The organism is Ramlibacter tataouinensis (assembly GCF_001580455.1).
Classification (GTDB): Bacteria; Pseudomonadota; Gammaproteobacteria; order Burkholderiales; family Burkholderiaceae_C; genus Ramlibacter; species Ramlibacter tataouinensis_B.
The window spans coordinates 2,163,354-2,218,511 of sequence record NZ_CP010951.1 but is presented as its reverse complement, the minus strand read 5'-3'; the positions used below and the strand labels follow the sequence as shown (position 1 = coordinate 2,218,511).

Annotated in this window: 58 protein-coding genes and 1 riboswitch (2 of these 59 running past the window's edge); of the genes, 26 read left to right on the top strand and 32 right to left on the bottom strand. The window is 64.7% G+C overall.

Going from position 1 to position 55,158, the window contains the following annotated elements; genetic code table 11:
• The 7 genes from UC35_RS10720 to mnmG all read right to left on the bottom strand — a co-directional run.
• Nucleotides 1-699, bottom strand: partial view of a hypothetical protein gene (locus UC35_RS10720; protein WP_061499147.1) — the 5' portion only. It extends 588 nt beyond the left edge of the window; 699 of the gene's 1,287 nt are visible here — the first part of the coding sequence; it begins with the start codon at nt 697-699; the stop codon falls past the left edge of the window.
• A 92-nt stretch (nt 700-791) separates the two neighbouring features.
• Entirely contained in the window at nt 792-1,712 is a 921-nt protein-coding gene (locus UC35_RS10715; protein WP_061499143.1) for a ParB/RepB/Spo0J family partition protein, read from the bottom strand.
• A 14-nt stretch (nt 1,713-1,726) separates the two neighbouring features.
• Nucleotides 1,727-2,266 (bottom strand): RBBP9/YdeN family alpha/beta hydrolase, encoded by a 540-nt coding sequence (locus UC35_RS10710; protein WP_061499140.1) that lies wholly within the window; start codon nt 2,264-2,266, stop codon nt 1,727-1,729.
• A gap of 51 nt (nt 2,267-2,317) precedes the next feature.
• Entirely contained in the window at nt 2,318-3,088 is a 771-nt protein-coding gene (locus tag UC35_RS10705; protein WP_061499137.1) for a ParA family protein, read from the bottom strand.
• Nucleotides 3,089-3,090: 2 nt separating this feature from the next.
• On the bottom strand, nt 3,091-3,705 hold the full coding sequence (locus tag UC35_RS10700) for a LysE family transporter (RefSeq protein WP_061499134.1): 615 nt from the start codon (nt 3,703-3,705) through the stop codon (nt 3,091-3,093).
• A gap of 30 nt (nt 3,706-3,735) precedes the next feature.
• Entirely contained in the window at nt 3,736-4,386 is a 651-nt protein-coding gene (gene rsmG / locus UC35_RS10695) for a 16S rRNA (guanine(527)-N(7))-methyltransferase RsmG (protein ID WP_061499132.1), read from the bottom strand.
• Nucleotides 4,386-6,338: a tRNA uridine-5-carboxymethylaminomethyl(34) synthesis enzyme MnmG gene (gene mnmG, locus UC35_RS10690; protein WP_061499129.1), complete on the bottom strand. Its 1,953-nt coding sequence runs from the start codon at nt 6,336-6,338 to the stop codon at nt 4,386-4,388. Before mnmG ends, rsmG begins: the two co-directional genes overlap by 1 nt.
• Before the next feature lie 152 nt (nt 6,339-6,490).
• On the opposite strand from mnmG, the gene UC35_RS10685 reads away from it, so the two are divergent.
• The 4 genes from UC35_RS10685 (at nt 6,491) to UC35_RS10670 (ending at nt 10,300) form a co-directional block, all read left to right on the top strand.
• Complete coding sequence (locus tag UC35_RS10685; RefSeq protein WP_061499126.1) at nt 6,491-7,867, top strand: UDP-glucose dehydrogenase family protein; 1,377 nt, start codon at nt 6,491-6,493, stop codon at nt 7,865-7,867.
• Between the two features lie 5 nt (nt 7,868-7,872).
• Nucleotides 7,873-8,838 carry a UDP-glucuronic acid decarboxylase family protein gene (locus UC35_RS10680; RefSeq protein ID WP_061499124.1) on the top strand — a complete coding sequence of 322 codons (966 nt, stop codon included), beginning with the start codon at nt 7,873-7,875 and terminating at the stop codon, nt 8,836-8,838.
• A gap of 16 nt (nt 8,839-8,854) precedes the next feature.
• The gene (locus UC35_RS10675) at nt 8,855-9,433 is read left to right on the top strand and encodes an NADPH-dependent FMN reductase (RefSeq protein ID WP_061499121.1); all 579 of its coding nucleotides are present in this window, start codon (nt 8,855-8,857) and stop codon (nt 9,431-9,433) included.
• A gap of 111 nt (nt 9,434-9,544) precedes the next feature.
• On the top strand, nt 9,545-10,300 hold the full coding sequence (locus UC35_RS10670) for a class II aldolase/adducin family protein (protein WP_061499117.1): 756 nt from the start codon (nt 9,545-9,547) through the stop codon (nt 10,298-10,300).
• Between the two features lie 53 nt (nt 10,301-10,353).
• Here the strand turns inward: UC35_RS10670 and UC35_RS10665 are convergent, their stop codons facing one another.
• The 3 genes from UC35_RS10665 to UC35_RS10655 all read right to left on the bottom strand — a co-directional run bounded on the left by UC35_RS10665 (nt 10,354) and on the right by UC35_RS10655 (nt 14,147).
• On the bottom strand, nt 10,354-11,199 hold the full coding sequence (locus tag UC35_RS10665) for a transglutaminase-like domain-containing protein (protein WP_061499115.1): 846 nt from the start codon (nt 11,197-11,199) through the stop codon (nt 10,354-10,356).
• A 131-nt stretch (nt 11,200-11,330) separates the two neighbouring features.
• Nucleotides 11,331-12,602 (bottom strand): hypothetical protein, encoded by a 1,272-nt coding sequence (locus UC35_RS10660; RefSeq protein WP_061499112.1) that lies wholly within the window; start codon nt 12,600-12,602, stop codon nt 11,331-11,333.
• A gap of 327 nt (nt 12,603-12,929) precedes the next feature.
• Entirely contained in the window at nt 12,930-14,147 is a 1,218-nt protein-coding gene (locus UC35_RS10655; protein ID WP_227820523.1) for a YbfB/YjiJ family MFS transporter, read from the bottom strand.
• Nucleotides 14,148-14,257: 110 nt separating this feature from the next.
• Between UC35_RS10655 and UC35_RS10650 the strand changes: the two genes are divergently transcribed.
• Nucleotides 14,258-15,364, top strand: a complete 1,107-nt coding sequence (locus UC35_RS10650; protein WP_061499106.1) for an alkene reductase — start codon at nt 14,258-14,260, stop codon at nt 15,362-15,364.
• On the opposite strand, the gene UC35_RS10645 is transcribed toward UC35_RS10650, so the two are convergent.
• Complete coding sequence (locus UC35_RS10645) at nt 15,357-15,698, bottom strand: hypothetical protein (RefSeq protein ID WP_061499103.1); 342 nt, start codon at nt 15,696-15,698, stop codon at nt 15,357-15,359. The genes UC35_RS10650 and UC35_RS10645 overlap by 8 nt on opposite strands.
• 251 nt (nt 15,699-15,949) lie before the next feature.
• Here UC35_RS10645 and UC35_RS10640 point away from each other — a divergent pair, with 251 nt between their 5' ends.
• Both UC35_RS10640 and UC35_RS10635 read left to right on the top strand, forming a co-directional pair.
• Nucleotides 15,950-16,432 carry a Spy/CpxP family protein refolding chaperone gene (locus tag UC35_RS10640; RefSeq protein WP_061499098.1) on the top strand — a complete coding sequence of 161 codons (483 nt, stop codon included), beginning with the start codon at nt 15,950-15,952 and terminating at the stop codon, nt 16,430-16,432.
• A gap of 98 nt (nt 16,433-16,530) precedes the next feature.
• Nucleotides 16,531-17,598 carry a flavodoxin family protein gene (locus tag UC35_RS10635; protein WP_061499095.1) on the top strand — a complete coding sequence of 356 codons (1,068 nt, stop codon included), beginning with the start codon at nt 16,531-16,533 and terminating at the stop codon, nt 17,596-17,598.
• Nucleotides 17,599-17,617: 19 nt separating this feature from the next.
• Here the strand turns inward: UC35_RS10635 and UC35_RS23500 are convergent, their stop codons facing one another.
• Nucleotides 17,618-18,163: an acyloxyacyl hydrolase gene (locus UC35_RS23500; protein ID WP_061499092.1), complete on the bottom strand. Its 546-nt coding sequence runs from the start codon at nt 18,161-18,163 to the stop codon at nt 17,618-17,620.
• Between the two features lie 375 nt (nt 18,164-18,538).
• Here UC35_RS23500 and UC35_RS10625 point away from each other — a divergent pair, with 375 nt between their 5' ends.
• The 4 genes from UC35_RS10625 (at nt 18,539) to UC35_RS10610 (ending at nt 22,362) form a co-directional block, all read left to right on the top strand.
• Nucleotides 18,539-19,306, top strand: a complete 768-nt coding sequence (locus UC35_RS10625; RefSeq protein WP_061499090.1) for an endonuclease/exonuclease/phosphatase family protein — start codon at nt 18,539-18,541, stop codon at nt 19,304-19,306.
• A gap of 71 nt (nt 19,307-19,377) precedes the next feature.
• Complete coding sequence (gene clsB / locus UC35_RS10620; protein ID WP_061499086.1) at nt 19,378-20,604, top strand: cardiolipin synthase ClsB; 1,227 nt, start codon at nt 19,378-19,380, stop codon at nt 20,602-20,604.
• Between the two features lie 4 nt (nt 20,605-20,608).
• Nucleotides 20,609-21,661, top strand: coding sequence for a lysylphosphatidylglycerol synthase domain-containing protein (locus UC35_RS10615; protein ID WP_082793032.1), 1,053 nt, complete (start codon nt 20,609-20,611; stop codon nt 21,659-21,661).
• Nucleotides 21,661-22,362 (top strand): TIGR03915 family putative DNA repair protein, encoded by a 702-nt coding sequence (locus UC35_RS10610; protein WP_061499083.1) that lies wholly within the window; start codon nt 21,661-21,663, stop codon nt 22,360-22,362. Before UC35_RS10615 ends, UC35_RS10610 begins: the two co-directional genes overlap by 1 nt.
• A gap of 27 nt (nt 22,363-22,389) precedes the next feature.
• Here UC35_RS10610 and UC35_RS10605 read toward each other — a convergent pair whose 3' ends face one another.
• Nucleotides 22,390-22,968, bottom strand: a complete 579-nt coding sequence (locus tag UC35_RS10605; RefSeq protein WP_145979401.1) for a hypothetical protein — start codon at nt 22,966-22,968, stop codon at nt 22,390-22,392.
• A gap of 177 nt (nt 22,969-23,145) precedes the next feature.
• On the opposite strand from UC35_RS10605, the gene minC reads away from it, so the two are divergent.
• The 5 genes from minC to UC35_RS10580 all read left to right on the top strand — a co-directional run bounded on the left by minC (nt 23,146) and on the right by UC35_RS10580 (nt 25,950).
• Entirely contained in the window at nt 23,146-23,904 is a 759-nt protein-coding gene (minC, locus tag UC35_RS10600) for a septum site-determining protein MinC (protein WP_061499076.1), read from the top strand.
• Between the two features lie 23 nt (nt 23,905-23,927).
• Entirely contained in the window at nt 23,928-24,743 is an 816-nt protein-coding gene (gene minD / locus UC35_RS10595; RefSeq protein WP_061499073.1) for a septum site-determining protein MinD, read from the top strand.
• Between the two features lie 6 nt (nt 24,744-24,749).
• Nucleotides 24,750-25,013 (top strand): cell division topological specificity factor MinE, encoded by a 264-nt coding sequence (gene minE, locus UC35_RS10590; protein WP_061499071.1) that lies wholly within the window; start codon nt 24,750-24,752, stop codon nt 25,011-25,013.
• Nucleotides 25,014-25,105: 92 nt separating this feature from the next.
• Nucleotides 25,106-25,597: an SRPBCC family protein gene (locus UC35_RS10585; protein WP_061499068.1), complete on the top strand. Its 492-nt coding sequence runs from the start codon at nt 25,106-25,108 to the stop codon at nt 25,595-25,597.
• Between the two features lie 122 nt (nt 25,598-25,719).
• Nucleotides 25,720-25,950, top strand: a complete 231-nt coding sequence (locus UC35_RS10580; protein WP_061499065.1) for a hypothetical protein — start codon at nt 25,720-25,722, stop codon at nt 25,948-25,950.
• Nucleotides 25,951-26,160: 210 nt separating this feature from the next.
• On the opposite strand, the gene UC35_RS10575 is transcribed toward UC35_RS10580, so the two are convergent.
• The 4 genes from UC35_RS10575 to UC35_RS10560 form a co-directional block, all read right to left on the bottom strand.
• Nucleotides 26,161-26,559 (bottom strand): VOC family protein, encoded by a 399-nt coding sequence (locus tag UC35_RS10575; protein ID WP_061499063.1) that lies wholly within the window; start codon nt 26,557-26,559, stop codon nt 26,161-26,163.
• 161 nt (nt 26,560-26,720) lie between these two features.
• Complete coding sequence (locus UC35_RS10570) at nt 26,721-27,107, bottom strand: PPC domain-containing DNA-binding protein (RefSeq protein WP_061503785.1); 387 nt, start codon at nt 27,105-27,107, stop codon at nt 26,721-26,723.
• 5 nt (nt 27,108-27,112) lie between these two features.
• Nucleotides 27,113-27,694 (bottom strand): NnrU family protein, encoded by a 582-nt coding sequence (locus tag UC35_RS10565; protein WP_061499060.1) that lies wholly within the window; start codon nt 27,692-27,694, stop codon nt 27,113-27,115.
• A gap of 68 nt (nt 27,695-27,762) precedes the next feature.
• Complete coding sequence (locus UC35_RS10560; RefSeq protein ID WP_061499057.1) at nt 27,763-28,764, bottom strand: Bug family tripartite tricarboxylate transporter substrate binding protein; 1,002 nt, start codon at nt 28,762-28,764, stop codon at nt 27,763-27,765.
• A 202-nt stretch (nt 28,765-28,966) separates the two neighbouring features.
• Here UC35_RS10560 and UC35_RS10555 point away from each other — a divergent pair, with 202 nt between their 5' ends.
• Together UC35_RS10555 and queC are read left to right on the top strand one after the other, a co-directional pair.
• Nucleotides 28,967-29,185 (top strand): hypothetical protein, encoded by a 219-nt coding sequence (locus UC35_RS10555; RefSeq protein WP_061499054.1) that lies wholly within the window; start codon nt 28,967-28,969, stop codon nt 29,183-29,185.
• 880 nt (nt 29,186-30,065) lie between these two features.
• A complete protein-coding gene (gene queC, locus UC35_RS10550; protein ID WP_061499052.1) occupies nt 30,066-30,782 on the top strand; it encodes a 7-cyano-7-deazaguanine synthase QueC in 717 nt (238 codons plus the stop codon).
• An 80-nt stretch (nt 30,783-30,862) separates the two neighbouring features.
• On the opposite strand, the gene UC35_RS10545 is transcribed toward queC, so the two are convergent.
• The 3 genes from UC35_RS10545 to UC35_RS10535 form a co-directional block, all read right to left on the bottom strand.
• Nucleotides 30,863-31,534, bottom strand: a complete 672-nt coding sequence (locus tag UC35_RS10545) for a PolC-type DNA polymerase III (protein WP_173861253.1) — start codon at nt 31,532-31,534, stop codon at nt 30,863-30,865.
• Between the two features lie 99 nt (nt 31,535-31,633).
• Complete coding sequence (locus UC35_RS10540) at nt 31,634-31,993, bottom strand: arsenate reductase (protein WP_061499046.1); 360 nt, start codon at nt 31,991-31,993, stop codon at nt 31,634-31,636.
• A gap of 38 nt (nt 31,994-32,031) precedes the next feature.
• Nucleotides 32,032-32,307 (bottom strand): hypothetical protein, encoded by a 276-nt coding sequence (locus UC35_RS10535; RefSeq protein ID WP_061499044.1) that lies wholly within the window; start codon nt 32,305-32,307, stop codon nt 32,032-32,034.
• A gap of 313 nt (nt 32,308-32,620) precedes the next feature.
• Nucleotides 32,621-32,720, top strand: a riboswitch (SAM-I-IV-variant riboswitch).
• A gap of 123 nt (nt 32,721-32,843) precedes the next feature.
• Between UC35_RS10535 and UC35_RS10530 the strand changes: the two genes are divergently transcribed.
• Nucleotides 32,844-33,470, top strand: a complete 627-nt coding sequence (locus UC35_RS10530; protein ID WP_145979400.1) for a hypothetical protein — start codon at nt 32,844-32,846, stop codon at nt 33,468-33,470.
• A 54-nt stretch (nt 33,471-33,524) separates the two neighbouring features.
• Here UC35_RS10530 and UC35_RS10525 read toward each other — a convergent pair whose 3' ends face one another.
• The 4 genes from UC35_RS10525 to UC35_RS10510 form a co-directional block, all read right to left on the bottom strand.
• Nucleotides 33,525-34,148, bottom strand: a complete 624-nt coding sequence (locus UC35_RS10525) for a hypothetical protein (protein ID WP_061499039.1) — start codon at nt 34,146-34,148, stop codon at nt 33,525-33,527.
• A 93-nt stretch (nt 34,149-34,241) separates the two neighbouring features.
• Nucleotides 34,242-35,138, bottom strand: coding sequence for a hypothetical protein (locus UC35_RS10520; protein ID WP_061499035.1), 897 nt, complete (start codon nt 35,136-35,138; stop codon nt 34,242-34,244).
• A complete protein-coding gene (locus UC35_RS10515; RefSeq protein ID WP_145979399.1) occupies nt 35,135-35,428 on the bottom strand; it encodes a hypothetical protein in 294 nt (97 codons plus the stop codon). The genes UC35_RS10520 and UC35_RS10515 overlap by 4 nt, the downstream gene beginning before the upstream one ends.
• Nucleotides 35,429-35,457: 29 nt before the next feature.
• Entirely contained in the window at nt 35,458-36,381 is a 924-nt protein-coding gene (locus UC35_RS10510) for a metallophosphoesterase (RefSeq protein WP_061499029.1), read from the bottom strand.
• Nucleotides 36,382-36,665: 284 nt separating this feature from the next.
• Here UC35_RS10510 and UC35_RS10505 point away from each other — a divergent pair, with 284 nt between their 5' ends.
• Nucleotides 36,666-37,334: an NUDIX hydrolase gene (locus UC35_RS10505; protein WP_158513883.1), complete on the top strand. Its 669-nt coding sequence runs from the start codon at nt 36,666-36,668 to the stop codon at nt 37,332-37,334.
• Between the two features lie 200 nt (nt 37,335-37,534).
• On the opposite strand, the gene UC35_RS23020 is transcribed toward UC35_RS10505, so the two are convergent.
• From UC35_RS23020 to UC35_RS10470, 5 genes are all read right to left on the bottom strand, one after another.
• The gene (locus UC35_RS23020) at nt 37,535-39,595 is read right to left on the bottom strand and encodes an AIPR family protein (protein ID WP_082793025.1); all 2,061 of its coding nucleotides are present in this window, start codon (nt 39,593-39,595) and stop codon (nt 37,535-37,537) included.
• A complete protein-coding gene (locus UC35_RS10495; protein WP_145979398.1) occupies nt 39,595-40,530 on the bottom strand; it encodes a PD-(D/E)XK motif protein in 936 nt (311 codons plus the stop codon). Before UC35_RS10495 ends, UC35_RS23020 begins: the two co-directional genes overlap by 1 nt.
• Entirely contained in the window at nt 40,520-43,219 is a 2,700-nt protein-coding gene (locus tag UC35_RS10490) for a Z1 domain-containing protein (RefSeq protein WP_082793022.1), read from the bottom strand. The genes UC35_RS10495 and UC35_RS10490 overlap by 11 nt, the downstream gene beginning before the upstream one ends.
• Nucleotides 43,216-44,697 carry an ATP-binding protein gene (locus UC35_RS23015; RefSeq protein ID WP_082793019.1) on the bottom strand — a complete coding sequence of 494 codons (1,482 nt, stop codon included), beginning with the start codon at nt 44,695-44,697 and terminating at the stop codon, nt 43,216-43,218. Before UC35_RS23015 ends, UC35_RS10490 begins: the two co-directional genes overlap by 4 nt.
• Nucleotides 44,698-45,057: 360 nt before the next feature.
• Nucleotides 45,058-45,801 (bottom strand): HNH endonuclease signature motif containing protein, encoded by a 744-nt coding sequence (locus tag UC35_RS10470; RefSeq protein ID WP_145979397.1) that lies wholly within the window; start codon nt 45,799-45,801, stop codon nt 45,058-45,060.
• Between the two features lie 154 nt (nt 45,802-45,955).
• Between UC35_RS10470 and dcm the strand changes: the two genes are divergently transcribed.
• Both dcm and UC35_RS23010 read left to right on the top strand, forming a co-directional pair.
• Entirely contained in the window at nt 45,956-47,311 is a 1,356-nt protein-coding gene (gene dcm / locus UC35_RS10465; protein WP_082793017.1) for a DNA (cytosine-5-)-methyltransferase, read from the top strand.
• Nucleotides 47,304-47,759 (top strand): very short patch repair endonuclease, encoded by a 456-nt coding sequence (locus UC35_RS23010; protein WP_082793015.1) that lies wholly within the window; start codon nt 47,304-47,306, stop codon nt 47,757-47,759. Before dcm ends, UC35_RS23010 begins: the two co-directional genes overlap by 8 nt.
• Before the next feature lie 154 nt (nt 47,760-47,913).
• Here the strand turns inward: UC35_RS23010 and gyrB are convergent, their stop codons facing one another.
• From gyrB to dnaA, 3 genes are all read right to left on the bottom strand, one after another.
• Nucleotides 47,914-50,526, bottom strand: coding sequence for a DNA topoisomerase (ATP-hydrolyzing) subunit B (gene gyrB / locus UC35_RS10460; RefSeq protein ID WP_061499001.1), 2,613 nt, complete (start codon nt 50,524-50,526; stop codon nt 47,914-47,916).
• Nucleotides 50,527-50,645: 119 nt separating this feature from the next.
• Entirely contained in the window at nt 50,646-51,752 is a 1,107-nt protein-coding gene (dnaN, locus tag UC35_RS10455) for a DNA polymerase III subunit beta (protein ID WP_061498998.1), read from the bottom strand.
• 155 nt (nt 51,753-51,907) lie between these two features.
• On the bottom strand, nt 51,908-53,320 hold the full coding sequence (gene dnaA, locus UC35_RS10450; protein ID WP_061498993.1) for a chromosomal replication initiator protein DnaA: 1,413 nt from the start codon (nt 53,318-53,320) through the stop codon (nt 51,908-51,910).
• A gap of 233 nt (nt 53,321-53,553) precedes the next feature.
• Between dnaA and rpmH the strand changes: the two genes are divergently transcribed.
• The 4 genes in view from rpmH to yidC are tightly spaced (at most 28 nt apart) and all read left to right on the top strand, a layout consistent with a single transcriptional unit that may run on beyond the window.
• Nucleotides 53,554-53,688: a 50S ribosomal protein L34 gene (gene rpmH / locus UC35_RS10445; RefSeq protein WP_027101598.1), complete on the top strand. Its 135-nt coding sequence runs from the start codon at nt 53,554-53,556 to the stop codon at nt 53,686-53,688.
• 28 nt (nt 53,689-53,716) lie between these two features.
• Nucleotides 53,717-54,115, top strand: a complete 399-nt coding sequence (locus tag UC35_RS10440) for a ribonuclease P protein component (protein ID WP_061498990.1) — start codon at nt 53,717-53,719, stop codon at nt 54,113-54,115.
• A complete protein-coding gene (gene yidD, locus UC35_RS10435) occupies nt 54,112-54,390 on the top strand; it encodes a membrane protein insertion efficiency factor YidD (RefSeq protein ID WP_061498987.1) in 279 nt (92 codons plus the stop codon). The genes UC35_RS10440 and yidD overlap by 4 nt, the downstream gene beginning before the upstream one ends.
• Nucleotides 54,387-55,158, top strand: partial view of a membrane protein insertase YidC gene (gene yidC, locus UC35_RS10430; protein WP_061498985.1) — the 5' end (the start) only. Its footprint extends 926 nt past the window's final position; 772 of the gene's 1,698 nt are visible here — the first part of the coding sequence; its start codon is at nt 54,387-54,389; its stop codon lies beyond the right edge, outside the window. The genes yidD and yidC overlap by 4 nt, the downstream gene beginning before the upstream one ends.

Sequence of the window (55,158 nt, the reverse complement as noted above, 5' to 3'; positions counted from 1 at the left end):
CTGTGCGGGTCCCAGCGTGAACTTCATCGACGCGGGAACGCCGTCGCCCACGACCTGGTGCGATCCGACCAACGAACTGTCACGGCTCAAGGCCACCCGGTTCTTCTCGTTCGGGTAGAGCGCATAGGCTGGCCCCACCTTGGCGCCGCGGTCCGGCGTGTAGCGCCCGGCAAAGGCCGTACCCCAGTCGGCCGGGTTGCCGCTCAGGTCGATGATCTTGGGTTGGCCGCTGCGCACGGCTTCGCCGCAGCCCCAGTAGATCAGGATCCGGCCCTTGGGCCTTTCCATCTGGTGCTCGCGCGGCATCTCACCGGGCTCGGGCTCGCGCACTTCGGCTTTCGGGGGAACCAGCGGCAGGCTGTCGCCCATGCGCATGCCCGCCGGAATGGTCTGGCTGGCCTCGACGCCGGGCTTGAGCCGGTTGTGCAGCGCGATGTCCAGCACGCGCGAGGGCATGATGTTCATGCCGCGCGCCATACCGTAGCTGGTATTGCCCGCGCCGCGACCGCCGCCCATCATGCCCGCCAACATGCCGGCGCCGGGCATGCTGTCCATCTCGGGCATGCCTGCCATGGTGCCGGTGGACACGTCCATCCACAGTTGCGCCTTGGGCGGCTTGACGTTTTGCGCCTGGGCGATGCCGAAAGCGCAGCAGGCGAGGGTCAGCGCGGTGGCACGAACCCGGATCGAAACAAGCATGGGACCCCCTCCAGTGATGTTGGAGCGAGTGTAGGGCCAGCCTTGGCCGCTGTTCAAGCTCGCCGCGAAACCCGGGCAGCGCCTTCGCGGCCCTAAGCGCGCAGCCGGTCGATCAACCCGTTCAACTCCTCGAGCGAACTGAATTGAATGGCGATCTCGCCCATCTCCTCGATACGCCCGTTGCGTTTGGCGCGTTTCTTGACACGCACCTCGACTTCGGCGGTGAGCAGGTCCGACAGCTCTTCCTCGACGCGGCGCAGGTCGCGTGACTTCTCGGCTTTGGGCTTGGGCGAAGTCAGGTTGAACTCGGCGCCCAGCCTCTTGACCAGCGATTCCGCCTCGCGCACCGACAGCTTCTTGGCCGAGATCTGGTGCGCCGCCGTGACCTGCGACGCGCGTTCGAGCGCCAGCAGCGCCCGCGCATGGCCCATGTCGATGTCGCCCGCCATCAGCATGCCCTGCACGACGTCGGGCAGGTTGAGCAGGCGCAGCAGGTTGCTGGCCGCGCTGCGCGAGCGGCCCACCGCCTGCGCCGCCTGCTCGTGCGTCAGGCCGAACTCCTTGGTCAGGCGCTGCAGGCCCTGGGCCTCTTCCAGCGGGTTGAGGTCCTCGCGCTGGATGTTCTCGATCAGCGCCATGGCGGCGGCCGACTCGTCGGGCACGTCGCGCACCAGCACCGGCACGCTGTCCAGCCCGGCGAGCTTGGCGGCGCGGAAGCGCCGCTCGCCGGCGATGATCTCGTACTTGCCGGCGTGCAAGCCGCTGGCAAGCCTGCGCACCAGGATCGGCTGCATGATGCCCTGCGCCTTGATCGACTCGGCCAGCTCGTAGAGCGCGCCTTCGTCCATGCGCGTGCGCGGCTGGTACTGCCCGGGCACCATGTCGGCCAGCAGCAGGGACGCGGGCAGCCCCGGATTGCTCGCGCCGGCCTCTTCGCTGGCCGGCGGCGCGGCGGTGGGACCGAGCAGGGCCTCCAGCCCGCGGCCCAGTCCCTTCGGTTTCTTCGTGACCATGCTAGTGTCCTGTCTCAATCTTTCATGAGGTCCTGCAGCAGCACATGGCCCTCCGGCCAGCTCGCCAGGCCCGATTCGGCGTTGATGTGGCCGCCGTCGCCATAGTCGATCAGCTGCGAGCCCCAGGCCTGGGCGAACAGCCGGGCGCGCTCGAAGGCGCAGTACGGATCGTTGCGGCTGGCCACCAGCACGCTGGGGAAGGCCAGCGCGCCCAGCTCGATTGGCGACCAGCTGGGCAGCTGCTCGCGGATCTCGGGCCGCTCGACGTCGCCGGGCGCCACCAGCAGCGCGCCCTTGACCCGATGCGTGTTGCGCGAGTGCGCCGACCACGCCGCCGCCAGCATGCATCCCAGGCTGTGGGCCACCAGCACGGCCGGCTCGTCGCGCGCCAGCACCATGTCCTCCAGCCGCGCCAGCCAGTCACCGCGCCGCGGCTTCATCCAGTCGTGCTGCTCGACCCGCACATAGCCATGGCGCTGCTCCCACAGGGTCTGCCAGTGGCCCGCGCCACTGCTTTCCCAGCCCGGCAGGATCAGCACGTTGGATGGTTTCATGCTATTGATTTTGTAGCTAACAAGCCTTACCTCTACAGGGCTGGCGGCTCATCACATCTTCTTGATGCGCTCCACCATCTCGCGCGCGAAGTCCACGAAGGCCTGGCTGCCGCGGGCGTTGGGGTCGAACACCACGCCCGGCAGGCCGTAGCTCGGGGCTTCGGCCAGCCGCACGTTGCGCGGGATCACGGTGTCGAACACCTTCTCGGCGAAGTGCGCCTTCAGCTGGTCGCTCACCTGCTGCTGCAGCGTGATGCGCGGGTCGAACATCACGCGCAGCAGGCCGATGATCTGCAGGTCCTTGTTCATGTTGGCGTGGACCTGCTTGATGGTGTTGACCAGGTCGGTCAGGCCCTCCAGCGCGAAGTACTCGCACTGCATGGGCACGACGACGCCGTGCGCCGAACACAGGCCATTGAGCGTGAGCATGGACAGCGAGGGCGGGCAGTCGATCAGGATGAAGTCGTAGTCGTCGGCCACGGCCTCCAGCGCGCCCTTGAGCCGGCGGTCGCGCCGCTCCACTTCGACCAGTTCGACCTCGGCGCCGGCGAGCTCGCGGTTGGCGCCCAGCACGTCGAAACCGCACTTGTCGCTGCGCACGCGGGCCTCGGCCACCGTGGCCGACTCCAGCAGCACGTCATACACGCTGAGCGCCAGCTCGCGCTTGTCCACGCCCGAGCCCATGGTGGCGTTGCCCTGGGGATCCAGGTCCACCATCAGCACCCGCTGGCCGACCTTGGCCAGCCCGGCAGCGAGATTGACGGTGGTGGTGGTCTTGCCAACCCCACCTTTTTGGTTGGCGATGCAGAAAATCTTGGCCATTTTTATTTGCTGAGCGCGAGCTTGATACCGAAGCCGAGCAGGAACACCCCGGCCACCTTTTCCAGGATGCGGCCGATGAGCGGATTGGTCCGCATGCGCTCTGCCAGGTGATGCGTCAGCAGCACCACGGCCAGGCCATACAGGAAGGTGAGCACGGCAATGGTCGCGGCCATGGCGCCGAAAGTGAGAAAGCCCTGGTGGCGCGCCGGATCGACGAACAGCGGGAAGAAGGCCATGTAGAAGACGATGGCCTTGGGGTTGAGCAGCGTGATCAGGGCGGCTTGGCGGAAATAGTCGCGCGGCTGGATATTGAGTATCGGCTTGGCCCCGGCCTTGGCCAGGAGCATCTTCAGCCCCAGCCAAGCCAGGTAGGCGGCGCCCAGCCACTGCACCGCATGGAAAGCCGCCGGGTAGGCCAGCAGCAGCGCGGCGACGCCGGCCACCGCCGCCCACATCAAGACCTGGTCGCCGGCGATGACACCGAAAGTGGCGGCCAGCCCGGCGCGGATCCCGCCTTTGCTGGTGGAGGTGATGAGGGCCAGGTTCCCGGGACCGGGCAGGGCCAGAAACAGGATGATGGCGGCAACGAATGCGCCGTAGTCCGCTACGCCGAACATGAAAACCCCCCGGGATGACTATGGCCGAGTTTACGTGAGCGCCGACGGCCTGAGCCACAGGAGGCAGCGTTGAGCGGCCAATCCCGGCACCTCAAGCTGTTCCACGTGAAACATTTCCACCTTGGGCGGCAGCGCGGCGACCTCCTCGGCCGGGTACTTGCCCTTCATCGCCAGCCAGACCCCCTGCTCCGCCAGCGCGGCGGCCGAGAGCGCCACGAAGTCCGCCAGCGAGGCGAAGGCGCGGGAGGTCACCAGCTCGTACTGGCCGTCCAGCTGCTCCACCCGGCTGTGCAGCCCGCGCAGATTCGCCAGCTTCAGGGCGACCGCCGCCTGCTGGATGAAAGCCGCCTTCTTGGCCACGGTATCCACGCAATCCACTTCGATCTCGGGACAGACGATGGCGATCACGACGCCCGGCAAGCCGGCGCCGGACCCCACGTCCAGCAACTTGAGGGCTCGCCCTGCCGTATGGCGGCGCAACGGGCCGATCAGTGTCAGGCAGTCCAGCAGGTGGTGGCTGAGGATTTCGCCGGGCTCGCGGACGGCGGTCAGGTTGTAGACCCGGCTCCACTTCTGGATCAGGCCGGCGTAGCCGACCAGTTGGGCGACCTGCGCATCGCTGAGCGCAAGCCCGAGTTGGCGCAGGCCGTCCCGCAGCCCCGGCTCCAGCCCGGCGTCCATCAGGCCGCCGCTTTGCCGGACTGGTTGGCCGGCTCGGCAAATCCCTTGAACTTGCCGCGCTTGAGGTGGACCAGCAGCAGCGAGATGGCCGCCGGCGTAACACCCGAAATGCGGGAGGCCATGCCCAGCGTTTCCGGCCGGTGCTTGCTCAGCTTCTGGCGCACCTCGATCGACAGCGCCGCCACCTGCATGTAGTCCAGCTCGGCGGGAAGCTTCAGGTGCTCGTACTGGGCGGCCCGCTCGATCTCGTCCTTTTGGCGGGCGATGTAGCCGGCGTACTTGGAGGCGATCTCGATCTGCTCGACCACCGGCGCCAGCAACTCGCCCAATGTTTCACGTGAAACCTCGGCAGTGGCATGCACCCCGCCCATCAGGGACATCAGGCTGTCGTAGCTCACGTCCGGGCGGCGCAGCAGGTCGGCCAGGCTGTGCTCGTGCTCCATCTGCTTGCCGAGCACCCGCTCGGCCTCCTCCGCCGGCACGATGCGGGGATTGACCCAGACCGAGCGCAGCCGCTGCAGCTCCCGCTCGATCGCCTCGCGCTTGCGGCTGAAGGCCTCCCAGCGGGCATCGTCCACCAGGCCCAAGTGGCGGCCGGTTTCGGTCAGCCGCAGGTCGGCGTTGTCCTCGCGAAGCTGCAGCCGGTATTCGGCGCGGCTGGTGAACATGCGGTAGGGCTCGGTCACGCCCTTGGTGATCAGGTCGTCGACCAGCACGCCCAGGTAGGCCTCCTCGCGGCCGGGTACCCAGGCCTCGCTCCCCTGGCAGAACCGCGCCGCATTGAGCCCGGCGAACAGGCCTTGCGCGGCGGCCTCCTCGTAGCCGGTGGTGCCGTTGATCTGGCCGGCAAAGAACAGCCCGGCGATCGCGCGGGTCTCGAAGCTGCTCTTGAGCCCGCGCGGGTCGAAGTAGTCGTACTCGATCGCATAGCCCGGCCGCAGGATGTGGGCGTTCTCCAAGCCCGGGATGGACCGCACCAGCCCGTACTGCACGTCGAAGGGCAAGCTGGTCGAAATGCCGTTCGGGTAGAACTCGTTGGTGGTCAACCCCTCGGGCTCGAGGAAGATCTGGTGACTTTCCTTGCCGGCGAAGCGGTTGATCTTGTCTTCCACGCTCGGGCAGTAGCGCGGCCCCACCCCTTCGATCTTGCCGGTGAACATCGGGCTGCGGTCGAAGCCGGAGCGGATGATCTCGTGGGTGCGCTCGTTGGTGTGGGTGATCCAGCACGGCATCTGCTGCGGGTGCATGGCGGCGCGGCCCATGAAGCTGAACACCGGCACCGGATCCAGATCGCCCGGCTGCTCTTCGCACATGGAGAAGTCGATGGTGCGGCCGTCGAGCCGCGGCGGCGTGCCGGTCTTCAGGCGGCCCTGCGGCAGCTTCAGTTCCTTCAATCGCGCCGACAGCGACACCGCCGGCGGATCCCCCGCCCGGCCGGCCTGGTAATTGTTCAGCCCAACATGGATGCGGCCGTCAAGGAAGGTGCCGGCCGTCAGCACCACCGCCCGCGCCCGAAAGCGAATACCCACTTGCGTGACAGCTCCCACCACCCGGTCACCTTCGACCATGAGGTCGTCGACCGCCTGCTGGAACAGCGTCAGGTGGGGCTGGTTTTCCAGCCGTCGCCGGATCGCCGCCTTGTAGAGAATGCGGTCGGCCTGGGCCCGGGTCGCCCGCACCGCCGGCCCCTTGGAGCTGTTGAGGATGCGGAACTGGATGCCCGCCTCGTCGGTGGCGATGGCCATCGCCCCGCCTAGGGCGTCGACCTCCTTGACCAGGTGCCCCTTGCCGATGCCGCCGATCGACGGGTTGCAGCTCATCTGCCCCAGGGTCTCGATGTTGTGCGTGAGCAGCAGCGTCGTGCAGCCCATGCGGGCGGACGCGAGCGCAGCCTCGGTGCCGGCATGGCCGCCACCGACGACGATGACATCGAATTCTTCCGGGTAGAGCATTTTGGGGTCGCTTTCAACCCGAATTTTCGCGCATTGCCCCGCAATGGGTGGCTGGCGCGCGGCGAGACCCGGCGCGCGCCAGGCGATTGGGGGTCTGACCCGCCAACTACAATCGCCGGCGTGGCGCCGAAGGCCTCAATAAGAAGACAAGCATGCAAATCACGGTCGTAGGCACGGGCTATGTGGGATTGGTGACCGGCACCTGCCTGGCCGACCTGGGCAACCGCGTCCTGTGCGTGGACGTCGATCCCGCCAAGATCGCCTTGCTCGAGCGCGGCGAAGTGCCGATCTACGAGCCCGGGCTCAAGGAACTGATCCAGGACAACGTGGCCGCCGGCCGGCTCGCCTTCACCACCGACGTGGCCGCCGGCGTGGCATTCGGCGAGATCCAGTTCATCGCCGTGGGCACCCCCGCCGCGGCGGACGGCAGCGCCGACCTGTCGCAGGTGCTGCAGGCCGCACGCAACATCGGCCGCCACATGACCGACTTCAAGGTCGTGGTCAACAAGTCCACGGTGCCGATCGGCACCGGCGAGCAAGTGGCCGGCATCCTGCGCGAGGAGATCGCCCAGCGCGGCGTCACCGCGTCCTTCGCCGTCGTCAGCAACCCGGAGTTCCTCAAGGAAGGCGCGGCCATCGCCGACTTCATGCGGCCCGACCGGATCGTGCTCGGCGCGGACGACACCCCCGAAGGCCAGCGCGCACTGGCGCTGATGCGGCGCCTGTACGCGCCCTTCAACCGGCACCACGAGCGCACCCGCGTGATGGACGTCAAGAGCGCGGAATTCACCAAGTACGCCGCCAACGCGATGCTCGCCACGCGCATCAGCTTCATGAACGAGCTGGCCAACCTGGCCGACCGGGTCGGCGCCGACATCGAATCGGTGCGCCAGGGCATCGGCTCGGATCCGCGCATCGGCTACAGCTTCCTGTACGCGGGCACCGGCTACGGCGGCAGCTGCTTTCCCAAGGACGTGCAGGCACTGGCCCACACCGCGCGCAGCCACGGCCAGAAGCTGCGCGTGCTGGAAGCGGTCGAGTCGGTCAACGACGAGCAAAAGTCCGTCATCGCGCGCAAGGTGTTCGAGCGCTACGGCGAGCGGCTTGAGGGCCGCACCTTTGCCCTGTGGGGCCTGGCCTTCAAGCCCAACACCGACGACATGCGCGAAGCGCCCAGCCGAGGCGTGATCGCGGCGCTGGCGCGCGCCGGCGCCCGGATCCGCGCCCACGACCCGGTGGCCATGGAGCAGGCGCGCGCCGCGCTGGCGGAAGACTTTCGCGCCGAGCCGGCCCTGCTCCAGCGCGTTGAATTCGTGCGGCACCCGATGGACGCGGTGAAGGACGCCGATGCCCTGGTCATCGTCACCGAGTGGAAGGCCTACCGCAGCCCGAACTTCGGACTGATCAAGGCCGCCATGCGCGAGCCGCTGATCTTCGACGGCCGCAATCTCTACGAGCCGCAGGACATGCAGCAGGCCGGGTTCACCTACGTCGGCATCGGCCGGGGCACCCGGGCGTCAACAGAATAAGGTTCATGCGCAGCTATCACCCCACCCAGCGGATCATGGTCACCGGCGGCGCCGGCTTCCTCGGCAGCCACCTGTGCGACCGCCTGATCACCGCCGGCCACGACGTCCTGTGCGTCGACAACTTCTTCACCGGCACCAAGGACAACATCGCCCACCTGCTCGGCCACCCGCGCTTCGAGCTGTTGCGGCACGACGTGACTTGGCCGCTGTACGTCGAGGTCGACCAGATCTACAACCTGGCCTGCCCGGCCTCTCCCGTGCACTACCAGCACGACCCGGTGCAGACCACCAAGACCAGCGTGCACGGCGCGATCAACATGCTGGGGCTGGCCAAGCGCCTGCGCGCGCGCATCTTCCAGGCCTCCACCAGCGAGGTGTACGGCGACCCGGCCGTGCATCCGCAACCCGAGGAGTACTGGGGTCACGTCAACCCCATCGGCCCGCGAAGCTGCTACGACGAAGGCAAGCGCTGCGCCGAGACGCTGTTCTTCGACTACTACCGCCAGCACGCGCTGGACATCAAGGTCGCGCGCATCTTCAACACCTACGGCCCGCGCATGCACCCGAACGACGGCCGGGTGGTGAGCAACTTCATCATGCAGGCGCTGAACGGCACCGACATCACCATCTATGGCGACGGCAGCCAGACCCGCTCGTTCTGCTACGTCGACGACCTGATCGACGGTTTCCTCAAGTTCATGGACACCGGCACCGATTTCCCCGGCCCGGTGAACCTGGGCAACCCGAACGAGTTCACCATACGGCAGCTGGCCGAACTGGTGATCTCGATGACCGGTTCCAGCTCCAAGCTGAAGTTCGAGCCGCTGCCGGCCGACGATCCCACGCAGCGCCAGCCGGACATCCGGCTGGCACGCGAACGCCTGCAATGGGAGCCGCGCATCCAGTTGCGCGAAGGCCTGGCCGCGACCATCCAGAGCTTCGAGCGCCGGCTGTCGGGCGGCCGGGCGTAACACCACGCGCGCCGCCATGAAACTCCTCGTCTTCGCCGGCAGCACCCGCATCGGCTCCTTCAATCGCCGGCTCGCCAAAGTGGCGGCCGGGATGGCCCAGGCCTCCGGCGCCGAGGTCACGCACCTCGAGCTCGGCGACTTCGATGTGCCCATGTACAACGCCGACCTCGAGGCGCGCGGCACGCCGGCCGATGTCATGCGGCTCAAGCAGATCTTCTACGAGCACCCGGCCTGGATCATCTGCGCGCCCGAGTACAACGCCAGCTACCCCGCGCTGCTGAAGAACACGCTGGACTGGATCTCCAGCCCGGTGAAATCGGACCCGGTGTGGAACGACGACTTCCGCTCCACCCGCGGCAAGGTGGTGGGCGTGCTCAGCGCCTCGAACGGCGCCCTGGGCGGCCTGCGCTCGCAAAGCCACCTCGTGCCGCTGCTGTTCAACCTGCACTGCTGGGTTGCCCCGCGCACCTTCGGGCTGGCGCGCGCCGCCACTGCCTTCGACGAGCAGGGGCAGCTGGTGAGCGAGGGCTCTCGCGACAAGGTGCAGGCCGTGATCGACCAGGTGCTGTGGGCAGGCGCGCGGCTCGCGCCCTGAGCTTCGTTTTCCTGAAACGGCTGGGCAGCGGCCCGCTGTCATTTTCTTGACAATCAAAATCCCCGGTCCGGGCCAAGAATGGCGCCGCACCGGACAGCAAAGGAGACGTCAATGGAAATCGCATCGCTCAAGCAGGTGGTCAGCGCCGAGGAATGGGAGCTGCGCGTGCAGCTGGCCGCCGCCTACCGCCTGGTTGCCCTGTACGGATGGAGCGACCTCGTGTTCACGCACATCAGCGCGCGCCTGCCCGGTCCCGAGCACCACTTCCTGATCAATCCCTACGGCCTGATGTTCGACGAGATCACCGCGTCCTCGCTGGTGAAGGTGGACCAGGACTGCAACAAGCTGATCGACTCGCCCTTCCCGGTGAACCCGGCGGGCTTCGTCATCCACAGCTGCATCCACCAGGTGCGCGAAGACGCGGGCTGCGTGCTGCACACCCACAGCCGCGCCGGCGTCGCGGTCAGCGCGCAGAAATGCGGCGTGCTGCCGATCAGCCAGCAAAGCACCTTCGTGCTGGCCTCGCTGGCCTACCACGACTACGAAGGCGTGGCGCTGCGCGACGACGAGAAGCCGCGCCTGCAGGCCGACCTGGGCGACAAGACCCACCTCATGCTGCGCAACCACGGCTTGCTGGTGGTGGGCCGGTCGATCCCCGAGGCCTTCCTGTCCATGTACACCTTCGAGAACACCTGCCGCATCCAGATCGATGCGCAGGCCGGTGGCGAGCTGGTGCAGGTGAACCCGAAGATCATGCAAGGCATGGCGCAGGTGATGAAGACCGTCACCGCCGGCCAGGGCGCCAACATCGCCTGGCCCGCGCTGCTGCGGCGCCTGGACCGCATCGACCCCAGCTACAAGACCTGAGGTTTGTCTCCCTCCCCTCCGGGGAGGGCCAGGGTGGCCGGCCGCCCCTCGCCTCAGGGCGAGGTCACCGCCAGCCCCAGCACTTCCTCCCCCCTGTTCGCCGTCAAGCGCGGTTCGTGCTCCAGCACGTGCAGTTCCATGCGCGTCATCTCGACCGCGCCGAAGAAGGTGCTGAAGGCCACGTCCTTGGCATCGAGGCCGGTGCCGATGCGCACCAGCCGGTCCACCGGCGCCATCCCCGTGGGGTCGAACATCACCCAGCGGCCGCCGATCCAGGCCTCGAAGGTCGCATGGAAGTCCTGCGGCGGCTCGTCGAACCAGACATAGCCAACCACCAGCCGCGCCGGGATGTTCAGCGCGCGGCACAGCGTGATGCCCAGGTGGGCGAAGTCGCGGCACACGCCCACGCGCTGCGCGAACACATCTTGCGCGGTGGTCATCGAATTCGTGCTGCCCACACGGTACTCGATCGAATCGTGGATCCACTGCACGATCCGGCGCACGCGCGAGATGCCGGGCGGCTCCTGCCCGAACAGCTGGTGCGCGGCGCTCGCCAGCAGGTCGGACTCGCAATAGCGCGTGGCCATCAGGTAGCGGAAGACCGAATCGGGCACCTGTCCCAGCGGCGTTTCGGGCAGGTGTTCGTCGACCGGCGCGGTCTGTACTTCGACCTCGGCCTTGTAGTTCACCAGCAGGTGGCCGGGCGGCGCATCGAAGCGGAAGAAGCGGTTGCCACTGCGCGCATCGGTGAATGAGTGCAGCGACACCCTGGAGGAGACGGCGAGCCGCTCCTTGAGGACCTTCTGGGTCGGCCAGTGGGCGGCCTGGATGTTGAAGCAGAAGTGCGTCGGTGTCTTGACCTCGTACTCGAGGGTCGTTTCGACGGTGGAAAGATGCATGAAGGCACGGCTGGCGCGGGCACAGCGCCCGCCCCGACCATGCTAGGCACAGGGATGGGCTGCGCGATCAGCCCGCGGCGCGGCGCGCTGTAGGACGGCCGCTATTTCGCGCCACTTCGCGCCACTTCGCGCTACTTCGAGAACATATCCCGCAGCCCCTGGCCGAGCCGGTCGCCCACGCTGGCACCGGCACCGGTGCCCACGCCCGGGGCGATCATCGTGCCGATCGCCGCGCCAGCCAGCGCGGCGCGGCTCAAGGTCACGCTCGGCGCATCCAGCGTGCCGCCCACCACCAGCGGCACGCCGAGCGCCCCTCCGGTGGCCTGTGCCACCAGGTTCACATTCACATGGCCGCTCAGGCGCTGGTCGGCCGCCATGGCGACCGCGCCCTGCGCCGACAGCACGCCGGAGCTCGCCACCAGGTTGCTCAATTCGGCGGCGCGGCCGCGCGTGATGAGATTGCCCGCCAGCGTGTCCAGGCGCGTCTCGCCGCCGCGGCTCAGGCCCACCGTTTTCACCGCCTGCGCCAGGTCGAGGCCATGCACCACCGCGTTGTGCACCGTGAATTTCGTCTGGGTCTGCATCACGTCGGCGAGCGCGCCCGGGTCGCGCAGGTCGGCGCGCAAGCTGGTGTGCGCCTCCAGCCGGCCGGTCAGCGTACGGCTCGGCGCGGTGAAGGTGGCGACCTCGACGTCCTGGGTGTCGAGCCGGCCTTCGAGCATGGGCGTGCCCTTGGGCGATTTCACCGTGCTGAACGCGCCCACCATCGTGCCGCCGCCTACTTTGGCGTGCAGCTGCCACTGGTCCTGCGGCTCGCGTCGCAACTTGAGCTGCACACCCTGCCAGCGGCCCTGCGACACCTCGACGTCCAGCGTGCCCGGCAAGCCGTCGTCATCGAGCCTGGCCTGCGCGTCCACCACATGCCGCTGGCCCTTGGCATCGATCCAGGTCACCTGGTCCAACACGATGCGGCGCGGCAGCGCCATCGCCGACGCGCCTTTCTTCGCCGGTGCGGGCTTCTCCGGGTGCGCCTTGCGGTAGGCCGCCGCGATGCCGGCGATCGCCGCTTGCGGCACCACGGCCCGGCGGACGACCAGCGTGGACACTTCCAGTTTTCCGCGCAGCAGCGCCGCCAGCGCCGGCCGCGCCTCGATGCGTTCCAGCGTCAGCGGCGGCTGGCTCCTGACTTGCACGCGCTCGGCGGCCACCGCCGGCAAGGGCCACACGTCCACTGACAACGCGCCCAGTTCGACGGCGACACCGGCGGCCTGCGAAATTTCGCGCGCGGCACGCGATCGGAAATCAGCGCTGTTGATCCAGAACTGCAGGCTGACCGCGACCCCGGCCAAGGCCAGCACGGCCAGCAGCAAGATGCCGAACAACCACTTCAATGCCCGTCCCATGCAGGCATTGTCGCCGCGTAGCTGGACAATTCAATACCTCGGGGGGTGCCGCGCAGGGCGCCCCCCTCGGGCCTGTCTCCTTATCGCGAAACCCGCCTGTCCTCATGCCGGGAACACGATCTTCCAGACGAGCGCGTGATGGCGGTGCAGGAGGCGATGAAGCTCGAAGGCCTGCTCAAGTAGTCCGCTGAAACATTGAAATGGGTGCCGAGAGACGCGCAAGACGCGATGCGATGCAAGGCGCAAAGCACAGCGATGCCCGGCGGCATCGCGAGCATTTGCAACGCAGAAGCGCGCCGCGTATTGCGTGGAAAGCGGCGCCCGATTTCAGTGTTTCAGTGGACTCGCCAGCGGCTTCTGCCGCCAGGCCAGCAGCGCGCCCAGCCACAGCGCGACGGCGGAGAACACCAGCCCGCGCGCCAGCCCGCCCGTGCCGTCGGCGATCCAGCCGACGATGGTGGGGCCGACGATCTGGCCGGCCGCGAACACGATGGTGAAGGCGCTGATGCCGGCCGCCCATTGGGCGGACGGCAGGTTGTGGCGCACCAGCGCGGTGGTGGACGCCACCACCGACAGGAATACGCCGCCGAACACCAGGCCCGAGAGCAGCACCAGCGGCCACGCCGTGCTGAGTGCGGGCAGCAGGGTGGCCGCGCCCAGCAAAGCGTTCAGGATCGCCAGCGCCTGCCCGCCGCGGTAGCGATCGAGCAGGCCGGCCCAGATCCGCGACGAGGCGACCACCGCGGCGCCGAGCAGCGCGTAGAACAGCGTGATGCCGCCCTGGCTGGTGCCCTGCTCGCGCAACAGCGCGATCACGAACGTCATGTAGCCGATGTAGCCGACGCCGAACATCGCGTAGCCTGCCAAGGCCGCGCCGAACACCTGCCAGCGCAGCGGCGCTGCCGCGGCCTGCGCCGCTGCGGGCCCGCTGTCCTGGTGCAGCGCCGACAGCACACGGGACGGCCAGGCCAGAACTGCGGAGGCCAGGAAGCACGCCAGCGACAGCAGCCACCAGGACCAGGCCCAGCCATGGGGACGCGCGCTCGCCGCCTCGAGCGCGGCCGGCACCAGCAGCGCCGACAGCACGATGCCGAAGCCGGTGCCGCCGTAATACAGGCCCAGCAGCAAGCCGGCGCGCGCCGGTTGCAGCGTTCCCAGCCGCGCCGCCAGCAGTCCGCCGGCGATGAAGAGGAAAGCACTGGCCACGCCCGCGAGCACGCGCTGCGCCAGCAAGGCGCCGGCATCGGTGAAGAAGCCGCTCAGGCCCATGAACAGACTCGACAGCGCGGCGCCGCCCAGCACCAGGCGCGCGGGGCCCAGGGTCCGCATCAGCCGCGGCGTCGCCAGCGCGCCCAGCAGGTAGCCGAGCGCGTTGGCGGTGTTCATCGCTCCGGCCAGCGTGTACGACCAGCCGAGGTCGGCGCGCATCGGCGGCAGCAGCAGCCCGTAGGCAAACCGCGTCACGCCCAAGGACACCGCGGCCCCGAGCGACAGGGCCAGCGCCAGGCGCAGCAGCATGGCGGGTGCGGGCTCAGGCTCGTGCATGAAACCCATTGTCGGGTATCGCGCAGGGGCAAGGCGCTGCGCGCTACGCTTGCGGCTCGCAAACAGACCACGACACACGACGACAGGCAACGAAAGAAGGAACCCCGCACTTGCCCACACTGTTCGATCCCCTCCACGTCGGCCGCTGGCAGCTGCCCAATCGCATCGTGATGGCGCCGCTCACCCGCAACCGCGCGCCCGGCGCGGTGCCCACGCCGCTGATGGCCGAGTACTACACCCAGCGCGCCAGCGCCGGCCTGCTGGTCAGCGAAGCCACGGCGATCAGCGCGCAGGCCCAGGGCTACGCCGACGTGCCCGGCCTGTACAGCACCGAACAACTCGATGCCTGGCGGCAGGTGACGCAGGCCGTGCACCATCGCCACGGCCGCCTCGTGGTGCAGTTGTGGCACGTGGGCCGGGTCTCGCATGTGGACCTGCAGCCGGGCGGCCAGCGCCCGGTTGCGCCCTCGGCCATCGCCGCCCGCACCAAGACCTTCCTGATCCGTCCGGACGGGACCGGCGCCTTCGTGCCCACGTCCGAGCCGCGCGCGCTCGACGCCTCGGAACTGCCGAGCATCGTGCACGACTACCGCCAGGCCGCGCGCCACGCGATCCACAGCGCCGGCTTCGACGGCGTGGAGGTCCATGCGGCCAACGGCTACCTGCTCGACCAGTTCCTCAAGACCGGCGCCAACCAGCGCAGCGACGACTACGGCGGCTCCATCGAGAACCGCGCGCGTCTGCTGCTCGAAGTGATGCGTGCCATCGCCGATGAAGTGGGCGGTGATCGCGTCGGTGTCCGCCTGTCACCGGTGACGCCGGCCAACGACATCGTGGACGACAACCCGCAGCCGCTGTTCAACCACGTGATGCGGCAGCTCGCGCGGCTGGGCCTGGCCTACATCCACGTGATCGAAGGCGCCACCGGCGGCACGCGCGAGATCGCCGAGCGTCCGTTCGACTACGGTGCGATGCGCCGCGCCTATCAGCTGGCCGGCGGCAGCGGGGCCTGGATGGTGAACAACAACTACGACCAAGACAGCGCCCAGCAGGCGCTGGACGGCGGCGCCGACCTGATCGCCTTCGGCAAGCTGTACATCGCCAACCCGGACCTGGTCGACCGTTTCCGCGTCAAGGCCCCGCTCAACGCACCCGACCGCAGCACCTTCTATGGCGGCGGTGCCCGGGGCTACACCGACTACCCGCGACTCACTTGACGACCTGGCCGCCGGCGCCGCGCAGCTGCAGGTTCATCTTTTCGGCCTCACGCTGCCGCGCCAAATCCACCTGGGTCTGCGCGCGGTTCGAATTGTTCGTGACCTCGCGCACCCGGACCAAGCCATCGGGCGGTGCGCCCATCATCACCTGGCGCTGCGCGCGCACCGGCGAGTTTTCCATCACCACGGCGCCGACGCTGTCGCGCTCGTGCGCGGGCGCCGGGCCGACGTCGCTCACCGGCGGTTGACCCACTTCGGGCGCGGCCGGCTTGTCACTGGTCTGGGCCAGCGCGCCGCCGGCCACCAGCGCAGCCAGCAGCGCGGCAGTTCTCATCGGACGGCAATAACTCATGCTTGCACCTCTTCAGAACACGTGCATGCATCCATGCTGCGCCTGCGCGAGCGGGCGGCCTAGGGTCATTGCCGGCTTGTGCGGTAGGAAGCCTCCCACATCCGCGGACCCGCTTGGCTTTACACGACAGCGACGATGCAGGCATCGCCGCGACACTTGTGCGCATCACAGTCACAACCAACCCACGGGCTCTCTTCGTGCCCGGGGCGCATCAACCGACGAAAGGAAGCTCGATGAAATCAGCCCGTCACATGTTCGCTGCCGCGCTTCTGGCCAGTCTGGGCCTGGCCGCCACGGCCCAGACGCCTGCTGCCGCGCCGCCGGCCGGCACGCCGCCCGCGGCGAGCGACAGCCGCGGTCACCACGACCCGGCGCGCATGCAGCAACGCATGCAGCAGCGCCTGGCCGACCTCAAGCAGAAGCTGCAGCTCATGCCTGGGCAGGAAGGCGCCTGGACCGCCTACACCGGCGCCCTGCAGCCCTCGCAGCAGATGCAGCGGCCCAACCGCGATGAGTTCGCGCAGCTGACCACGCCGCAGCGCATCGACCGCATGCGCCAGCTGCGGGCGCAGCGCGCGGCCGAGATGGACCGGCGCGGCGAGGCCACCAAGGCCTTCTACGCCTCGCTCACGCCCGAGCAGCAAAAGGTGTTCGACAGCGAAACGCTGCGCGGCCCCGGCGGCGCAGGCGGCCATCACCGCCATCACCACGGCTAAGGCAACCGCTGGATGACCGCTGGACAAGTCCCCCGCGAGGGGCTTGTTCAGCCTTCCCCTGAGCCCACCGCGGCGCGCCAGCGCCCTACACTGGGCCGATGACCATCCGCAAAGGGCAGGCGCCGCCGATGCTGGCGCGCGATGCCTTCCACGCTCGCTTCATGCAGGACTTCGTGGACCCGGCCTTCCAGGCCGAGGCGCCCGCCCTGTCCCGGCTGGAGGAGATCGCCTGGCAGGCCTACCAGGCGGGCCGCAAGGCCCCGCGCACGGCCAAGGCCGGTCCCGGCTTCGCCGACCCGGACTACCAGCTGTCGGTGGAGTGGCGGGCCACACGCGACCGGCTCGCCGCCGCGCAGGCCCGCTGGTCGCAGCCGCAGACGCCCTCGCGCGTGCTGCTGGTGGCCGGCGGCTCCCGCAACGACGGCAGCTGTCCCGGCGAGATGTCCAAGACCTTCCGGCTGGCGCAGATCGCGCGCGAGACCGTCGCGGCGCAAGGCATCGAAGCGGACTTGCTCGACCTGAGCGAGCTCACCTCGGGCTACAGCCACCATATCCATCCGTGCAAGGGCTGCCTATCCACGGCGATGCCGCTGTGCCACTGGCCCTGCAGCTGCTATCCCAATCATGCCTTGCGGCAGACCGGCGACTGGATGGCCGAGATCTACGAGCGCTGGGTCAGCGCGCACGGCGTGCTGCTGGTCACGCCGGTGTACTGGTACCAGGCGGCCAGCCCGATGAAGCTGATGATCGACCGCCTGGTCTGCGCCGACGGCGGCAACCCCGATCCCACCAGCACCCACGGCAAGCGGCCGGAAGAGGCCAAGGCACTGGAGATGGCCGGCTGGGACTATCCCAAGCACCTGGCCGGGCGCGCCTACGGCGTCGTGGTGCATGGCGACGTCGCCGGCATCGACTCGGTGCGACGCGCACTCACCGACTGGCTCGATTGGATGGGACTGATCGATGCCGGCTTCCAGGCGCGGCTGGATCGCTACATCGGCTACTACGAGCCCTATGCCACCAGCCACGAAGCGCTGGACCGCGACTCCGGCGTGCAGGAGGAAGTGCGCAACGTCGCGCGCGCCCTGGTGCATGCGGTGGGCGAGCTGCGTGCCGGGCGGCTGCAGCGCCCCGACCGCGCGCTGGTGCCGCCGCGAAGCAAATAGCGGCGCCGGCCAGTGGCCGCTACAGCGCGTGCGACCAGCGCAGCTGCAGGAAGTTCTCGCCCGGGTTCGGGTTCTTGATGCCGGCGTTCGAGATGTGGACGATGCGCAGGCTCAGTTCCTGCTCGCGCTTGGCGCCGAAGCTGCGGCCGACACCGAGGGTGCTCATGAAGTTGAACTGCGTGCTGAACTGCTTGTTCTCGGTGCGATACAGCGCGTCCATGTAGGTCAGGCCGATCCCGGCTTCCCCGAACCAGTTCGAGTGGGCGCCGTTGAAGCGGTAACGCACCAGCGGCAGCAGGCCCACCAGCGTGCGCGACTCGCGCCCGCCTTCCACGCGCGAGCTCAGGTGGCTCACGAACAGCTCGGTCACGCCTGTCCATTCGCCGCCCTCCACCGCGCGCCGCCAGGACCAAGGCCACGCCAGCCCCACGCTCGCGATGTAGCGGCCCGTGCCGGCGGCGCCGCCCTCGAGCAAGAGCGCGACGCCGCCGTCTCCCTCGGCGGCCGACGCGGCACACGCGCACAGCGCCAGCATGCAGGCGATGGCGACGCGCTTGATTTCCATCGCCACAGTTTCGCCAAGCCGCACGGGGACGTGCGTCGAGCTTGAACTCGACGGATCGTAAAAAGTGTGATTGGACTGCGCAGTGAGTGCCCGCGGCCCTGCGCCGTGGCAAGGTTGCGTCCTACATCGACCCCGCCTGCCGGCGCCGGTCCGCCGCACCATGATGTCATGCATCCGTTCGATGGCACGCACCACGACTCGCGCGGTCGCAGGGGCATCGCGACGCGGCGCCGGCGAGCGCTGCGCGCGCTCGCGCGTGCCAGGCGTCTTCCCACTTGCTGCTCTGCGCAGCGACATCAAGTCAGCTTGGCGTCCTACACATCCGCAATCAGCCCGGCAGTACAACAACCTCTCCGACGTCCCGATCCTTTGCCGATGACCGATACAGCGGCCCATGCCATTGCGCTGACCGTGATGACGGTCAACATCCACAAGGGCTTCACGACCTTCAACCGGAAGTTCATCCTGCCCGAATTGCGTGACGCGGTGCGCAAGGTGGGCGCAGACGTGGTGTTCCTGCAAGAGGTCATGGGCATGAACGGGCAGCACCGCAAGGCCAGTAGTACCGTGGAAGAGCCTCATTACGAATTTCTCGCCGACGAGATCTGGCCGCAGTACGCCTATGGACGGAACATGGTCTACCCCAAGGGGCACCACCACGGCAATGCGGTGATGTCCAAGTTCCCCATCGTCCACTACCAGAACCATGACGTGTCGGTGGCCGGCCCGGAAAAGCGCGGGCTGCTGCATTGCGTGCTGCGCGTGCCGGGCCACACGGTCGATGTGCATGTGATCTGCGTGCACCTGGGCCTGGCCGAAGCGCATCGCCAACAGCAGCTGGAGCTGCTGTGCCACATGGTGCGCGGCGAGGTGCCCGACGACGCGCCGCTGGTGGTGGCGGGCGACTTCAACGATTGGCGCCGGCGCGCGCATGTGCTGCTGGAGCGCGAAGTGGGCCTGCGCGAAGTGTTCGTGCATGCCTACGGCGAAGCCGCCCGGACCTTCCCGGCGCGCCTGCCGCTGCTGTGCCTGGACCGCATCTACGTGCGCAACGCCTCGGTGCACCTGCCGGTGGTGCTGCCCCGGCGGCCCTGGTCGCACCTGTCCGACCACGCGCCGCTGGCCGCGGAGATCCACCTCTAGGAACTCGCCATGAGACGCACGGCCGTTCCGAAGGCGCATGGCACCACAGCCCGCAGGGCGGAGGTTGTCCAATGAGCCCGCGGTGGATCGAAGGCAACGACATCCGGCTCCTCGAGAACGGGGAGGAGTTCTTCCCGCGCGTGTTCGACTGCATCGCCAACGCGCGGCAGGAAGTGGTGATCGAGACCTTCATCCTGTTCGAGGACAAGGTCGGCGTGCAACTGCATGGAGTCCTGGTCGAGGCGGCGCGCCGCGGCGTGCAGGTGGACCTGACCATCGACGGCTTCGGCTCGCCCGACCTGTCTGACGACTTCATCCGCTCGCTCACCGACGCCGGCGTGCGGCTGCATGTGTTCGACCCGGGCACGCGGCTGCTGGGACGCGGCTTTCGCATGAACGCGCTGCGCCGCATGCACCGCAAGATCGTGGTGGTCGACGGCACCGTGGCCTTCGTGGGCGGCATCAACTACTCGGCCGACCACCTGCAGGACTTCGGCCCGCAGGCCAAGCAGGACTACGCGGTGGAGATCCACGGGCCGCTGGTGGCGGAGATCCACCGCTTCAGCCATGCGGCGCTGGCCCAGGGACAACGCTACCAGCGCCAGCGCGCGTGGTGGCGCTGGCGCAGCCGCCTGCGCACCCAGCCCAGGAACCTGCCGCATGCGGGCAGCGCCGCCGCCATGCTGGTGGTGCGCGACAACGGCGAGCACCTCAGCGACATCGAGCGGCACTACCGCATCGCGATCCGCGCGGCGCGCGACCGCATCATCATCGCTAACGCCTACTTCTTCCCCGGCTACCGCTTCATGCAGGAGCTGCGGCGGGCGGCGCGGCGCGGGGTGGACGTGCGCCTGATCCTGCAAGGCGAGCCCGACATGGCGATCGTCAAGACCGCCGCCCGCATGCTGTACCACCAGCTGCTGCGCGCGGGCGTGAAGATCCTCGAGTACTGCGAGCGGCCGCTGCACGGCAAGGTGGCGCTGATGGACGACGAGTGGGCCACCGCGGGTTCGAGCAACCTCGACCCCCTGAGCCTGGCGCTCAACCTCGAAGCCAACGTCATCATCCGCGACCGCGCCTTCAACCAGCAGCTGTACGAGCGCCTGCAGCACCTGACGCGGCACTGCCGGCCGATCGACGAGAAGGAGCTCGGCGAGCTGCGCGGCTTCACCTGGCTGCGCCACGTCGTGGCCTACCACTTCACGCGCATGTACCCGGCCTGGGCGCTGTGGCAACCGCGCCATGTGCCGCGCCTGTCGCCTGCGCCGGCCTATGCCGAGCCGGGCCGGAAGGAATAGACGCATGGCCGCGCGCACCCTGCCCCGCAACGCGCTGGTCAAGCCGCGCCCGCGCGGCCATCGCGCAGAGCATGGTGGCCGCCTGCAGCGCTGGCGCGACAGCGCATGGTGGACCTGGGCCAAACGCGCGCTCACGCTGGCCTTCTTCGCGCTGGTCTTCTTCCTGCTGGCGCGCTATGCCCAGCGGCTTGACTGGGACGAGGTCCTCGATTCGCTGAAGCAGACGCCGGCCGCCACACTGGCGGCCGCCGCCGGCCTCGCTCTCTGCAGTCATCTTCTTTACAGCTGCTTCGACCTGATCGGACGCCACTACACCGGCCATGCGCTGCAAACGCGGGCGGTGATGGCGGTGACCTTCATCAGCTATGCCTTCAACCTGTGCCTGGGCTCGTTGGTTGGCGGCATCGCCTTCCGCTATCGGCTGTACTCGCGGCTGGGCCTGAAGAACGGCGATATCACCCGCATCGTTTCGATGAGCATGCTGACGAACTGGCTGGGCTACATGCTGCTGGGCGGGCTGTTGTTCCTGTTCCATCCGCTGCAGCTGCCGCCGAGCTGGCACATGGGCAACTACGGGCTGCAGTGGGCCGGCGCGGCGCTGCTGCTGGTCGCCTGCGGCTACGCCTTCGCCTGCTTGCGGTTTGGCGACCATGTATGGGACTGGCGCGGCCATGAGGTTTACCTGCCCCCCTGGCGCGTCGCGCTGGTGCAGCTGGCGGTGTCGTGCACCAACTGGAGCCTGATGGCGGGCGTGGTCTGGTTCCTGCTGGGCCGGCAGATCCACTATGCCGACGTGCTCACCGTGCTGCTGATCGGCGCGATCGCCGGTGTGGTGACGCATGTGCCGGCGGGCCTGGGCGTCCTCGAGTTCGTGTTCGTGACACTGCTGTCGCACCTGGTGTCCGAGGGCCGCCTCATCGGCGCGCTGCTCGGCTACCGGGCGATCTACTACATCGTGCCGCTGGTGGTGGCCGCGCTGCTGTACCTCTACATGGAGGTGCACGGCAAGGACAAGCACCACGTCGAAGGCCGGCGCTTGCACGCGAGGGGCAGCTGATGGACGCGCGGCTGGCCAGCGAAATCGACCTGGCGGGTTTCCGCGAGGAGGCCCGGGCGCTGCTGGCGCACCAGGTCCCGCCCGACGCGGTGCACTGGGAAACCGCGCAGGCGCAGAACAGCGACTTCTTCATGGATCCCAGCGAAGGCCCCGAGCGCGTGCGCGGCGTGCCCAAGGCCGCCTCGGCGATCGTGCCGGCTTCGTTCCTGCGCCTGTGCGAGATGGTCGTGCTGCACAACGACCCGGAACGTTTCGCGCTGCTGTACCGGCTGCTGTGGCGGCTGGTGCACGAGCCGGGGCTGCGCAACAACCCCGGGGACAGCGACATGCTGCATGCCCACCAGATGGGCCAGGCGGTGCGGCGCGACCTGCACAAGATGAAGGGCTTCGTGCAGTTCCGCGCCGTGCACGACATCGCGGCGCAGCCGCTGATGCTGGCCTGGCACGAGCCGACGCACCACATCGTCGAAGCGATCGCGCCCTGGTTCGCCAAGCACCTGGCGCAGTCGCGCTGGGTGATCTTCACGCCCGAGCGCTCGGTGGAGTTCGACGGCCGCAAGCTTCACTTCGGCCTCGGCCTGCCGCGCGCCGCAGTGCCGCCATCTGGCGCCGGCGACGCGCTGTGGCTGGCGGTCTACCACCGTGTGTTCGGCGAGCGCGCGATCGCGGTCAACGACGCCGCCGCCGATCCCCTGCCCTGAAGGCGATGGCGATGGCGAGCTGGTGGCTTAGTTGCCGGTGGGCCCCACAGTCGGAGCGGTCGATCCGATCGGGCTGACGCCGAAGCGGGCCTTGTCCGCCGTGTCCTTGGCGGCCTTCCTGGCCTTCTTGGCGGCGCTGCTTTCGTCCTTGGCCATGCCGCTGTCCTTGCTGGGCGCGATGCCGCTGTCCTTGGCAGGTGCAACACCGCTGTCCGGCTTGGGTGGCGTCACGCCCTTGTCCTTGTCGCGCGCGGGTTCGTCGCCCTTGCGCGGCACTTCGCGCGGCTGGCCGGTGATGTCCGGCGGCGGCTCGACGTCGGCCTTCAGGATGTTGTCGGGCTGCAGCGCGTTGTTGTCCGATGACGGCGCCGCCGGCCAGGTGACGATGGTCCGCTCGGCGCCCTCCGTGCCCTGCTGGCCCAGCCCGCCTTGCGGCAGCCCGGCCTGCGCGCCGGTGCCGCTCTGCGCCCCGGCCATGGCCGGGCGGCCGCGGTAGGTGGCGGACCCGTCGCTGCGTTGGCCGTACAGGTTGGACAAGGTCAACAGCGCGAGCGCCAACACCACCGCCACGGCAATCCAGTGATGTGGCGAATGCTGGCTTTTCATGGGGTGCTCCTGTGCTGTGGCACGCTGGACAGTCCAGTGTGATCCGCGCGTTCGGGCCCACCATGTGCATTTGGCAACAGAATGTGTAGGACGCCGCCTTCCGGCCACTGCTAAGATGCGCCGCCAATCAGGCTCATGCATTCGCAGAGCCCCAGCCAGAGCAGTAGTAGCAGTTTGATGACCGTTGCCTCCGCAGGCCGCGCCCCTGCCACGTTCGAGATCAAGAGCGCAAATCTCCCCCTGGTGTCACTGCTGCTGAAGTCGGCCGACCTCTGCGCGCTGGCGCAGGAGCTCAACGCCCGCTTCGGCGACATCCCGGATTTCTTCGACCACGACCCGCTGGTGCTCGACCTGTCGCCCCTGAAAGGCAAGGGCGAGATCGATTTCGGCGAGTTGTTGCATCTCTTGCGGGGCTACCGCGTGCTGCCGGTGGCCGCGCGCGGCGGCAGCGCGGCGCAGATGGCCGCGGCGCTGTCGGCCGGCCTGGCCGCCGCACCCGATGCGCTGGTGGCCGTGCCGGCGTCGGTCTCCGCGCCCGCGCCTGCCGGACCCGTGGCGGCCGCGCCGGCCGTCGTGGAAGCCAGCCCGGTCGCGGCACTGGTTGTCGACAAGCCGCTGCGCTCGGGCCAGCAGGTGTACGCGCGCGGCCGCGACCTGGTGGTGCTGTCCATGGTCAACCCCGGCGCCGAAGTCATCGCCGACGGCCACATCCACGTCTATGCACCGCTGCGCGGCAAGGCGATCGCCGGCGCGCGCGGCAACACCGAGGCCCGCATCTTCTCGACCTGCCTCGAGCCTGAACTCATTTCCATCGCCGGCGTGTACCGCACGAGCGATGTGCCCCTGCCCGCCGGCGTGCTGTCGCGCCCGACCCAGGTGCGCCTGGTCGGCGGCGCCGAGGGCAAGCTGGTGATGGACCCGATAGCAGCAGCCTGAACCAACCAAGGAAGTCACTCCTCATGGCAAGAATCATCGTCATCACCTCCGGCAAAGGCGGGGTGGGCAAGACCACCACCAGCGCCAGCTTCGCCTCCGGCCTGGCCCTGGCCGGCCACAAGACCGCCGTGATCGACTTCGACGTCGGCCTGCGCAACCTGGACCTGATCATGGGTTGCGAGCGCCGCGTGGTGTACGACCTGATCAACGTGATCCACGGCGAGGCCAACCTGCACCAGGCCCTGATCAAGGACAAGCAGTGCGACAACCTGTTCATCCTGGCGGCCTCGCAGACCCGCGACAAGGAAGCCCTGACCAAGGACGGCGTCGAGAAGGTGCTGAAGGACCTGGCCGAGATGGGCTTCGAGTACATCGTCTGCGACTCGCCCGCCGGCATCGAGACCGGCGCGCTGATGGCCATGCATTTCGCCGACGAAGCGCTGGTGGTGACCAACCCGGAAGTCTCCTCGGTGCGCGACTCCGACCGCATCCTGGGCATGCTGTCGTCCAAGACCAAGCGCGCGATCGACGGCAAGGAGCCGGTGAAGGAGCACCTGCTGATCACCCGCTACAACCCGAACCGCGTCGACCAGGGCCAGATGCTGTCGCTGGAGGACATCCAGGACATCCTGCGCATCAAGCTGATCGGCGTGATCCCCGAGAGCGAGACCGTGCTGCAGGCTTCCAACCAGGGCCTGCCCGCCGTCCACATGAAGGGCAGCGACGTCTCGGAGTCCTACCGGGACGTGGTCGACCGCTTCCTCGGGGCCGACAAGCCGCTGCGCTTCATCGACGCGCAGAAGGCCGGCTTCTTCAAGCGCCTGTTCGCGGCGAGGTAAGCGGCGATGGCCTCCCTGCTCTCATTCCTGCTCGGCGAGAAGAAGAAAACCGCCGCCGTCGCCAAGGAGCGGCTGCAGATCATCCTGGCGCACGAGCGCTCCGGCCGCCACGGCAGCCAGCCCGACTACCTGCCGGCCCTGCAGCGCGACCTGGTCGCGGTGATCAGCAAGTACATCAAGATCGATCCGCACGACATCAAGGTCGACCTGCAGCGGCAGGACAACCTCGAGGTGCTCGAAGTCAAGATCGAACTGCCCGAAGGGAAATAAACTCTGCGGTGTCATCGCGGTGTCGCATCGATAGCGAAAGCATCCTTTCGTGGTCTTGACACTGCAGAGTGACCCAACGATAAACGCCTTCCATGCCGGATCCTGTTTTGGTGCGCGTCACGCACCGTTACAACGTGTCTGTCGAGCGCGTCTTCGACGCCTGGCTCACGCCGGCGCAGGCCGCGCGTTTCCTGTTCGCCACCCGCACCGGCAACGTCCTGCAATGCCAGATCAAGCCCGAGGTGGGCGGCGGCTTCACCGTGACCGACCGCCGGCCCATCGGTGACGGCGAGGAAAGCTTCTTCGACGCCGAGCACCGCGGCACCTATGTCGAGATCGACCGGCCCAGCCGCCTGGTGTTCGACTTCGGCGTCGAACCCTTCCTGAGTCCGCCGACGCGGGTGACGCTGGACTTCGTGCCCATGGGCATCAGCATCTGCGAGCTGGTCCTGACCCATCAGCTGGGCGAGGGCGCCGAAGCCAGGGCCTATGCCGAACGCACGCGCCAGGGCTGGACGCGCATGCTGGAACAATTGGAAAAGATCCTGAGCACGCGCAGCTGGGGCTTCAAAACCGTCGCGTGAGATCCGCGCAACGCTGCGCCCGGGAAACATCTCTAAAGTCTCACCACAGTGCCAAAACGCACTGGCGCCCGGCACTGCTGCTGCGCACAATGATTCCAGTACATCTCTCGACGAACCGACAAATGCAGTACGTCCAAGATTCGTTCGACACCGGCACCGTCATCGCGGCCTGGCTCAGCCCCGGCGCGCTGGAAGAACTGGAACCCCTGCTGCGCCGCCTGCTAGCGGGCAAGCAGATTTTCATCAAACAAAGCGACGGCAGCTACCGCCCCCAGGGCTGGGAATACGGCCTGGCCCGCGGCTTCCAGTTCTCCGAACTGTGCGAGCCCGCCCTGCGCCCCCAAAGACACTAACCCCTTCACTCCCTCCCCCTCCGGGGGAGGGTTGGGGTGGGGGCGCTCCGAAGCGAATGAATTCCGAATGAATTCCCTCTCCCACTAGGAGAGGCCCGGGGGCAAGAGCATCAGGGGTCTAACTAACCCCCGCCCTTGCCCCTCCCCTGTCCGCCCCCCGCGCCCCCCGCACCACCCGAACGCGTCCAAGGAGGCGGCGGCCCAAGCGCCTCAGCTACCCTTCTTCGGCGGCGCGACCATCGCCTCGATCTTGTTGCCGTCGGGGTCGCGCACAAAGGCGGCGTAGTAGTCGTCCGAGTATTCGGGCCGCAGGCCCGGCGCGCCCTCGTCGGTGCCGCCCAGTTCCAGCGCCATCGCATGGAAGGCCTTCACTTCCTCCTGCGAGCTGGCGAAGAAGCAGATATGAACCCCGTTGCCGGCTGAAGCGCGGCCGCCGTCATGCGGCGCCTGGATCCAGAACTCGGGAAAGTGCCGGCCATAACCGGCCCCGCCCGGAAAGTCCATCACGCATTGGATCTGCAGCGTGGCCAGCACCCCGTCGTAGAAGGCCTTGGCGCGCGGATAGTCGTTGGTGCCCAGCGAAACATGTGACAGAACGGGAAGCGGCATGGTGTTCCTCGTCAAAGTTGGATATTCGATGTTGAAAAACACAGTACAGGAGATCGGCTAGACCGACAAGCAGACACAGGCGCATCAAGCCGTCAGCCATCGGGAAGCTGCAAATCGATGAGCTGAAGAAACCCGGCGCACTGAAGCCCGGGATGCGGCCCTCAAGGCAGGCGCCGGGCCTGCAGTTCCTTGAACCCCGTCGCCGGGTCGAACGCCCGGCCCAACTCCCACTGCGGCAGCAGCGCAATCACGATCTCCGCGGTGGTGCGGACGATGCAGCCCGGCATCACGTGACCGCCCTTCACACGGCCGTCAGCATCGGACACGCTCGCATGCAGGTGCACGCCGTCGCGACCCAAGGTGCCCGAGAGCGTGAGCAGCTCGGTGGGCCCCTCGATGGCGCTGCCCTCGGTCCGCTGCGCGTATCGCAGCACCACGCGCGAGAAACTGCCCACCGCCGACAGGATGCAGCCGGCGGCGATCTCTTGCGCTTCGAGCGCAGCCCGCAAGTCCTCGCCAGGCGCCAGGCGCAGGACCTGCACTTGCAGCGACATCAGTACCCCAGTGGCCGCACGCCGATCAGCGGACCGTGCAGCAGCAGCGCGAAGATCGACCAGGCCGCCAGCCCGGTGGCCAGGGCCGCGGTCGTGCCGATCGGGTTGGCCGGCGCATACACCGTGTGGTTGGCGCGATCGCGGCGGCGCGCGGCGATGAAGACCACCACCGCCCAGGCCAGGAAGGCGCCGAACAGCACCACGTCGGCCAGCACGCCCACCGCCAGCAGGTGCGCGACCGCCCAGGTCTTCACGCTCAGCGCCTGCGGATGGTGGAAACGCGCCTTGAACCAGTTGCCCGGGATGTAGGCGGCGACGAACAGCACCATGGCCAGGATCATCAGCAGCGCCGTCACGTGCCGCATCCAGCCCGGCGAGGTCCACAGCACCAGCGACTCTTGCCGCGCCTGCTTGAAGCCGATCACGATCAGCACGAAGCCCAGAATGGACAGCAGCGAGTACAGGCCCTTCCACTGCAGCAGGCCCAGGCGCTGGACCATCGCGCTGCGCCAGTCGTCGGCGAAGACGCGCGTGGAGTGCACGCCCAGGAAGAGCAGCAGACCCAGAACCATCAGCGCCATGGCGAGCCCTTTCTTGCTTGGGCCGATTATGTCGCGCCGCCCCGGCCCCGGGGCGGTACTGCGCGGCCTTACTGCGCCGGCGCGAAGCCCTTGGCCTTGATGATCTTGGCCCAGGTCGCGGTGTAGGCGCGCTCGCGCTCACCGAGCTTCTGCGCCGTCATGTACTCGGGCGCCAGGCCCATGCGCTGCATCTGCTCGCGCACCGCCGGCATCGCCAGCACCTTGGACATCGCCGCGCCGAATTCGCTGACGAAGGCGGGGCTCACACCCTTGGGCGCGAACACGCCGTAGTAGGGCACGTCTTCGAAGCCGGTGAGGCCCAGTTCGTGGAAGGTGGGCACGTCCGGCAGCGTTGCCTGGCGCTCCTTGCCGAGCACGCCGACGATGTGCAGCTTGCCCGCGCGGTGGTTCTCCATGAAGTCCGGCACCGAGCCGACGCCCGCCGCGATCTGGTTGCCCAGCATGTCGGCCATCATGGGCGCGCTGCCACGGTAGGGCGCCGGCGCCAGGTCGAGCTTGTACTTCTCGCCAATCAGCTTGACCAGGAATTCGGGCGTGGAAGCCGGCGCCGGCACGCCCACCGTGCCGCGGCCCTTGGTGGCGTTGCCGCCCGTCTTGTCGTTGCCCTCCTGGATCCACTTCACGTAGTCGTTGAAGCTCTTGGCCGGCGTGCCGCCCGACACCGCGAAGGCATTGACGAAGGTGGCGAAGCCCGCCACCGGCACGAAGTCCTGCGCCGGCTCGAAGCCGGGGTTCTTGGTGACCTGCGGCAGGATCGAGATCGTGTGGTCGTGCGACAGGAACAGCGTGTTGCCGTCCGGCGCCGCAGCCTTGAGCGCCTGCGCCGCCAGCTGGCCACCGGCCCCGGGCTTGTTGTCGACCACCACTGTGGCGTTCAGCGCGTCCTTCAGGTGCTCGCCCAGCAGGCGCGCCACCGCATCGGTGCCGCCGCCCGGCGGAAAGCCCACCAGCAGTCGGATGGTGCGCGCCTGCGCCAGGGCCGGCAGGCCGGTCAGCGCGGCGGCGCCAGCCAGAGTTTGAAGAGCGAAGGTTCTGCGAGTCAGTTTCATCGTGATCTTTCTTACTCCCTCCCCCACCGGGGGAGGGCCGGGGTGGGGGCGCTCCAGCCACATCCACCTTAGAACTTCCAGTTGAGCACCCGAAGCTTACCCGCCTTGCCAACTCCACATGGCTCAGTGACGGCATTCCCGCCTACACGCGCTTTTGCAGCAGAGGCGCAGAGTAGGGACGCAACTCCAGGAGACGCGCACCATGGCCCAACCCGCCGCCCGCAAAGTCGCGCCGCTGTCGCCCGACGAACAGCGGCACGGCAAGCACCTCAAGACCCAGCCCGCAGAACTCGACCTGCCGCCCAGCACCGGCCGCAACACCAAGCTTGGCCGGAAGGTCGAAAAGCCCGACGACCCCAAGCCGGGTGGGCCGAGCGGTCAGAAGGTCGAAACCCGGGACCGCAAGCACGCGAACAAGTGAGCGCGCCGCTCGCGCTCGAGACGCCTTGCCTTGAATCGCTTTAGTCGCGAATTTCAGCGCGCACGCGCTTGGCCTTGGCCCGCGAAACGCGCCAAGCCGCCAGCAGCGACAGCGACAACACACATCCAGTAGTAAGCAGGAGCATGGAACTTCCTCCCCGTTGATCCAGTGGTTGCACTGTACGCGGGGCGGAACGGCTGCGCCAGAGGGGGCGGAGGCGGGGGTCGCAGGGTTCTCCTGGCTGTTTCTATTGGATTTATTTTTCTAAGTTAGTCGTAGTAGGTAAGGGCCCGCCGCGCGTGTGGACAAGCCGAAATTTCCCTTGCGGATCAAGAGCCTGGGTGCTGTAGACGACTGTGGACCCCGGCGGTTTTTTGGTGCACGCGAATACTGGATAAACAGAGCCCGCCCTCCTCAGCTGTGGAAAACCCAGCAGTTGTGCTGAAACGATCCACAGGCTTGTGCCCGAAAAAAATTTTCGCCACGGAAGTTGTTCAGGAAGCGACGGGCATGGCCCTTAGGAAATTTGCACACCCTGGTGGTTCCGGGTCGCTGTGGACAACGCCCGTTCTTCCTTGGATATCAAGGACCTGGCTGCGGAACAAGTCTGTGAATTGCGGTGGAACATGCGCGCGCGACGAACATCCGCGGTCCACAAGCCTGCCCACAGTTGCCAACATGCTGTGCCCAGTTTCGCGTGCAGCGGTGCGGCGTGGCTTGAATGCGACGGTTGGGGCGCAAGAGCCTGATGCCCTCACCCCCTCCCTCCCGGAGGGAGAGGGAGAAACAGCCAGACCGGGGTTCGGCGCAAAATACGAAGGCAATGACTGGATCGGCTAGTGCTGCCACCCAACGGCAGGCCAAGACCAGGCGGGCTTGAATGCCGCATCTACACACCCGCGCCCTCGTCCTCTTCTCCGGCGGCCAGGACTCGGCTACCTGCCTGGCCTGGGCGCTGGCGCGCTACGCGCATGTGGAGACCATCGGCTTCGACTACGGCCAGCGCCATCGCGTGGAGTTGGAAAGCCGCCAGACCTTCCTGCGCAAGCTGAAGGCACAGTTTCCGCCATGGGTCCCCAAGCTCGGCCCCGATCACCTGCTGGACCTGGGCCTTCTCGGCCAGGTGAGCGACACCGCCCTCACCGCCGACAAGGCCATCGCGTTTGACACCAGCGGCCTACCCAACACCTTCGTGCCCGGGCGCAACCTGATCTTCTTCACCTTCGCGGCCGCCCTCGCCTACCGGCGTGACATCAGCGTGCTGGTGGGCGGCATGTGCGAGACCGACTACAGCGGCTACCCCGATTGCCGCGACGACACCCTCAAGGCCCTGCAGGTCACGCTGGGGCTGGGCCTGGACACGCGCATGGTGATCGACACGCCGCTGATGCGGATCGACAAGGCCGCCACTTGGCGGCTGGCCAGGGATCTGGGCGGTGATGCGCTGGTGGAATTGATCAAGGAAGACACGCACACCTGCTACGTGGGCGACCACGGCACGCGGCACGAGTGGGGTTATGGGTGCGGCGTGTGTCCGGCGTGTGAGTTGAGGGGCCAGGGGTATCGCAGCTTCACGGCAGCAGCGATTCCGAGATAGGCCTGGATATGCCGCCGCCGAGTCGGTTTGTCGGCCGAAGCCGCGCGCGTCAGCTGTTCGAGCTGATCAGGAGACCTCGATCATTGCGGGCTTGATCCGCAATCCAAAGTCTCTGCCGCCTTTGGCAAGCCCTCGAAGTACTTGCGGATCGTCTCCGGCACCTTCGTCTTCGGCGCTTTGCCCAGGTTCACCAGCAACTCGTGCTGGCAGTCGAACACCTCATAGCGTCGCTCCAGGTCCCGCTGGATGCGGGCCAGCAGCGCCGCGGTCACCTCCGCATCCGCCATCGCCCGGTGCGCGCGCCCGGCAGCAGGCAGGTCATGAAACGCTGCCAGCGACCCGAGCCGGAAGCTGCGCGCCTCCGGGTACAGCCGCCGCGAGAGCAGCAAGGTGCAGGCGAAGGGTGCGTGCATGTTGCCGGGCGCCGCGTCGCAGCCCAGGCGCTCCAGCTCCAACGACCAAAAGCGCCGGTCGAACGAGGCGTTGTGCGCCACCATCGGCGCGTCGCCCACGAAGCGGCTGGCCTGCGCCATCACCTCCTCGGCGGGCGGCGCGTCCGCGATCATCTCGTTGCTGATGCCGGTATAGGCTTCGATGAACGGCGAGATGCGGACGCCCGCGTTCATCAGCGACTGGAAGCGATCGACGACCTTGCCGTCTTCCATCAGGACGATGGCGACCTCGGTGGCGCGGTCACCCATGGCGGGGGAGAGGCCGGTGGTTTCGAAGTCGATGACGGCGGTGAGGGGCAAGGTGGGACGAAGTCTACCTTTGCTTGTCATCGAACTCGCGACATGCTGCTTTCGAGAGGAAAGCTATGCCGGCGGTCGACGCCGCTACACCGGCCGGGATCACGGAGCAAGCAGGTCTTCAAAAGCCTGTTCATCAAACCCCACCATCCGTCGCTCGCCGACCTCGACGACCGGACGTTTGATCGTGCTCGGGTGCGCCAGCATCACCTTGCAGGCGCTGCTCGCATCGGTGACGCCTTCGCGCAGGTGCGCGTCGAGTCCACGCCACGTGCTGCCCTGCCGGTTCAGCAGCCGCTCCCAGCCGAGGTCGGCGGCCCAGTGCTCGAGTTGCGCGGCGCTGGGAGCCTGCTTCTTGAAGTCGACGAATCGATGCTCGATGCCGCGCAGCTGCAGCCAGCGCCGCGCCTTCTTCACGGTATCGCAATTCGGAATGCCGTAGAGAGTGATGTTTGTCGTCATGGGAGTCATTGAGCTGTGGCTGTGCGAGCTGAGACTAATCACTCACCACCCCGCCCCTGTGCCAACGCCGTGGTTGCGAACAGCGTGGCCTCTTCCACCATGCCCTGCATGATCCGCATGCCAGCCTCTTCGGTTTCGTTGGACACGTCATCGCGCATCATCACCAGCAGCGCGTAGCAGCCTAGGTAAATCGCGCGGCGTGCCTCCGTCAGTTGCACCTTGCTGGGCGGCATGCCGTCGGCAAGCAGCACCTGATCTCGGTACGCGCGCCAGATGCTTTCGATGGATCGTTCTTTGAGTTCTGGATGGATCATGGACTTCCTTTCGCAGGTCCTCGCAGAACTCTACGAATTCGACAGGGGACCATGGCGGAGATTCTGCTGGTATCCACTCGACGGCAGCAACCGGGAAATTCGGCTGAACGTCAGGCGACTTACGACCCCAAACTTGGACTCGAGGAACTGGAGGAAATGGCGCGCCCGACTTGACGACTCGGGCGGTGCCGCAGTCCGAGACGGAGATCGACGAACTGCGGCGGCAAATCGGCGCGCGCTGGTAAGCCTGATCCCCCGGAGAAGAACGGCAAGTCACAGGGGTAGACGCCTGAGGTTCATCGACGTACACTTCAAGGCGCATTGAGAGTCGGGGTAACCCGAGCCAACCTGCCCCCGGGGCAAGGTGGATCGCGAAAGCGGATGTGGCCACTTTGGCAACCAAGCCGGACATCTGCTTTCTTCCCCTCTTTCGATGCTGGTTTTGGTCCACCAGCGCAGGCGCGCATTGGGCCAGGGTGATTTGCCTGATTGCCTACCCCTGCGCGTCGCAGAAAACGGCTAAACCGGAGATCACGATGAAAGACTTCATCGGCGACATCGACCTGACTTACCGCCCGCGGTCCTATTTCTGGGCGTCGGATCTGGGCGTGAACCTGGCCTCGAGCATCAAGGGGGCAAGCCGCAAGCGGCTCTATGAGCAAAGCATTGCGGAAGGCGAGCCCGCGCCGCCAGGCTTGATGCAGCCGAAGCTCTCGGACAAGGAGAGGAATGCTTGGGGATGGATTCACCCGCAGCTCATGGGCGGCGAGTATCTTCCGGACCGTGCGGGTGGCGAGGTCGAGATCGCCAGGATCGCCATCAACTCCACCACCCAGGATGTGACGTGCGTGTACGTCCGGAAAGGGAAAGGCCGGCTTTTCTATCGCGTGGTCGATGAATATGGAGGCGACACGCTGGAACAGCCCAGCTCAAGAACGTCCCTGCAGCCCTTGTCACTGGGCGGACTCACAGAATTCTTCTTGCGGGCGTGGAATTTGAAAGGCTGCCTTGGGTCGAACTTTGACCTCGGGCGTGACTCACCCGAGGACGTGCACGGATTTGTGCTGGAGGCCAGCTCGGACTTCTATCCCGAGTTTGGGTCGCTGGTGCGGTCGCGCATGGATCTCTGGCTGCAAGAGTCGGCGGAGCGCGAAGATGAATAGTTCAATCCACGGCAATGAGAGGAACAGCCTTCTTGCGCTTGCTGAACGCGTGACTCAAGGCGTGGATCTGCGATTGATGTCGGCCAGGTAGTGCTTCAGCCAGTAGCCGCGGAAGGACGATCGGGCGGCTTCCTGGTAGGCCACCCGCAAGTCCTTCAAGAACTCCCCGGGATCCGACCGCGCAGCGACGATGTCGGCGATGAGCCATTTGGCAACCAGGTCGTCGTGAAAATACCTGATGAACCCCGCCTCATCCTTCTTGTTCGGCATGCCCCTCACCCTGTCGCGGCCCTCCGGTGTGGCGGTGCGTCTGGCGAAATACGGCACCAGGGTCGCGCAATAAATATAAGGGAGGACCAGCGAGCTGATCCGGTTGGCGTCGATCAGGATGACGGGGAAGAAAGCGCAGGAAAAGAACTCATCGTGCAGGTACTTGGCATATCTGTCCTGCACACGGATGACATCGCCGATCAGCCGCGGTCCCGCTTCGCGCACCCACCAGTGAATGGCGGCGCTGAGGTCGCGGCCCGGGTGCCAGAACCAGGCTGTCTTGCTCGATTCGTCGCGGATGGCAATGCAGGTGTCCAGCCGTTGTTCCATCTGCCTGCCGGTCAGCTTCAGGGCTTCTTCTTTCCGCGGGAACTCGATGTAGAGGTCCGTCTTGTTCTCGTTCGTCATTGGGGGAATCCTTGTGAAGCGGGAACGCCCCGCCATGCGTTGCCTGCTCGGCTAGCCAGGCTTTGGCCAAGCGGTGTCCGCAGGCCATCTGCTTCACCGGCGCTTGGGACTCTTGCGCGCCAGCCACTCCTCGATCCGCGCCGAGCGCAGGCGCCGAAGATCCGAGCCACTCCAGCAGCCCAGGGTGCTGCGTCCCCAGAGGCTGCCGAGATAGTGCCTGCGCCGCGCTTCGCCCCACTCGTCCCAGGCCGCCGGCAGCTCTGAGTCGCCTGCATTGGCGTCGTGCCGCGCCAGCAGGAACCACTCGAGGGAATGACACCGTGCAGGCAGCACGCGTTCATCTCCACCTCGATCGTGCATCGCCTGACCCGCTCGCATCAGCACCGCGGTTGCTTCGGCGGCCGACAGCGTGGCGAGGGCCCGCGCGAAGTCACCCAAGGTTGCGTCCGCCAAGATGAGCGAGTAGGCGTCCCACTCGGGCAGAGTCTCATAGCGGAACGGCTCATAGTCAGACTCCGCGAATGCCCTGAAGGCCGTGTAGAGTGTCTCCACGACGTCGCGCGTGGGCACGCGTGTGGACTGGTCGATCGTGTATTTTCCCGAGCTCCACTGCAACCGGAACGAACCTTCGGCGCCTCCCGACGAATACCACTTCATCCGGCCGTACGGACCTTCCGGGTCCCACGAGAAGGCGCACTCCTGCACGCCGATGGTGATTGCCTCGAGGAACCGGATGAATGCCGGGAAGGCGCACCAGAGCGATGAGAAGTAGACCGTGTGTTCGACGCTCGGTTTTGCCCCCCGGTGCTCGTCACCGATGGACCGGCCCGTGCCCGCCTCCACCGCCTGCACCCAGGTGGTTTCCCCGCCCATTCGGAGGTCCAGCTCGATGTAGTCGGCGGTGCTGTGATAGAAGCGCGCCTGGAGCCCGCCGGGCTCGTAGCGGAAGGACAGCGCCGGCAGCTTCTCGGCTTCCCCATCCTCGCTCATGCCGCCTCCCGCCCGCCACACAGCACCTGACAGCGGTGCCTGGCGTAGTCCCAGCCGCTGAACTGATCACCGGTGCCGGAACGCACCGTGGCGTCCTCGCCGAACATCGCATACCGGTCCCACAGTTCTTCCGAACGCATGCCCGGCTTGTGCTCCTGCTCGAGGAAAGAGTCGACAACGCCCTTGCAGTGCGCCACGGCTTCCTCGTAGGAGGCGAAGCTGCCACCGGCCCACGAGGCGCCTTCGCCGGGCGCACTGAAGTTGTCGATGTAGGTGACCTGAAATCCCATGATGACCTCCTTGTGGTGACCGGCCCGGCTCAAGCGCCGGCCGAGACAAAGTGCTTGTCGGTGAGCTCCGGCTCGCCCTGCCAGCGGTAGGCCACTAGCGGCTGGCCCTCCTTCGCGGCCGAGTAGTCGACACAGGCGAGGCGGGTGGAGTCCAGCCGCTGCGGACCGTCGAACCAGTAGTGGCCGACGAAGACCGGTGCGCCGTCGATCGCGGCAAGCCGGTGCTGCGCCTCGACCGGCAGGTCAGGCAGCGCCGCTTGCTGCTTACTGTCCATGGCGGCGTAGTCACGGTAGCTGGTGGGCTCAGCCATCCACCACCGCACCCGGACTTCGTGCCGCGTCGTGCCGTCGTGGTCGACGAAGTCGTGCCCGCCAGGAAGCTCGACCTCGCACCCTTTGGTGAGGCCATCCATCGCGGCGTAGAGCTCTGTGCCCTTGGTGCATGCCTGGTGCATGAAGGCGTCGTCCAGCGGCTTGCCGCCGCGCGCTTCATCCACCCGCCTAACGAAATCGAGGTTCCACCACGCGTGCACCGCGCGGATCCCGCCGAGATCGAGCGCGACCGGCAGCGTGCGGAACCAGTCAATGAGCTCGCGGTATTTCCGCGAGTCGCCCTCGACGGCCCGCAGGAAGGCGTCGTGCTGCCTGTTGTTTTTGTCGCTGTGCGGCCGCAGGAAGTCATCGGTCCCCTGGCGCCGGGTGGCATAGGCGATGGCATTGAACTCGTGGTTGCCCATCACGCAACGGGCGTGTCCGCCGTCGACCATGCCCCGAACAATGTCAAGCGTGGCCAGCTGGTCCGGACCGCGGTCGATCAGGTCGCCCACGAAGATCGCCATGGCGCCTTCCGGAGGAACCCAGCTGCCCGCGCGCTCGCGGTAGCCGAGTTTGCGCAGCAGGGCCGACAGCTTTCCTGCGTGCCCATGGATATCGCCGATCACGTCGTAGTTCATGCAGATCCTCCTAAGTGGTTGGTTCATCGATGCGCCCGGGTAGGACGCATAAAAGAACGGTCTCTTTCGAGACCCCACCCATTGAGTGACCGCCGGGGGCCCGACCGTATACGGGGCCGTTCCGTCTGCCGCTGCGAAGCCGGGACCGCCGGTCGCTGGCCTGTCGGCCGCGGCGCCGAGACTTGTACGGAGCCCGGCATCCAAATGGCACTTAGTAGCACCATGCCACGAAGTGTATGCCTGTTCGGAGTAAACTGCAACTAAGTCTTCGCTGCGACAGAAAAATGAACACCACGCCCTACCCAATGCCCTTCACGCGCGTGGAGCTGTGCGTGATCCGTCTTTCTGAAACAGGGCTGGAAGTGCTGCTTGCCCGTCGCGAGCAGGCCCCCGAGAAGGGAAAGTGGGCGCTCCCCGGCGGGGTGCTGCGCATCGATCTGGATGACGACCTGGAAAGCGCCGTGCAACGGGTCGCCCAGGAGCGGATCGGCACGCGGGTGCCGTACCTGCGACTGCAGACGGTGACCGGGGGAAAGCTCAGGGACCCGCGAGCGCCCTGGACCCTGAGCATCGCCTATCGGGCGATGACACGCACGGGGTCGCTGGAAGCGGTGCCGGGCAAGCGCATCGAGGCTCTGCGCTGGTCGGCTGCCGATGCAGCCGTCGCCGACGGCCGGCTCGCCTTCGACCACGCGCGTGTCATCCGCGATGCCGTGGCGGACATCCGCGCCGAGATCCAGGACCTCAATATCCCGTTCGAACTGCTGCCAGTGCAGTTTTCGCTGGCAGAGCTGCAGCGCGAGTGCGAGGCTATCCTCGGCCGGGCGCTTGACAAGTCCAGCTTCCGCCGCCGTTTAGCAGAGCGTGACTACGTGGAACCGGTCGAAGGCGAGTTTCGAGTCGCTGCACACAGACCGGCGCAGCTCTATCGAAGGCGGCAGGCGCCGGACTAAGCGCGGCTTACGTGGCCGAAGCCGCATGGGAAGCGTCGACCCTGCCGCAGGGTTTCGAGGACCCGATTGTTCTTGCAGGGGCACCACTTTGGAGTCTGTTGCATGCTCGAACTGAGTGCGCTGCAGTTTGTCGGAGCAAATTCCCAACTCACAGGAGTGAGTCACTAAACACTCGCGCGCTCACGCGTGAGGCGTAGCGCTCACACATGTCCGTCGTAGCCGCTAGAAATCAACTTATGCCTGATTCGCAATATTCGCTCACAGTCTTTGGCGCTGGGTGCAAATCTGGGAATCCGGGACGCTGAATGAAGCAACGAGGATTCTCGATCCTCCAGTAGACCCTGATGCAGCCCCCATTTGCGCAGCCGAGCCCATTCGGTTCCGTCAATCGACATTACCGAGGCGCGCGCAAACAATCCGAACCCCGGAGGCTGTACGCCGTTCGCCAAATCCTGCATAGCGCGGTCAAGCACCGGGTCTGGTGCACGCGTCAGTATGAGGTCGTTCATCGGCAACTCCACCGCCTGCACCTTGGCCCAACACGTGGGCGACTTGGCCCACTCGGTTACGTTATCTTTTGGTCTGGACGGATCGGTCAGTACCTGAAAAACAGAGTAAGCGATTAACTCGATCTGCGCACTTAGTTCGCTCGAAACTGATTGCTGATTCCAGATTTTCTCAAGATCAACTTTACGCCCTTTGGCAAACTTCAAGACCGTGTATTGCAGCTTCGCCAATGCGTAGGTAACAATGTTCGCTCGATACCCTCCTTGGTACCACGCCTGCCTCGAAACTAGTGCCTCGGTGTGCCGGAAAAGAATCGCCAGTGCCACCAAGTAGCGGAAGTAGCCTTCATCAAACTGCTCGTTGCCGGAGTTCCATTCCCTTGACACCCATTCAGCGAACTGCAGAAAATTCTTCTGTGAACCTAAGCTAACCTTGTGCGGCAACCCTCGCCAAGTATTCTCAAGCTTCGCAACGTCCGTTTTCGTTAGCAACTGCGCCTTCGGATTCATCAACTGAAACTGGACTTTCTGAGCTTTGGTCAAACCTAGCTGTTCATTCAGATATTGCCCGCGCGCGCGTTCGTAGAACCAATGGCTGCCGTGTTGGCTCCCTGGTTTGACAGGGGTCCAACTGCGTCGCGAAAGATCTTCCACCCTGATGTGATAAGGATGATTCGCAAAAAAGTCCGCGTCGCTGACCTTGTTTTGACTGTTGGCGAAACGGGCTATCTGCGGGATCATTTCGCCTGCCTTCTCGGGGTGAAGGACGGAAAGCTTCATCGGCACCCAAATTTTGCTTAGATCCAAGCCTTCTCGCAGAGCGGCAGCAAGCGACGCTGTCGTCTGACCGCCGTTGACTATTTGAAGATTCTTAGCACTGACCAAGACTCCGTCTGAAAGGGTGATCGCCTCCGCCGTCGCCGCAATACCGTTGTTGTATGCAAAGAACATTTCGGGCTTCTCACGAATTGTTGTTTGAATACCGGAATTCACTTTGCCTTTGGTGCTCAAGAAGGCGCGGACATTTCCCTCCAAAAGTCGACTGCCGTGCCTCTCATAGAGCGCCGCGATAGCAAAGCCGGAGACTATGCCAAGGTAGGCTTGATATCCGCCATCGGTCAGACCGGCAGCCACGCATGAGACGCCGGATTGGCCGTTGACCCTGAAATCAACTTCCAGTGCATCTCGCCCGCTCACAGATTCATGTGCTCGAAACAGACGCTCAATGTCCCAGATGTGAAACTCCACCGGTATTCCGGCAAGCTCCTCCTCAGGCCACTCCTGAATTCGCGTGCTGAGTTTTCCGTCGCTAATCAAGTAAAACCGGAACCGCGACGTCTGATCTCGCAAACGCACAATTTCACTTGCCAATCCAAAAGCCGGATGGGATTCGTCCATGGATCCATCCGTGAGAGCACCCGCTAGGGCGTCCTCGAGAAACGCTTTGAGGGCACCGAAACTTCGCCTGCATTCGGTGGCACCGAATCCAACGACCCCGTCCGCATTGAAGAACTCGGCGCAAACCAGTGCCAGCGATCCGTCTACGTCGTCCACGGCATAGCCATCGACTGCCAATCGGCGATTCCTCAGGCCGACTCCCTCGAAGTGGCAGAGCTCGAAGTCTGAGAATTCTTCGGCATCCGCTAGGCGAGTTCCCACCTCTCGCACAAAGGATGCTCGGACGAAATCACTCGATGCCTCGGACTGAAGACGAACAGTTGCAATTAGATCTTCGTGAAAGTCTTCCAGCTCCATCACAGCTCGTCCAACGTCTTGGGCTCACTCGCCGCGGCGCAAGCGGCCAGCTTGATTTGATAAGAAACGTCATGCACCCCAGGTGACAAGTCACATGGGACGATTCTGGGAAAATCCGCCCCCACCCGGAACACTTTGCTTGAACTGACTGTGAACTTGGGTGCGTCGTACTCCGGCCTGGCAAAGTACCCTGCCTCCCGAATGCGGCTTTCGAAGTGATCTCGCGCATCACCGTGTCCTATGTGCGTTCGCAGTTCCTCAATCAAGAGAGTCAGGCTTTTTCCTGCAGCGATGCCCTCTGTCAGTTCCATGACTATCAAATCCAAACTCCGCGTGCCAGGCTCGAGCTGCCGCTCTGAAGCAATACGCACTGACGACGCTGCCGGTTGAACGGCCTTGACCTCCAGGCAGCATGAACCAAAGATGAAATCCTGATCTGCCCCGGCAGGGCCGGTCCACGCCGAAACAGCCATGTCCGTACCGAGCTTCGCAATCAGCCGATCAAGCACACAAAGTTCGCCGAAGAGCCCCCTGATCTCAGACAGGCCCAAAGTACCAGGTGTTCCCCGCTCGAGCAGCCGTCGCCAGTCTTCCAATCTGCGGACCACGAACTCCGTGCCCGATGTGCCACGATCGAAGTCGGCCGTCGAAGTTATCAGGTCTTCGCACAACAACGAGAAGAGGCCGAGCAGTCTGGGTTGATCCAACTCAATAATCAGCCCCCAGTCTCCCTCCGCCCGAGAAAATGATTCGACACGAAACGAACTGAAGTCCCTGGCTTGGGGCGGCTGCTTAGCATCGATTAGCAAAAGCGAGCACTCTCCCGACATGTTCTTTCCAAGATAAAAGCGGAGAGGGTGAGCCGCGTCCACCAGCTGGAAAACTGGCCTGTCCACGTCAGGAGTCAGTAACTGGAAGCGCGACTCAATCTTCAATTAGCTCCTCCTCAGCGTCATCAGACTCCTCACCTGCCTCAGTGCCAGAAAGCAAATTCCGAATCTCAACGAGGTTGATTCTGTAAATGACACGTTCGCTTTCACTACTTAATCTGGGGAAGCTCAGACCCAATGCGCCCAACACCGTACCTTCCGCAACAGCAAAGTCTGCTTCTCCCACCTTGCCTTCCAGAAAGTGCAGCGCCAACAAGGGACGCTTCCGATATGCTCGATATGCCCTGTCTGGCACGTTCTGTTTTTCGGAATTCTCGGGATCTTCGCGGAAAGTCCGCTCCGCCTCTGCTATTTGAGCGTCACTCATGCCGGCCCGCTCTAGACCGCGGGAACCGACACGGAGCTTTTGCTCGTTAACGAGAATGGAGCGGCTTCGCTCGTCGATGGCCAATTTGCGTTGCTGCAGTCGAACGGCGACCCCCTTGCGTATCGGATGGTCTTTCCCCGAACCGCTCGGAACAACGACGTCCCACCACTGGAGTTTTGGCTCGCTTGAGCGATGTACGAAACTCGCGAGGTCCTCTGGATGAAAGGTGACGTTGAGTGGATGCGCGACGAAGGCGCGCAATAGTTCGACAACGATTTCCTTGGGGACTCCAGTCCAGACCGCGCTCGCTCCCTCCAAATGAGATTCACTTGGGATGCGGTCAATTGCCTGCATCATGGCTCTGTAGTTGCCGGTGATGATCGCTTTATCGATGAGCAGCCGAGGAGTCTCAAGGGCTTCTTCGCTGACACTCATGATCCTTGTGACCTCGGAGGAGTGCCGCATTTTATTTCTCGCAGTAATCACCAAGGCATCAGGATGGGATCGCACTTTTATCCCGAAGTCGATCGGGCGTAGCCTCGACGTCTGCATATGGCGCACTTGATCACGAAGCTCCTCGGAGGCTTCGGCGATGTGCGAATACCAGTTGGCGGCCTGTTCCGTCATCCACAAGCGCATAAGGTCTTCATAGTTCGGGCGGTAGCCAAACCATCTGCCCATCTGAAGAAGGCTGTCGTACATCTGGGTGTATCGCAGGAAATAGCTGACGCAAAGACCTTCCAGCGTTAGCCCTCTCGACAAGCTGTTGCCGCCCACAGCAATCAACCGCAATCCATCTTGTTCATAACCAACGTACGAAACAGAGGCAGCGCCCGAGCGCTGATTTACGGATCGAACGCTGATCGGAAGAGCCGCACGGGAGAGGGCGGCTTGGACTTCCGTCCAACTGAATTCGCATACCGCAAACTCCGACCTGTATGTGGAAAGGAGGTCGGCAATGGTCAGATTTTGCAGCGCCTCATCCTCTGGAAGCGCTGAATAGTTCCGCACATCCTCCTGGAGCTTTCGCATGAATTCGTCGACGATATCCCGAACTTGCTCTTGGACAGCCGTGAAATGACTCACGTTTATCAACATGGAGCGATGTCGCGGGCAGTTGCCGCGCAAATCCATGATCGCGTTGGCGATCACAAAAGTCCGAATGCTTTCCAGGAGCGAGGTGGGCAGTTTGGACACGTGGAGCGCAGCTGTGTGTCCCCTCGGAAAAATTGCTTCGCCATCTTCGACAAGTCGCAGGCTTGGAGATCTATCAACATTTCCGAATAGCTTCGAGGCGCCAATATAGTTGCTAGGCGAATCCAAGGCATATACGAAGTCTCTTGGGAAAAGGTCGTCCCCCAACATATCCTCAGTAGACTCGGGGTGTATGAATACATTGGCGAAAGGCGTCGCTGTGAAGCCGATGTATGTCGAGCGCGGAAAGACCTTGAGCACACTGCGTATCGCGGCGTTGATAGCCGTTGCCTTTTCCGGATTGGTGTTTACGGATGCATTGTCGGCCTCGTCATCTACCAACAGAAGCGGCAAGTCGATGAGCCCCTCCGAATTGGCGTTGTAGTTGCGAAGCCATTCCGTCAGATTGGCCAGAATGCGCGCGTTCTTCTTCACGACCAACAGTACGGGCTCGTTGAAAGCATCCAGCCTGAACCCCAACTGATTAACAGTGCTGACCCTAAAGTCAGTGAGCGTGGATGTGAATACCCCCGCTGCTCGACGGCCGTCAATAAGGCCGACGCCGATTTCACGACGCTTCCTGTTTCTGGTGACAACACCAGAACTGTCCAACCCGACGAACCCTGCGTCTAGCCGCCCTTGCGTTTGCCTGCGCAGGCTTTCAAGCGTTCCGGTCAACAGGATCACGAGTCTGTATCCGGCGTCGGCTGCTTTCGAGATCAGCGCTGTGTAGTTAGATGTCTTACCGGACTGAACATCGCCCATGACCAGTCCGCGCCGCGGCCAGCCGTTGTGGCTAGAGGGATCCCCCGACAAGTCAAGTATTTCATCCGTGACGTTATCCAAGGCGTTCACGACCTTGGGCGCCAAGCCTTGAGCCTTCAGACTCAGTTGATAGCGCCGCCAGTAGAAAGGGTCAATGGAGGGCTTGCGCGCTTGCAGCCAAGGCGTGTACTCGTTCACGATCCTGGTGCCCAGCCCCATGTCAATTCTTAGTGCTTGGTGAAGGCGCCGAATAACAAGATCAAACTCTTCGTCAGTGACGGAGTAGACGGGAATCTTCCGTAGTTGACTTGCCAGAGACAGGATGTCCTGCTCGTTCGGAATACCTGTTTCGGACAAGGTCGTGACGGTAGCGGCTTCAAGTCGGCGCGCGTTTTCTGTAAGGGTCATGCATCCTCACTCTTTTCGAGTTTTTCCAGCCCAATTCGCTTGGCCAGATCTGGTCGACTGCTGAAGGGTTCAATCAGATGTAGATTTGTCAGGAAAGCGAGGCGCGCGGGGTCGCCAGGCGCCCACCCGTCCAGCACGGTCTCAACCATCTCGCGAAATGCAGCCTCGCCGAGATGGGTGGCGTCGTGGTGACGACTGTCACCGGCGAGCCGAGAGTAAAGCACTTGTACCGGGAAAGAACTTTCCAGGATCCGGAGCAGGTTGTCGAGCAACCGCTCTTCAGTGCTCTCCAAGTGCGCGCGCAATGAACGAATGGCGGGGTGTTCTCGATTGATATCAAAGCGGACACCATCCCGATCCACCATTTCTGTCCATCCCGGCGTTATCAATTCGAGATTTGCTTGCCGTCCGCGAAACGTCAATGTTCTTCCACTTGCTCCTCGAATCCTTTCAATGGTTCGTCTCAGGTTCCGCCGCACGGCCTCGGGCGGGACTGCCGTGGACTTCTTGATGTCAACAGTCCACAAATGATCGAGACTATTAGAAATATCGACCCGAACCCGCGCAAGCTTGCTCAGTTCATCTTTTCTAGCCAGACCAAACCATGTGCCCCAAACAATTAGGCGACGGTTCCGATAAACGTAGAACCCTTGCTGATGCCGCAAACCTTCACTACCTCCTGCTCGCTCGATCTCAGGTCGGGACAGTTTGTTCAAGTGAGGGAGGATGAAAGGCTTGACGGAAACGCGCGATCCTTCTACCGCAAAGCTATCGTCAGCAAGACGCTGGGTAGAACGGTGAGACTCCAGAAACGGATCTACTGGCTCGAGTTCATTCTTGTTAATACAGATTCGCAGCCGCTTCAAACCATGTTCACCACTCAGATAGCGATGAAAAACGAGAGCTAGGTGACTGCGAACCGTTGACATTTGTTGCCCCAATGCGGCGTCTACAGTTTCATAGCCCGCAGCCAGGCGGTCCAGTTCCTCCCAGAGCACCAGTGTTCCTGACTTGCGTTGTGTGAGTTCCCCAACATGCGGCAACCTTAGGAGTTCTTCTGGATCCAGCTGGATCAGCACCCAAGCCTTGCGCGTGGACACGAGATCGAGGTCCCAACAGTACCCAGAGATGACACGGTCCCTGATGGAAACTACTGTCAGTTTTCGGCATTGGGAAAGGGATGCCGTTTTCAAGCCGAGTCCGTATCGGCCGAGGTCTTGGAGGTCCCGCCGAAGCACTGGATTGGTACTGCCATGCCGCATCGACCTTTCGAGCACATCGGCAGACATCCCTTCCCCGTCATCCAGGATGGCGACATATGCGCGCGGTGTCGACCGGAATTCGATCTCAACGAGCTTCGCCTGCGCGGCGATGCTGTTGTCGATGAGGTCGGCAAGCGCCGATCCCGATGTGTACCCCATGGAGCGCATGGATTCCAGCAGCGCTGGGGCGTCTGGCGGATGGAGGAGTTCCTTCATGCTCGGTCTTTGAGGCGAGCACGGGAACAGTAGCTCGGTCGACGCCCGCTGGGCGTCGACTGGAACACGGCGCTGTTTGAACAGTGTTCGCGTGCTGCGTGGTGGCTATGGCTTACTGCTAAGTCCAAACTGCTGCTCTGAGTGTCAATGCCGCGAGACCGCGAGGAAGCCTACCTATCTCTTACTTCAAGCCATGAAACACGCGTGTATCACGCCTTAACCATTGACGTGAACAAGGAAATCTTGCTTGCGCCGCCAAGCTCCAGTTCAACTTTCACTTTTGCATCTCTAGCGGCGCTCTGGAGTCCGGCGCAGAGAACAGCTTTGTCAAGTCACGCGTCGGCAGGAAGAACCTAGGTGTCACAGGCTGTCAATGTGATCTTTAAGCGTCTTCCGGCGGACGAGGCGAACCTTACCGAAGTGCATTTCCCGGTGACAACGGGGGCAAACGGCGGCGGCATTCACCAATGTGTCTTCACCCCCCTCACTTAGAGGTGTGATGTGGTGGACCTCCAAATATAGGCCGCCATCATCCCTCTCGAACAGTGGCGTTTCGCAGCCCGGCATCTCGCACTGATCATTGGCTCGCATGAGTGCACCAGCAACGACAAAGGGGTTGCGCACAAAATCCTCGCGCTGAACCAGTTGCTTAGGAGGCTTGCCCTTCGCCTCCTTCGCCTTCTTCATGATCGTTTTCGGATCAGCTCGTTTCGCCAGTTCGCGCGCAGTGGCCTCATCTGTGGACGCGGCAGTCACCTTTGCAGCGAAGACCTGCGATCCGATATTCCCAATGAGGAGTTGGTCCCCTTGATCCAACCAAGAAGAGCTGATGATGCTGTGGCCCATCCGCGGCTCGGGACTGCGATCGGCCGCATCCGAGCGCTCCGCGTGGTAGTACGAACTTTCGACCTCACTTACCTTGTGGTCGCCCAGCACAGGGACCGGGAAGCCAGGAGCAGGCCTCTTGGACGAGGGCGCTATCCCGGCCGCATGAAGAGCATCTCGTTGCGCCGCATTGGGAACATACGCGCCCTTTCCTTTGTCCGTCTTCGTGACCGTTTTGACGCCAAAGTTGTCGAAAATCTTGCTCCAGTCAGTAGCCACAGTTCACATTCTCGTTACAGCAAAAAGACAGACTAGCTGGTATCCAAATGTAGGTCAAGGCTGGGGTTGTTGTTTGGATGGAACAGCTGGACGTATTCGCTGGGTGAAACGAGTGATACAGTGCCACAACTTCGTTCACTGTAAAAAAGCACATATGAACCCTGAACTCGAAGAGTTGGCGCTGCTTAACCGAGTGCTTGAGGTCTATGACCAGAAGTTCGTTGGTCAGTACCTCAACCAAATGAGTCCAGGCTCTTGGTGCCGTGAAACAGTTAACCGCTGGGCGAAGGGCAAGGCGGCTCCGCGCCTCAGGTACGCCGAATACAGAGCGTTGGAGCAACTGCTACCAAAGCCGCCTGCTGCGTCTCACCACGAGTTTGACTTCGTGGACCTATTTGCCGGGATTGGTGGCATCCGGCGGGGGTTCGAAGGGATTGGCGGGCGTTGCGTGTTCACGAGCGAATGGAACGCGGAAGCCGTGAAGACCTACAAGGCCAATTACTACTGCGACTCGTCACACCATGTCTTCAACAAAGACATTCGTGAAATTACGTTGTCAAACGATGACGGCATTTCGGAGGAGGCTGCCTATCGGCATATTGCTGTCAGCGTCCCAGATCACGATGTCCTGCTAGCAGGGTTCCCGTGCCAGCCATTCTCGATTGCTGGCGTGTCCAAGAAGAATGCACTGGGACGGGCTCACGGCTTCGAGTGCAAGACGCAAGGCACACTTTTCTTCGATGTCGCGCGGGTTCTTGCCGTCAAGAAGCCGGCTGCATTCCTGCTGGAGAACGTGAAGAACCTCAAGAGCCATGACCGTGGACGAACATTCAAAGTGATTGCCGAAACGCTGGATGAGCTAGGTTACTGGGTCGCGGACATGGATGCTGGCGACGGCGCTGACCCGAAGATCATTGATGGCCGCCATTTCGTTCCTCAGCATCGGGAGCGTGTCATTCTGGTGGGCTTTAGGAAAGACCTGAATGTGCATGAGGGGTTCACCCTTGCAGACATCTTTAAGCACCGGCCCCAAAAACTTCCTGCACTGGGTGACATCCTTGACACAGAGGTTGACCCCAAATACATCCTCACCCAGAAGTTGTGGGAATACTTATTCAACTATGCGATCAAGCACAAGGCCAAAGGAAACGGCTTTGGGTATGGCTTGGTATCTGCGGACTCAGTGGCTCGGACACTGTCCGCGCGGTACTACAAGGATGGCTCTGAGATTCTCATTGACCGCGGCTTCAATCCGAACCGGCCACTCGACAGTCGGATGAACCAGAAGAACCGGCCGAGGCGCCTTACCCCACGGGAGTGCGCTCGACTGATGGGATTTGATGGGCCAGGAGAGTCAAATTTCCGCATCCCGGTTTCTGATACACAGGCGTATAAGCAGTTCGGAAACTCTGTTGTCGTTCCAGTGTTCGCTGCAGTGGCCAAGCTGATGAGGCCGCGAATCCTTGCTGCAACTGCACCTGCAAAGGAGCGTCTTCTGAAATTTGCCTGACGTCCACAATACTGAGGTCCGCAGCCGAAACATGCGGGCCATAAGGAGCAAGGACACCGCTCCTGAGCGCGCGGTTCGAAAGGCTCTGCACGCCGCGGGATTCCGGTACCGTCTCCAGTCAAAGCGACTGCCTGGCAGACCAGACCTAACGCTGACTAGGTACAGGGCAGTGGTTTTTGTTCACGGCTGCTTCTGGCACCAGCACGACTGCCCAACTTTCAAGATGCCACGTGAGCGGCGTGACTTCTGGCGAGCCAAGCTGGAGGCGAATGTGGCGCGGGACGCAAAGACGCTCGAAAGCCTTCAAAAGCTCGGCTGGCGCGTCGCAGTGGTCTGGGAATGTGCACTGCGCGGGCGTGATCGGCTGCCTATGGAAGATGTGACATCGACGTTAGCGAACTGGCTTCGCGGGCACGAACTCACATTGACGCTTCGAGGTCGTCCGTGACTGAGTCAGGAAGTTGTTTTCGACCCATACTCAGCGGAAATCTCCAAAGCCTGCACTTAGCTCACTTCGACCTGAGTGCCAACGAGCTTGGGGTAGCGAGGGGCACATGTTGCTTTCAAGGTTGTTGAGGCCGGGAAGGAACTCACTCACTCACCTAAACGTCGATGTTCGCCGCCCTCAACGCATTCGTCTCGATGAAGTCCCGCCGCGGCTCCACTTCATCCCCCATCAGCATCGTGAACACCCGATCCGCCTCAATCGCATCATCGATCTGCACCTTCAAGAGCCGCCGCACATTCGGGTCCATCGTGGTCTCCCACAACTGCTCCGGATTCATCTCCCCCAGACCCTTGTAGCGTTGCCTCGAGGTCGCACGTTCCGCTTCCAAAATCAACCAGCGCATCGCAGTCCGGAAGTCCCCCACCTTCTCTTCCTTCTGCCGTTCCCCTTCCCCGCGAATCACCTTGGCCCCGTCATGTAGCAGCCCGCGGAAGGTGTTCGCGGCTTCCGCCAGCGCCGCATAGTCGGCCCCATGCACGAAGTCCTGCGTGATCACGCTGCTCTTGATGTTCCCGTGGTGCCGCCGGCTGATGCGCAGGATCGGCTTGTCGGTACGGGCATCGAACTCGCCCGCCACTTCAGCCGGCGCGGCGTTGGTCACCTTGTCGATTTCATGCAGCTTGGCCTGCAGCGCCACGGCGCTGGCCTCGGCGTCCTGCACTGTGTCCAGGCTCAGGCTCACGCCGTCGGCGATGGCGCGCAGCGCTTCGGCGTCCATGAAGCCTGACAGGCGGTTGATCACGGCTTCGGCCGCCTGGTGCTTGCGCGCCAGTTCGGCCAGGGTCTCGCCTTCGATCATCGGCGAGCCTTCGCCGCCGGTCTGCACGCGCGCGCCGTTCAGCGCGATCCGCAGCAGGAACTTGTCCAGCTCGGTGCCGTCCTTCAGGTACAGCTCCTCCTTGCCGGCCTTCACCTTGTACAGCGGCGGCTGCGCGATGTAGATGTGGCCGCGCTCGCACAGCTCGGGCATCTGGCGGTAGAAGAACGTGAGCAGCAACGTGCGGATGTGCGCGCCGTCCACGTCGGCGTCGGTCATGATGATGATGCGGTGGTAGCGCAGCTTGGCGACGTTGAAGTCGTCCGAGTCGCCCTTGCCGTTGCTGTTGCTGGTGCCGGCCTTGCCGATGCCGGTGCCCAAGGCGGTGATCAGCGTCAGGATTTCATTGCTGGTCAGCAGCTTCTCGTAGCGCGCCTTCTCCACGTTCAGGATCTTGCCGCGAAGCGGCAGGATGGCCTGGAACTTCCGGTCGCGCCCCTGCTTGGCGCTGCCGCCGGCGGAGTCGCCCTCCACGATGTAGATCTCGCACAGGGCCGGATCTTTCTCCTGGCAGTCGGCCAGCTTTCCGGGCAGGCCCATGCCGTCCAGCACGCCCTTGCGGCGCGTCATCTCGCGTGCCTTGCGGGCGGCCTCGCGGGCGCGCGCGGCCTCGATGATCTTGCCGACGATGATCTTGGCGTCGTTCGGCCGCTCCTGCAGGAAGTCGTTGAGCAGGCGGGCGATGATGTCTTCGACCGGGCCGCGCACCTCGCTGGAGACCAGCTTGTCCTTGGTCTGGCTGGAGAACTTGGGCTCGGGCACCTTGACGCTCAGCACGCAGGTCAGGCCTTCGCGCATGTCGTCGCCGGTGACTTCCACCTTGGCCTTCTTGGCGGCCTCGGTTTCTTCGATGTACTTGTTGATCACCCGCGTCATCGCCGCGCGCAGGCCGGTCAGGTGGGTGCCGCCGTCGCGCTGCGGGATGTTGTTGGTGAAGCAAAGCACCTGCTCGTTGTAGCCGCTGTTCCACTGCATCGCGACTTCGACGCCGATGTTGGTGCCCTGGTCGCTCTGGCGGTCGCCCGTCGCGTGGAAGATGTTCGGGTGCAGGACGGTCTTGCCCTTGTTGATGAACTCGACGAAGCCCTTGACACCGCCGGCACCGGAGAAGTCGTCGCTCTTGCCCGAGCGCTCGTCGTGCAGCTTGATGTTGACGCCGTTGTTCAGGAAGGAGAGCTCGCGCAGCCGCTTGGACAGGATCTCGTAGTGGAAGTCGCTGTTCTCCTTGAAGATCTCGGTGTCCGGCAGGAAGTGCACCTCGGTGCCGCGCTTGTCGGTGTCGCCCAGGATCTGCATGGGGCGCACCTCGACGCCCTCGCGCATTTCGATCTGCGGGTTCTGCACGAAGCCGCGGCTGAACTCCATGGTGTGGACCTTGCCGTCGCGCCGCACCGTCAGGCGTAGGAACTTCGACAGCGCGTTCACGCAGCTCACGCCCACGCCGTGCAGGCCGCCCGAGACCTTGTAGCTGTTCTGGTTGAACTTGCCGCCGGCGTGCAACTCGGTCAGGGCGATCTCGGCAGCCGAGCGCTTGGGCTCGTGCTTGTCGTCCATCTTGATGCCGGTCGGGATGCCGCGGCCGTTGTCCACCACGCTGATCGAGTTGTCGGTGTGGATGGTCACCACGATGTCGTCGCAGTGGCCGGCCAGCGCCTCGTCGATGGAGTTGTCGACCACCTCGAACACCAGGTGGTGCAGCCCGGTGCCGTCCGAGGTGTCGCCGATGTACATGCCGGGGCGCTTGCGCACCGCCTCCAGCCCTTCCAGGATCTGGATCGCGCCTTCGCCGTAGCCCTCGCTGGCGCCGGCCTGGTGGGCGTCGATCTTGGGCTGGAAATTGGAGCTTTCCTCTCCCGGAGCGCCGGTGGTGGGCTTGTTTTCTTCGGACATCAAAGCACTTTCAGCAATCTCTTGAATGGGCGAACCCGCCGAAAGAGGCGGGTCCGTCTTGATCTCCGTCAAGCCCCGTTGCGCTGTTTCGGGCCGACGGAACCGGGCGACTCGGGCCCTCAAATGCGCATCGGCATCACCACGTACTTGAACGTGTCGTTCTCCGGAATCGTGATCAGCGCGGAGCTGTTGGCGTCCTGCAGCTCGAGCTTGACCATGTCCTGGTCCATGTTGGCCAGCGCGTCGATCAGGTAGGTGACGTTGAAGCCGATCTCGATGCGGTCGCCGCCGTAGTCGATGTCGAGCTCGTCGACCGCTTCTTCCTGCTCGGCGTTGTTGCTGGCCACCCGCAGCGTGCCGGGCTCGATGTTCAGGCGCACGCCCTTGAACTTCTCGCTGGTCAGGATGGCGGTGCGCTGCAGGCTGGCCAGCAGCGGCACCCGGCCCAGCGTCACCGCGTTCTTGTGGTTCTTGGGGATGACGCGGTTGTAGTCGGGGAACTTGCCTTCGACCAGCTTGGTGACGAACTCCATGCCGCCGAAGCTGAACTTGGCCTGGTTGTTCGCGAACTGCATCTCGATCGCGCCTTCGGCGTCGGACAGCAGGCGCTGCATTTCCAGCACGGTCTTGCGCGGCAGGATCACTTCCTGGCGCGGCACTTCCACTTCGAGGCTGGCGTTGGCGAAGGCCAGGCGGTGGCCGTCGGTGGCCACCAGGCTCAGCTGCTTGCCTTCGGCCACGAACAGGATGCCGTTCAGGTAGTAGCGGATGTCGTGCACCGCCATCGCGAAGGACACCTGCTGCAGCAGGTCCTTCAGGGTCTTTTGCGGCACGCTGAACACCGGGCCGAAGCTGGCGGCTTCCTGCACCAGCGGGAAGTCCTCGGCCGGCAGGGTCTGCAGCGTGAAGCGGCTCTTGCCGCCCTTGAGCACCAGCTTGTTCTGGCTGCTTTCCAGGCTGACGGTCTGGTCGCTGGGCATGGTGCGCAGGATGTCGATCAGCTTGCGCGCGCCCACGGTGGTGGTGAAGCTGCCGCCGTCGCCGGCCAGTTCGGCCGTGGTGCGGATCTGGATCTCCAGGTCGCTGGTGGTCAATTGCACCGCGCCGCCGGTCTTGCGGATCAACACGTTCGCCAGGATCGGCAAGGTGTGCCGCCGTTCCACGATACCTGCCACCGACTGCAGGACCGACAGCACTTTTTCTTGGGTTGCCTTCAGGACGATCATGTCTTCCTCTTCTCTCGTTCGAATTCTCTATACCGGATGGGTGGTAGCGGCTAGGAGCGGCCCCTCTGTGGACAAGCGCTATTTTCCCCTTTTTCGGCAGGCACTTGCCGGGACTCGGGCCGGGGCGCTCCAGGGGCGGTCTGGCGCAATTCCGGTCAGCCCTTGAGCGTCTGTTCCAGCACGTGCAGCTGCTGGTTCAACTCGGTCACGTTCTGGCGCTCCGCGGCGATCTTGCGCACCGCGTGCAGCACGGTGGTGTGGTCGCGGCCGCCGAACAGCTCGCCGATCTCGGGCAGGCTTTTCTGCGTCAGCTCCTTGGCCAGGTACATGGCGATCTGGCGCGGGCGGGCGATCGAGGCTGGCCGCTTCTTGGAGTACATGTCGGCGACCTTGATCTTGTAGTAGTCGGCCACCGTCTTCTGGATGTTCTCCACGCTGATCTGGCGGTTCTGGATCGACAGCAGGTCGCGCAGCGCCTCGCGCGCCAGCTGGATCGAGATCTCCTTCTGGTTGAAGCGCGAATAAGCCAGGATCTTGCGCAGCGCCCCTTCGAGCTCGCGCACGTTGGAGCGCACGTTCTTGGCGACGAAGAAGGCCACTTCCTCGGGCATCTCGGCGCCTTCCTGGCGGGACTTGTTGATCAGGATGGCCACCCGCATCTCCAGCTCGGGCGGCTCGATGGCCACCGTCAGGCCCGAGTCGAAGCGCGACACCAGCCGCTCGTGGATGTCGGTCAGGCCCTTGGGATAGGTGTCCGAGGTCATGACGATGTGGCTCTTCTTGGCCAGCAGCGCCTCGAAGGCGTTGAAGAACTCCTCCTGGGTGCGGTCCTTGTTGGCGAAGAACTGCACGTCGTCGATCAGCAGCAGGTCGAGCGAGTGGTACTTGTCCTTGAACTCGTCGAAGGTCTTGCGCTGATACGCTTTGACCACATCCGAGACGAACTGCTCTGCGTGGATGTAGAGAACTTTGGCCCCCGGACGGTCGGCCAGCAGCTTGTTGCCCACCGCATGCACCAGGTGGGTCTTGCCCAGGCCCACCCCGCCGTAGATGAACAACGGGTTGTAGAGATGGCCCGGCGTGCCGGACACGTGCATGGCCGCGGCCCGCGCCATGCGGTTGGCCGTGCCCTCGACCAGGTTGTCGAAAGTCAGCGCCGTGTTGAGCCGGTTCTTGAAGCCCGACGGGGCGGCATCGTCGGCCATCTCGGCCGGTTCCGGCGCCGGCCCCAGCTCGGGGCTGCTGGCCGTGGACAAAGGCCTGGCGGGCACTTCACGCAGAGCGAGCACTAACTCAAGCTGGATCGGCTGGCCATAGAGCTTCTCCAGCGTGGCCGCGATGCGGCTGGCGAATTGGGCCCGGATCCAGTCGAGCTTGAAGCGGTTGGCCACGAACAAGGTGACCCGGGAAAAGTCGTCGGTGACCTGGGCAGTAAGGGGCTTGATCCAGGTGTTGAACTGCTGCTGCGGCAGCTCCTGGGCCAGCTGGTCGATGCACGCTTGCCACAGGCTGTCGCCTGCGCCATCGGCCGCTCCGGCCGCCAGGCCGTTGTGTTGCCCCTCGCTCATACTTCGCAGTCGCCCCTGTGGATATTGTGTTTCGCGGAAAGCGGCCGATTCTAGATTGTCAAAGCCTTATCCACAAAGACGATTTGGCCATGTAGCCCAGCTGTTACACACAGTTTGCCGCAAATTCACGGGCCTGGGATACCCGGGTATTCAGCACCACCGGCCCCAAGCCCAACCGCTTGGCGACTCGTCCCTTTTTCCGGGATAATCATGGGTTTCCCTGAGAACGAATCATGAAACGCACCTACCAACCCTCCAAAGTGCGGCGCGCACGTACCCACGGCTTCCTGGTCCGCATGAAGACCCGCGGTGGCCGCGCCGTGATCAACGCCCGCCGCGCCAAGGGCCGCAAGCGCCTGGCCGTCTGAGGCCCGGCGCTGCCCGCCAGCCGGTCCCGTGCAGCGGCTGAAGACGCGGGCGCAATTCCAGGCCGTGATGGCCGCCGGCATCGTCGCCCGCACCGCCCACTTCGCGTTGCACCGCATGCCGCTCCACTCGCCGACTTCCACAGGGCTTGGGTCCGACGGACCGCAAGCCCTGTTTCCTGTCGTCGGCGCGTGGATGGGAGTCGTCCTTCCCAAGCGCTGGGCCAAGCGGGCCGTCACCCGCAATGCCATCAAACGGCAGGTCTACGCCGTGAGCGAAGCCCAGCAGCCGCCGCTTCCCGTCGCCGCGCATGTGGTGCGCCTGCGCTCGGGCTTCGAGCGCAAGCAGTTCCCCAGCGCAAGCTCCGATGCGCTCAAGCGCGCGGTGCGAGCCGAACTGCTGCAGCTATTCCAGCGGGCGGGCGCATGATGCGCGAACTCCTCGTCGGCCTGGTGCGCGGCTACCAGCTGCTGATCGGCAGCTGGATGCGCTCGTCCTGCCGCTTCCATCCGAGCTGCTCGGGTTACGCCATCGAGGCGCTGCGGCGCCATGGCGCCGGCACCGGCAGCTACCTCGCCGCAGCGCGTATCGTGCGCTGCGGGCCCTGGTGCGCGGGCGGCGATGATCCGGTGCCCGTTGAAAAGCCGCGCCTGTTCACCCATCTCAGACCTTTCTCCCGGACTCTCCCGAAGAAGAACTCATGAACGACATTCGCCGCACCATCCTGTGGGTGATCTTTGGTTTCTCGCTGGTGATGCTGTGGGACCAGTGGCAGGTCCATAACGGCCGCCAAGCCACTTTCTTCCCGCGGGGCCCGCAGACCACCGCCAGCGCGCCCGCCACCGGCCCGGCCGGCACCTCGAGCCTGCCGTCGGCCAGCAGTTCCGCGCCCGCTGCCGCCGGCAGCACGCTGCCCGCGACCGGCGCAGAACCGGCCGTCAAGGGCGAGAAGATCACTGTGGCCACCGACGTGATGCGCCTGACCTTCGATACCGAAGGCGGCTCGCTGGTGCGCACCGAATTCCTGAAGTACGCGGGCGAGGACAAGGCACCGACGTTCGTGCTGCTCGACGACAACCCTGGGCACAGGTACGTTGCCGAGTCGGGCCTGATCGGCGGCGACTTCCCGAATCACAAGACGGTCATGGCCGTCAGCGGCGACAAGGAGCTCAAGGCCGGCGCCAACGAACTGACGGTGCGTTTCGAGTCGCCTGAGAAGAGCGGCGTCAAGCTGGTCAAGACCTACACGCTCCAGCGCGGCTCGTACGCCATCGCCGTGACGCACGAGATTGTCAATACAGGCACGGCACCGCTCAGCCCGCAGCTGTATGTGCAGCTCGTGCGCGGTGCCACCACCTCGGGCGGCTCCTTCATCACCAATCCCACCGGCACGTTCACCGGGCCGGCGGTCTACACCGACGCCAAGAAGTACCAGAAGGTCGAGTTCAGCGCCATCGACAAGGACAAGCTCG

Coding starts and splice junctions, on each gene's coding strand:
- UC35_RS10715 (WP_061499143.1), bottom strand. CDS start 1,712: ATGGTCACGAAGAAACCGAAGGGACTGGGCCGCGGGCTGGAGGCCCTG.
- UC35_RS10710 (WP_061499140.1), bottom strand. CDS start 2,266: ATGAAACCATCCAACGTGCTGATCCTGCCGGGCTGGGAAAGCAGTGGC.
- UC35_RS10705 (WP_061499137.1), bottom strand. CDS start 3,088: ATGGCCAAGATTTTCTGCATCGCCAACCAAAAAGGTGGGGTTGGCAAG.
- UC35_RS10700 (WP_061499134.1), bottom strand. CDS start 3,705: ATGTTCGGCGTAGCGGACTACGGCGCATTCGTTGCCGCCATCATCCTG.
- rsmG (WP_061499132.1), bottom strand. CDS start 4,386: ATGGACGCCGGGCTGGAGCCGGGGCTGCGGGACGGCCTGCGCCAACTC.
- mnmG (WP_061499129.1), bottom strand. CDS start 6,338: ATGCTCTACCCGGAAGAATTCGATGTCATCGTCGTCGGTGGCGGCCAT.
- UC35_RS10685 (WP_061499126.1), top strand. CDS start 6,491: ATGCAAATCACGGTCGTAGGCACGGGCTATGTGGGATTGGTGACCGGC.
- UC35_RS10680 (WP_061499124.1), top strand. CDS start 7,873: ATGCGCAGCTATCACCCCACCCAGCGGATCATGGTCACCGGCGGCGCC.
- UC35_RS10675 (WP_061499121.1), top strand. CDS start 8,855: ATGAAACTCCTCGTCTTCGCCGGCAGCACCCGCATCGGCTCCTTCAAT.
- UC35_RS10670 (WP_061499117.1), top strand. CDS start 9,545: ATGGAAATCGCATCGCTCAAGCAGGTGGTCAGCGCCGAGGAATGGGAG.
- UC35_RS10665 (WP_061499115.1), bottom strand. CDS start 11,199: ATGCATCTTTCCACCGTCGAAACGACCCTCGAGTACGAGGTCAAGACA.
- UC35_RS10660 (WP_061499112.1), bottom strand. CDS start 12,602: ATGGGACGGGCATTGAAGTGGTTGTTCGGCATCTTGCTGCTGGCCGTG.
- UC35_RS10655 (WP_227820523.1), bottom strand. CDS start 14,147: ATGCACGAGCCTGAGCCCGCACCCGCCATGCTGCTGCGCCTGGCGCTG.
- UC35_RS10645 (WP_061499103.1), bottom strand. CDS start 15,698: ATGAGAACTGCCGCGCTGCTGGCTGCGCTGGTGGCCGGCGGCGCGCTG.
- UC35_RS10640 (WP_061499098.1), top strand. CDS start 15,950: ATGAAATCAGCCCGTCACATGTTCGCTGCCGCGCTTCTGGCCAGTCTG.
- UC35_RS10635 (WP_061499095.1), top strand. CDS start 16,531: ATGACCATCCGCAAAGGGCAGGCGCCGCCGATGCTGGCGCGCGATGCC.
- UC35_RS23500 (WP_061499092.1), bottom strand. CDS start 18,163: ATGGAAATCAAGCGCGTCGCCATCGCCTGCATGCTGGCGCTGTGCGCG.
- UC35_RS10625 (WP_061499090.1), top strand. CDS start 18,539: ATGACCGATACAGCGGCCCATGCCATTGCGCTGACCGTGATGACGGTC.
- clsB (WP_061499086.1), top strand. CDS start 19,378: ATGAGCCCGCGGTGGATCGAAGGCAACGACATCCGGCTCCTCGAGAAC.
- UC35_RS10615 (WP_082793032.1), top strand. CDS start 20,609: ATGGCCGCGCGCACCCTGCCCCGCAACGCGCTGGTCAAGCCGCGCCCG.
- UC35_RS10610 (WP_061499083.1), top strand. CDS start 21,661: ATGGACGCGCGGCTGGCCAGCGAAATCGACCTGGCGGGTTTCCGCGAG.
- UC35_RS10605 (WP_145979401.1), bottom strand. CDS start 22,968: ATGAAAAGCCAGCATTCGCCACATCACTGGATTGCCGTGGCGGTGGTG.
- minC (WP_061499076.1), top strand. CDS start 23,146: ATGACCGTTGCCTCCGCAGGCCGCGCCCCTGCCACGTTCGAGATCAAG.
- minD (WP_061499073.1), top strand. CDS start 23,928: ATGGCAAGAATCATCGTCATCACCTCCGGCAAAGGCGGGGTGGGCAAG.
- minE (WP_061499071.1), top strand. CDS start 24,750: ATGGCCTCCCTGCTCTCATTCCTGCTCGGCGAGAAGAAGAAAACCGCC.
- UC35_RS10585 (WP_061499068.1), top strand. CDS start 25,106: ATGCCGGATCCTGTTTTGGTGCGCGTCACGCACCGTTACAACGTGTCT.
- UC35_RS10580 (WP_061499065.1), top strand. CDS start 25,720: ATGCAGTACGTCCAAGATTCGTTCGACACCGGCACCGTCATCGCGGCC.
- UC35_RS10575 (WP_061499063.1), bottom strand. CDS start 26,559: ATGCCGCTTCCCGTTCTGTCACATGTTTCGCTGGGCACCAACGACTAT.
- UC35_RS10565 (WP_061499060.1), bottom strand. CDS start 27,694: ATGGCGCTGATGGTTCTGGGTCTGCTGCTCTTCCTGGGCGTGCACTCC.
- UC35_RS10560 (WP_061499057.1), bottom strand. CDS start 28,764: ATGAAACTGACTCGCAGAACCTTCGCTCTTCAAACTCTGGCTGGCGCC.
- UC35_RS10555 (WP_061499054.1), top strand. CDS start 28,967: ATGGCCCAACCCGCCGCCCGCAAAGTCGCGCCGCTGTCGCCCGACGAA.
- queC (WP_061499052.1), top strand. CDS start 30,066: ATGCCGCATCTACACACCCGCGCCCTCGTCCTCTTCTCCGGCGGCCAG.
- UC35_RS10540 (WP_061499046.1), bottom strand. CDS start 31,993: ATGACGACAAACATCACTCTCTACGGCATTCCGAATTGCGATACCGTG.
- UC35_RS10535 (WP_061499044.1), bottom strand. CDS start 32,307: ATGATCCATCCAGAACTCAAAGAACGATCCATCGAAAGCATCTGGCGC.
- UC35_RS10530 (WP_145979400.1), top strand. CDS start 32,844: ATGAAAGACTTCATCGGCGACATCGACCTGACTTACCGCCCGCGGTCC.
- UC35_RS10525 (WP_061499039.1), bottom strand. CDS start 34,148: ATGACGAACGAGAACAAGACGGACCTCTACATCGAGTTCCCGCGGAAA.
- UC35_RS10520 (WP_061499035.1), bottom strand. CDS start 35,138: ATGAGCGAGGATGGGGAAGCCGAGAAGCTGCCGGCGCTGTCCTTCCGC.
- UC35_RS10515 (WP_145979399.1), bottom strand. CDS start 35,428: ATGGGATTTCAGGTCACCTACATCGACAACTTCAGTGCGCCCGGCGAA.
- UC35_RS10510 (WP_061499029.1), bottom strand. CDS start 36,381: ATGAACTACGACGTGATCGGCGATATCCATGGGCACGCAGGAAAGCTG.
- UC35_RS10505 (WP_158513883.1), top strand. CDS start 36,666: ATGAACACCACGCCCTACCCAATGCCCTTCACGCGCGTGGAGCTGTGC.
- UC35_RS23020 (WP_082793025.1), bottom strand. CDS start 39,595: ATGGAGCTGGAAGACTTTCACGAAGATCTAATTGCAACTGTTCGTCTT.
- UC35_RS10490 (WP_082793022.1), bottom strand. CDS start 43,219: ATGACCCTTACAGAAAACGCGCGCCGACTTGAAGCCGCTACCGTCACG.
- UC35_RS23015 (WP_082793019.1), bottom strand. CDS start 44,697: ATGAAGGAACTCCTCCATCCGCCAGACGCCCCAGCGCTGCTGGAATCC.
- dcm (WP_082793017.1), top strand. CDS start 45,956: ATGAACCCTGAACTCGAAGAGTTGGCGCTGCTTAACCGAGTGCTTGAG.
- gyrB (WP_061499001.1), bottom strand. CDS start 50,526: ATGTCCGAAGAAAACAAGCCCACCACCGGCGCTCCGGGAGAGGAAAGC.
- dnaN (WP_061498998.1), bottom strand. CDS start 51,752: ATGATCGTCCTGAAGGCAACCCAAGAAAAAGTGCTGTCGGTCCTGCAG.
- dnaA (WP_061498993.1), bottom strand. CDS start 53,320: ATGAGCGAGGGGCAACACAACGGCCTGGCGGCCGGAGCGGCCGATGGC.
- rpmH (WP_027101598.1), top strand. CDS start 53,554: ATGAAACGCACCTACCAACCCTCCAAAGTGCGGCGCGCACGTACCCAC.
- yidD (WP_061498987.1), top strand. CDS start 54,112: ATGATGCGCGAACTCCTCGTCGGCCTGGTGCGCGGCTACCAGCTGCTG.